This window comes from Cobetia sp. 29-18-1, from assembly GCF_029846405.1.
GTDB classification, from domain to species: domain Bacteria; phylum Pseudomonadota; class Gammaproteobacteria; order Pseudomonadales; family Halomonadaceae; genus Cobetia; species Cobetia amphilecti.
In genome coordinates this window covers 115344-171658 of sequence record NZ_JARWKS010000001.1, presented here as the reverse complement: position 1 = coordinate 171658, position 56315 = coordinate 115344, and the positions used below count along the sequence as shown (strand labels likewise).

Annotated in this window: 53 protein-coding genes and 4 tRNA genes (2 of these 57 cut by a window edge); 23 read left to right on the top strand and 34 right to left on the bottom strand. The window is 63.6% G+C overall.

All coding sequences use genetic code 11. The features are described from left to right. A protein-coding gene (gene ccmA, locus QD208_RS00770; RefSeq protein ID WP_279835277.1) for a cytochrome c biogenesis heme-transporting ATPase CcmA crosses the window boundary here: on the bottom strand, window positions 1–204 show its beginning. Its footprint begins 564 nt before the window's first position; 204 of the gene's 768 nt are visible here — the first part of the coding sequence; its start codon is at window positions 202–204; its stop codon lies beyond the left edge, outside the window. 474 nt (window positions 205–678) lie between these two features. On the opposite strand from ccmA, the gene QD208_RS00765 reads away from it, so the two are divergent. After that, window positions 679–1155 (top strand): LexA family transcriptional regulator, encoded by a 477-nt coding sequence (locus QD208_RS00765; RefSeq protein ID WP_043333703.1) that lies wholly within the window; start codon window positions 679–681, stop codon window positions 1153–1155. Between the two features lie 26 nt (window positions 1156–1181). After that, window positions 1182–1808, top strand: coding sequence for a YigZ family protein (locus tag QD208_RS00760; protein ID WP_043333702.1), 627 nt, complete (start codon window positions 1182–1184; stop codon window positions 1806–1808). Between the two features lie 110 nt (window positions 1809–1918). On the opposite strand, the gene QD208_RS00755 is transcribed toward QD208_RS00760, so the two are convergent. Both QD208_RS00755 and QD208_RS00750 read right to left on the bottom strand, forming a co-directional pair. Continuing rightward, on the bottom strand, window positions 1919–2548 hold the full coding sequence (locus tag QD208_RS00755) for an NAD(P)H-dependent oxidoreductase (RefSeq protein ID WP_279835276.1): 630 nt from the start codon (window positions 2546–2548) through the stop codon (window positions 1919–1921). A 153-nt stretch (window positions 2549–2701) separates the two neighbouring features. Beyond that, a complete protein-coding gene (locus QD208_RS00750; protein WP_279835275.1) occupies window positions 2702–3682 on the bottom strand; it encodes an MliC family protein in 981 nt (326 codons plus the stop codon). A gap of 616 nt (window positions 3683–4298) precedes the next feature. Between QD208_RS00750 and QD208_RS00745 the strand changes: the two genes are divergently transcribed. Further along, entirely contained in the window at window positions 4299–5210 is a 912-nt protein-coding gene (locus QD208_RS00745) for a LysR family transcriptional regulator (RefSeq protein WP_054555293.1), read from the top strand. A gap of 239 nt (window positions 5211–5449) precedes the next feature. Here QD208_RS00745 and QD208_RS00740 read toward each other — a convergent pair whose 3' ends face one another. The 4 genes from QD208_RS00740 to QD208_RS00725 form a co-directional block, all read right to left on the bottom strand. After that, window positions 5450–5656: a cold-shock protein gene (locus QD208_RS00740; RefSeq protein WP_043333698.1), complete on the bottom strand. Its 207-nt coding sequence runs from the start codon at window positions 5654–5656 to the stop codon at window positions 5450–5452. A 214-nt stretch (window positions 5657–5870) separates the two neighbouring features. Further along, entirely contained in the window at window positions 5871–6320 is a 450-nt protein-coding gene (locus QD208_RS00735; RefSeq protein ID WP_279835274.1) for a lipocalin-like domain-containing protein, read from the bottom strand. Between the two features lie 24 nt (window positions 6321–6344). Continuing rightward, window positions 6345–8006 carry an ATP-binding protein gene (locus QD208_RS00730; RefSeq protein WP_279835273.1) on the bottom strand — a complete coding sequence of 554 codons (1662 nt, stop codon included), beginning with the start codon at window positions 8004–8006 and terminating at the stop codon, window positions 6345–6347. Window positions 8007–8009: 3 nt separating this feature from the next. Beyond that, the gene (locus QD208_RS00725) at window positions 8010–8720 is read right to left on the bottom strand and encodes a response regulator (protein ID WP_043334706.1); all 711 of its coding nucleotides are present in this window, start codon (window positions 8718–8720) and stop codon (window positions 8010–8012) included. A 599-nt stretch (window positions 8721–9319) separates the two neighbouring features. Here QD208_RS00725 and QD208_RS00720 point away from each other — a divergent pair. The 3 genes from QD208_RS00720 to gnd all read left to right on the top strand — a co-directional run bounded on the left by QD208_RS00720 (window position 9320) and on the right by gnd (window position 14903). Further along, entirely contained in the window at window positions 9320–12220 is a 2901-nt protein-coding gene (locus QD208_RS00720; protein WP_279835272.1) for a ribonucleoside-diphosphate reductase subunit alpha, read from the top strand. A 277-nt stretch (window positions 12221–12497) separates the two neighbouring features. Beyond that, on the top strand, window positions 12498–13751 hold the full coding sequence (locus QD208_RS00715) for a ribonucleotide-diphosphate reductase subunit beta (RefSeq protein ID WP_043334709.1): 1254 nt from the start codon (window positions 12498–12500) through the stop codon (window positions 13749–13751). Between the two features lie 168 nt (window positions 13752–13919). After that, window positions 13920–14903 (top strand): phosphogluconate dehydrogenase (NAD(+)-dependent, decarboxylating), encoded by a 984-nt coding sequence (gene gnd, locus QD208_RS00710; RefSeq protein ID WP_043334711.1) that lies wholly within the window; start codon window positions 13920–13922, stop codon window positions 14901–14903. A gap of 185 nt (window positions 14904–15088) precedes the next feature. On the opposite strand, the gene QD208_RS00705 is transcribed toward gnd, so the two are convergent. The 6 genes from QD208_RS00705 to QD208_RS00680 form a co-directional block, all read right to left on the bottom strand. Next, entirely contained in the window at window positions 15089–15631 is a 543-nt protein-coding gene (locus tag QD208_RS00705; RefSeq protein WP_213113718.1) for a retropepsin-like aspartic protease, read from the bottom strand. Next, entirely contained in the window at window positions 15628–16125 is a 498-nt protein-coding gene (locus QD208_RS00700; protein WP_279835268.1) for a hypothetical protein, read from the bottom strand. Before QD208_RS00700 ends, QD208_RS00705 begins: the two co-directional genes overlap by 4 nt. A gap of 26 nt (window positions 16126–16151) precedes the next feature. Next, a complete protein-coding gene (locus QD208_RS00695) occupies window positions 16152–16817 on the bottom strand; it encodes an ankyrin repeat domain-containing protein (RefSeq protein WP_107335604.1) in 666 nt (221 codons plus the stop codon). A 341-nt stretch (window positions 16818–17158) separates the two neighbouring features. Then, window positions 17159–18523: a HAMP domain-containing sensor histidine kinase gene (locus QD208_RS00690; protein ID WP_131431216.1), complete on the bottom strand. Its 1365-nt coding sequence runs from the start codon at window positions 18521–18523 to the stop codon at window positions 17159–17161. Next, window positions 18520–19218, bottom strand: coding sequence for a response regulator transcription factor (locus QD208_RS00685; protein ID WP_043334723.1), 699 nt, complete (start codon window positions 19216–19218; stop codon window positions 18520–18522). Before QD208_RS00685 ends, QD208_RS00690 begins: the two co-directional genes overlap by 4 nt. A gap of 152 nt (window positions 19219–19370) precedes the next feature. Further along, window positions 19371–19868: a hypothetical protein gene (locus QD208_RS00680; protein ID WP_199852269.1), complete on the bottom strand. Its 498-nt coding sequence runs from the start codon at window positions 19866–19868 to the stop codon at window positions 19371–19373. Between the two features lie 258 nt (window positions 19869–20126). Between QD208_RS00680 and QD208_RS00675 the strand changes: the two genes are divergently transcribed. Both QD208_RS00675 and QD208_RS00670 read left to right on the top strand, forming a co-directional pair. Beyond that, window positions 20127–20963: a hypothetical protein gene (locus tag QD208_RS00675; RefSeq protein ID WP_279835265.1), complete on the top strand. Its 837-nt coding sequence runs from the start codon at window positions 20127–20129 to the stop codon at window positions 20961–20963. A 336-nt stretch (window positions 20964–21299) separates the two neighbouring features. Then, the gene (locus QD208_RS00670) at window positions 21300–21653 is read left to right on the top strand and encodes a hypothetical protein (protein WP_166019712.1); all 354 of its coding nucleotides are present in this window, start codon (window positions 21300–21302) and stop codon (window positions 21651–21653) included. A gap of 165 nt (window positions 21654–21818) precedes the next feature. Here QD208_RS00670 and coq7 read toward each other — a convergent pair whose 3' ends face one another. Continuing rightward, window positions 21819–22466, bottom strand: coding sequence for a 2-polyprenyl-3-methyl-6-methoxy-1,4-benzoquinone monooxygenase (gene coq7 / locus QD208_RS00665; protein WP_347881984.1), 648 nt, complete (start codon window positions 22464–22466; stop codon window positions 21819–21821). A 260-nt stretch (window positions 22467–22726) separates the two neighbouring features. Beyond that, entirely contained in the window at window positions 22727–23068 is a 342-nt protein-coding gene (locus QD208_RS00660) for a histidine triad nucleotide-binding protein (RefSeq protein WP_043334727.1), read from the bottom strand. Window positions 23069–23289: 221 nt separating this feature from the next. On the opposite strand from QD208_RS00660, the gene QD208_RS00655 reads away from it, so the two are divergent. Further along, window positions 23290–24129 carry an RIO1 family regulatory kinase/ATPase gene (locus tag QD208_RS00655; RefSeq protein ID WP_279835263.1) on the top strand — a complete coding sequence of 280 codons (840 nt, stop codon included), beginning with the start codon at window positions 23290–23292 and terminating at the stop codon, window positions 24127–24129. A 34-nt stretch (window positions 24130–24163) separates the two neighbouring features. Here the strand turns inward: QD208_RS00655 and QD208_RS00650 are convergent, their stop codons facing one another. The 4 genes from QD208_RS00650 to phaR form a co-directional block, all read right to left on the bottom strand. Next, window positions 24164–25036: a phosphoribulokinase gene (locus QD208_RS00650; protein ID WP_043334728.1), complete on the bottom strand. Its 873-nt coding sequence runs from the start codon at window positions 25034–25036 to the stop codon at window positions 24164–24166. Beyond that, window positions 25036–25491 carry an acyl-CoA thioesterase gene (locus QD208_RS00645; protein ID WP_279835262.1) on the bottom strand — a complete coding sequence of 152 codons (456 nt, stop codon included), beginning with the start codon at window positions 25489–25491 and terminating at the stop codon, window positions 25036–25038. The genes QD208_RS00650 and QD208_RS00645 overlap by 1 nt, the downstream gene beginning before the upstream one ends. Window positions 25492–25750: 259 nt before the next feature. Next, the gene (purD, locus tag QD208_RS00640) at window positions 25751–27043 is read right to left on the bottom strand and encodes a phosphoribosylamine--glycine ligase (RefSeq protein WP_279835261.1); all 1293 of its coding nucleotides are present in this window, start codon (window positions 27041–27043) and stop codon (window positions 25751–25753) included. Between the two features lie 165 nt (window positions 27044–27208). Next, window positions 27209–27727: a polyhydroxyalkanoate synthesis repressor PhaR gene (gene phaR, locus QD208_RS00635; protein WP_279835260.1), complete on the bottom strand. Its 519-nt coding sequence runs from the start codon at window positions 27725–27727 to the stop codon at window positions 27209–27211. A 197-nt stretch (window positions 27728–27924) separates the two neighbouring features. Between phaR and QD208_RS00630 the strand changes: the two genes are divergently transcribed. Then, window positions 27925–28650 carry a 16S rRNA (uracil(1498)-N(3))-methyltransferase gene (locus QD208_RS00630; RefSeq protein ID WP_279835259.1) on the top strand — a complete coding sequence of 242 codons (726 nt, stop codon included), beginning with the start codon at window positions 27925–27927 and terminating at the stop codon, window positions 28648–28650. A gap of 91 nt (window positions 28651–28741) precedes the next feature. Here QD208_RS00630 and QD208_RS00625 read toward each other — a convergent pair whose 3' ends face one another. Further along, complete coding sequence (locus QD208_RS00625; protein ID WP_279835257.1) at window positions 28742–30418, bottom strand: deoxyribodipyrimidine photo-lyase; 1677 nt, start codon at window positions 30416–30418, stop codon at window positions 28742–28744. A gap of 715 nt (window positions 30419–31133) precedes the next feature. Between QD208_RS00625 and QD208_RS00620 the strand changes: the two genes are divergently transcribed. The 6 genes from QD208_RS00620 to QD208_RS00595 are packed head-to-tail and all read left to right on the top strand — an operon-like array spanning window position 31134 to window position 37003. Further along, entirely contained in the window at window positions 31134–33926 is a 2793-nt protein-coding gene (locus QD208_RS00620; RefSeq protein WP_054555277.1) for a monovalent cation/H+ antiporter subunit A, read from the top strand. Beyond that, window positions 33926–34282, top strand: a complete 357-nt coding sequence (locus tag QD208_RS00615) for a Na+/H+ antiporter subunit C (protein ID WP_043334740.1) — start codon at window positions 33926–33928, stop codon at window positions 34280–34282. Before QD208_RS00620 ends, QD208_RS00615 begins: the two co-directional genes overlap by 1 nt. Then, window positions 34282–35823, top strand: a complete 1542-nt coding sequence (locus QD208_RS00610) for a monovalent cation/H+ antiporter subunit D (RefSeq protein ID WP_279835253.1) — start codon at window positions 34282–34284, stop codon at window positions 35821–35823. The genes QD208_RS00615 and QD208_RS00610 overlap by 1 nt, the downstream gene beginning before the upstream one ends. Continuing rightward, window positions 35820–36320, top strand: coding sequence for a Na+/H+ antiporter subunit E (locus QD208_RS00605; protein ID WP_043334742.1), 501 nt, complete (start codon window positions 35820–35822; stop codon window positions 36318–36320). The genes QD208_RS00610 and QD208_RS00605 overlap by 4 nt, the downstream gene beginning before the upstream one ends. Further along, window positions 36314–36583 (top strand): K+/H+ antiporter subunit F, encoded by a 270-nt coding sequence (locus tag QD208_RS00600; protein WP_043334744.1) that lies wholly within the window; start codon window positions 36314–36316, stop codon window positions 36581–36583. The genes QD208_RS00605 and QD208_RS00600 overlap by 7 nt, the downstream gene beginning before the upstream one ends. A gap of 18 nt (window positions 36584–36601) precedes the next feature. Continuing rightward, on the top strand, window positions 36602–37003 hold the full coding sequence (locus tag QD208_RS00595; protein WP_054555276.1) for a Na+/H+ antiporter subunit G: 402 nt from the start codon (window positions 36602–36604) through the stop codon (window positions 37001–37003). Window positions 37004–37190: 187 nt separating this feature from the next. On the opposite strand, the gene hemH is transcribed toward QD208_RS00595, so the two are convergent. Continuing rightward, a complete protein-coding gene (gene hemH / locus QD208_RS00590) occupies window positions 37191–38180 on the bottom strand; it encodes a ferrochelatase (RefSeq protein ID WP_279835252.1) in 990 nt (329 codons plus the stop codon). A 194-nt stretch (window positions 38181–38374) separates the two neighbouring features. Between hemH and QD208_RS00585 the strand changes: the two genes are divergently transcribed. Then, window positions 38375–40057, top strand: a complete 1683-nt coding sequence (locus tag QD208_RS00585) for a cryptochrome/photolyase family protein (RefSeq protein ID WP_279835251.1) — start codon at window positions 38375–38377, stop codon at window positions 40055–40057. After that, complete coding sequence (locus QD208_RS00580) at window positions 40054–40440, top strand: DUF393 domain-containing protein (protein ID WP_248379868.1); 387 nt, start codon at window positions 40054–40056, stop codon at window positions 40438–40440. Before QD208_RS00585 ends, QD208_RS00580 begins: the two co-directional genes overlap by 4 nt. 15 nt (window positions 40441–40455) lie before the next feature. Here the strand turns inward: QD208_RS00580 and QD208_RS00575 are convergent, their stop codons facing one another. The 10 genes from QD208_RS00575 to rnr form a co-directional block, all read right to left on the bottom strand. Continuing rightward, a complete protein-coding gene (locus QD208_RS00575) occupies window positions 40456–40812 on the bottom strand; it encodes a DUF6482 family protein (RefSeq protein ID WP_279835248.1) in 357 nt (118 codons plus the stop codon). Window positions 40813–41026: 214 nt separating this feature from the next. Then, on the bottom strand, window positions 41027–42895 hold the full coding sequence (locus QD208_RS00570) for an EAL and GGDEF domain-containing protein (RefSeq protein WP_279835245.1): 1869 nt from the start codon (window positions 42893–42895) through the stop codon (window positions 41027–41029). Between the two features lie 213 nt (window positions 42896–43108). Beyond that, window positions 43109–43396 carry a hypothetical protein gene (locus tag QD208_RS00565; protein ID WP_043334752.1) on the bottom strand — a complete coding sequence of 96 codons (288 nt, stop codon included), beginning with the start codon at window positions 43394–43396 and terminating at the stop codon, window positions 43109–43111. A gap of 86 nt (window positions 43397–43482) precedes the next feature. Continuing rightward, window positions 43483–44871, bottom strand: a complete 1389-nt coding sequence (gene dnaB / locus QD208_RS00560) for a replicative DNA helicase (RefSeq protein ID WP_165873876.1) — start codon at window positions 44869–44871, stop codon at window positions 43483–43485. A gap of 286 nt (window positions 44872–45157) precedes the next feature. Beyond that, window positions 45158–45604: a 50S ribosomal protein L9 gene (gene rplI / locus QD208_RS00555; protein ID WP_043334754.1), complete on the bottom strand. Its 447-nt coding sequence runs from the start codon at window positions 45602–45604 to the stop codon at window positions 45158–45160. Window positions 45605–45616: 12 nt separating this feature from the next. Beyond that, window positions 45617–46471 (bottom strand): hypothetical protein, encoded by an 855-nt coding sequence (locus QD208_RS00550; RefSeq protein ID WP_043334783.1) that lies wholly within the window; start codon window positions 46469–46471, stop codon window positions 45617–45619. A gap of 12 nt (window positions 46472–46483) precedes the next feature. Continuing rightward, the gene (gene rpsR / locus QD208_RS00545; protein ID WP_024952281.1) at window positions 46484–46711 is read right to left on the bottom strand and encodes a 30S ribosomal protein S18; all 228 of its coding nucleotides are present in this window, start codon (window positions 46709–46711) and stop codon (window positions 46484–46486) included. A 26-nt stretch (window positions 46712–46737) separates the two neighbouring features. Further along, window positions 46738–47118, bottom strand: coding sequence for a 30S ribosomal protein S6 (gene rpsF, locus QD208_RS00540; protein ID WP_043334756.1), 381 nt, complete (start codon window positions 47116–47118; stop codon window positions 46738–46740). A gap of 318 nt (window positions 47119–47436) precedes the next feature. After that, window positions 47437–48189, bottom strand: coding sequence for a 23S rRNA (guanosine(2251)-2'-O)-methyltransferase RlmB (rlmB, locus tag QD208_RS00535; protein ID WP_279835444.1), 753 nt, complete (start codon window positions 48187–48189; stop codon window positions 47437–47439). A gap of 323 nt (window positions 48190–48512) precedes the next feature. Beyond that, window positions 48513–51218 carry a ribonuclease R gene (gene rnr, locus QD208_RS00530; protein ID WP_279835243.1) on the bottom strand — a complete coding sequence of 902 codons (2706 nt, stop codon included), beginning with the start codon at window positions 51216–51218 and terminating at the stop codon, window positions 48513–48515. Between the two features lie 362 nt (window positions 51219–51580). Here rnr and QD208_RS00525 point away from each other — a divergent pair. The 4 genes from QD208_RS00525 to QD208_RS00510 all read left to right on the top strand — a co-directional run bounded on the left by QD208_RS00525 (window position 51581) and on the right by QD208_RS00510 (window position 52193). Beyond that, window positions 51581–51667 (top strand) — tRNA-Leu (locus QD208_RS00525). A 123-nt stretch (window positions 51668–51790) separates the two neighbouring features. After that, window positions 51791–51877, top strand: a tRNA-Leu gene (locus tag QD208_RS00520). A 42-nt stretch (window positions 51878–51919) separates the two neighbouring features. Continuing rightward, window positions 51920–52006 (top strand) — tRNA-Leu (locus QD208_RS00515). A 100-nt stretch (window positions 52007–52106) separates the two neighbouring features. Continuing rightward, window positions 52107–52193, top strand: a tRNA-Leu gene (locus QD208_RS00510). A 287-nt stretch (window positions 52194–52480) separates the two neighbouring features. Here QD208_RS00510 and QD208_RS00505 read toward each other — a convergent pair. After that, a complete protein-coding gene (locus QD208_RS00505; protein ID WP_279835241.1) occupies window positions 52481–53347 on the bottom strand; it encodes a DNA/RNA non-specific endonuclease in 867 nt (288 codons plus the stop codon). 448 nt (window positions 53348–53795) lie between these two features. On the opposite strand from QD208_RS00505, the gene QD208_RS00500 reads away from it, so the two are divergent. Further along, complete coding sequence (locus QD208_RS00500) at window positions 53796–54113, top strand: high-potential iron-sulfur protein (protein ID WP_043334757.1); 318 nt, start codon at window positions 53796–53798, stop codon at window positions 54111–54113. A gap of 183 nt (window positions 54114–54296) precedes the next feature. Here QD208_RS00500 and QD208_RS00495 read toward each other — a convergent pair whose 3' ends face one another. Together QD208_RS00495 and QD208_RS00490 are read right to left on the bottom strand one after the other, a co-directional pair. Continuing rightward, window positions 54297–55862 carry a SpoVR family protein gene (locus tag QD208_RS00495; RefSeq protein WP_279835443.1) on the bottom strand — a complete coding sequence of 522 codons (1566 nt, stop codon included), beginning with the start codon at window positions 55860–55862 and terminating at the stop codon, window positions 54297–54299. A gap of 83 nt (window positions 55863–55945) precedes the next feature. Continuing rightward, window positions 55946–56315: the end of a YeaH/YhbH family protein gene (locus tag QD208_RS00490; protein WP_043334759.1), read on the bottom strand. It continues 914 nt past the right edge of the window; 370 of the gene's 1284 nt are visible here — the last part of the coding sequence; the start codon falls outside the window, past its right edge; it ends in the stop codon at window positions 55946–55948.

Sequence of the window (56315 nt, the reverse complement as noted above, 5' to 3'; positions counted from 1 at the left end):
GTCATGGAACTGACCGGACAGAATCTTGAGCAGGGTGGTCTTGCCACTGCCATTGGGGCCCTCGACCTGCAGGATCTCTCCCGCATGCAGCGAAAGATCCAGCCCCTCGAACAGCCAGCGCTCATCACGCTCACAGCCGAGCGCCACGACCGCCAACAGAGGCGGCGCGCTACAGACTTCATCGCTGGCAGGCAGGCTGGGCATCCCGGATTCTCGCGGCTGAGCCGTCGCGGAGTGCGACATCAAAAGCAGACCCAAAGGGTCACTGCGAGCCATTCTACGAGCTGAGGTCGACACTGACCACCGAACAGCCGATCGCCTGGCCTCGCAGCCCCGCCATGACGGGCAGTCAAGCACTCGAGAAATATATCAGCGACATGTGGTGCACATTCATACGACACACTTTCGCTGGATTGGCGCTGGTCGATCCGCTCACCTCTTGCCACTTCGCGAGAGCTTGCTATGATGCAGACACTGTATACAAAAACAGTATCCATACAGTACCTTCATCACACGCCTGCCGAGTGCAGGCACAGACTGATCGGGTCGGCTCAACGCGCTGTCAGCATGTTCGCGGAGCCTAGCAGGCGACAGATGAACTCAGCCTGACGACCCTCCACGCTGCACCGCAGGCCGACGCACCATCCGCGCCGACCGCACGGCATCAGGGGATAGCTCATGTCACGTCTTCACGCTCCGCACTACCTTCAGCGTCTTCACAACCTGCCGCTCAATGACCAGGCCTGGCAGGAAATCACCGCCAGCGACATGATGGATATCCCGCTGCTCGGCAACATCACTGCCGGCATGCCCATCGAAGCCATCGCCGACTGCGGTACGGTTGCCGTGCCGACGCGCATGGTGCGCCGCAATACCTACGCCCTGCGCGTGCGCGGCCATTCGATGATCAACTGCAATATCCATGATGGCGACATCATCATCATCGAACGCAGCGAAAGCGCCGAGAACGGCGAGACCGCCGTGGTGATGATCAATCAGCAGGAAGTGACGCTGAAGAAGCTGTATATCGAGAAGACCGGCGTGCGCCTGCAACCGGCCAACGACAGCATGGCCCCCATCTATCTCAAGAATGCCGATATCGAAGTGCTGGGCATGGTGATGGGCGTGGTGCGCGGCAATGCCGTCACTCACTGAGGGCGACGCTTTGGTAAGATGGTGCCATGACCTATCTGATACCGGCACTGGCGCCCGAGGCGCATCATGAACACAGCATCGAGATCGAGAAGAGCCGCTTCATCGCCTGGCTGGCCCATGCCCCGACGCCAGAAGGCATGACGCGGCTGCTGGCTCAGGCGCATCTCGCCCACCCCAACGCACGCCATCACTGCACGGCGTTCATCGCCGGGGCACCCAATGAGCAGAACGCCATCGGCTTCTCCGATGATGGCGAGCCGGGCGGCACTGCTGGCAGGCCGATGTATCAGGTGCTCGAAGGCAGTGGCGTCGGCCAGGTGGCCTGTGTGGTGATCCGCTACTTCGGCGGTATCAAGCTGGGCACCGGCGGCCTGGCGCGCGCATACAGCCGCGCGGTGCTCGAGGCGCTCGAGCACCTGCCCACCACGACCTTCACGCCGCGCACGCCCAGGCGCCTGAAAGTCGGCTTCGCCCATGAAGCCGATGTTCGCCACTGGTTGAGCGGCTACGATGTGCCGGTGGATGCCAGCGACTATGGTGCCGATGGCGTGGTGCTGACGGCGGGCTGGCCGCAAGGCGGCGCCCAGCCGCCGCTGGAAGAACTGCATGCGCGCCTCAAGGGAGCGCTGGAAGTGCTCGATTCCCGCGATTGATCGACGTCAGCGACTGACCGGCGCCAGCGATTCCCTTTGGCTCTCCACAAACACGAACGCCATCGCCACCCCTTGTCCGGGCGGCGATGGCGTTCGTGTTTTCACTTCTCTCAGCGGAACTGCAGGGCTTCCACCTGATTGGCGATGGCAGCCTTGGCCTCGGCCAGCGAGGCGGCCCTCGGCTCATCGCCCATGCTGAGGCCTTCGGCATACACGAAGTGCTGATCCGTGATCCCCATCAGCCCAAGCATGGATTTGAGATGCGGTGTCTGGGAGTCCATTTCAGTGCCCGCGTACATGCCGCCACGCGCCGCCAGTACCAGCGCCTGCTTGCCTTCCAGCAGGCCCACCGGCCCTTTCTCGGTATAGCGGAAGGTCTCGCCGGCACGTAGCACCCGGTCGAACCACGCCTTCATCTGCGTCGGCAGGCCCAGATTGTAGAGCGGTGCCGCGACGACCAGCAGGTCTGCCGCTCTCAGCTCGGCCAGAAAACCATCGGACAGTGCGGCGAGCTTGCGTTGCTCGGCGCTGCGCTCATCCACCGGCGCCATCCAGGCCTGCATTTCCGCGCCATCGAGATGCGGCAGGTCACGCTCGACCAGATCATGATGCGTCAGCTGAAATGGCTGCCCGGAGGCCTCGAGCGCACTGACGAAGGATGAGGCCAGCGCACGTGAATTGCCCTTGTCGGCGAACAGGGAAGCAGACACCAGCAGGACATTGAGCGAAGCTTTTGACATGTGGAGGGTCTCCATGAAAGTGAGGCGCGATCCTGTCGACGGTGTTCGACCCGATCCGCATGCACAGCATGATAAATGAACCATTCCACACGAAAAGCGACTTAAATCGCCCATATCATTCGAAAAAAGCGAACAGTTAGTCAGTCATCACCCTTATTCGACTGCCGACTGATAACGGAACGCCTCGCCACAGCCCTTCAATTCCTGCCCTGCAATCGTCAAGGTCGCCGTCAGTGGATAGGGCGCGCCCTGCATGGAATCGAAGCAGGCGCCCGGCGCCACCACCAGCTGCAAAGGCTCGCCCTGCTTGCCGTCAGCCGGGAGCTGCGCCTTGAGCACACGACTATCGTTTGCCTCGCGGGCGACCCGATAAGGCAGCTTGACCACCTGGACACCTGACGAGCGAGCGCCAGCCTCCGCTTCTGCAGAGTGCTCGGATGCCTGCGCCTCGTGCGGCGACTCGAGCAAGCCCTGCATGGCCGTCAGCGTCAGCAGGTTGTGCTCGCTGTCGAGACTGACCTGCCAGCCGGGCTCATTACCCTGCGCCACCAACAGCGGCTTCTGCGTCGTCGGATGAATCACGCGCCGATCATCCTGTACACATTCCAGATTGCCACGGGCATTCTGCAGCATCGCCTCGGAACCCTTGAACCACACCTCCAGTCCCTCTTCACCGGGCAACGCCTGCGCATCACCAGACGCCTTCTCGGCCGGCGATGCACCGGCATTGGCCTGATAGCGCTCGCCCGAGGCACTGACGACCCGCTCCAGGGTATAGGCATGCCGCCGCGACCACAGCCGCAACCAGTCATGCGACGCCTCGGCGTCGCCTTCGCTGAAGGCCATCAGCAGATCCTGCGCCGGAGTACAGCGCCACACCTGATACTCACTCGCCCGGGGCGGTGGCAGAAAGCTGGAGGGCAAGGTCACCGCAGCGGCCTTGCCCAGCGATTCCGCACTGGGCGGCGCAGGCTTCTTCGCCACCTCATGCACCACGGGGCCCGGGCCCTGCGCGGGGGCCGGCACCTTGAGCGGCGGTTGGCCAGCATCCGTCCCTGTCGTGGCATCCTGACTCCACGGCAGGGAGGTACATCCCGCCAGCAGCATGGGCACCGCCAGGGGCGACAGGCGCAAGCCCGCTCGACCGGCAGCGATCATCCCTGGCGTGAGACTCGCGGCCCACCTATGGGGCAACGCACGGGAAATGGCAAAAAGACGACAGCAATGACGTGACATGATGAACCCTCCCTGGGCATGTCGGACGACAAGATGCAGCGCAGGACTCTGATGATGAGACACTGCGGCATGGCTGGACTTCAAGGCGGAGACGGCGGCCTTCCTGGCGCACCCTGCCAAAGTCTATCAAGCGCAGTGAGGCTTGTGGGGATGGGAATGCACTGAGGGTACAAGGCGCGTGCCCTGCCGGCCTTGCATGACACCCTCCTGGCGCCTGACTCCGGCGCCCTTCGTGTTCCGCACGCCCCGAGTGATACGCGAATCGCCATGAATATGAGACAGTGTCATGAGCGCCCTCGGGCAGCCGCGCGTCACGATGGTGGCTTGGCGGGGAGAAAATCCCGCTGCCACTCTCCCACTGATCCAGTCACGCGGGAGTGATTGACCCGCGCGCGGCTTGCGCCAGAACTTTCAACTTATCGTTCTCGGCTTGCCTGTCTCAGCTGGCCTGTCTCAACTTGCCGTTCACAACGTACCTTTCTCACTCAACCTCTCAACATGAGCACCATTCATCATGCTTGAATTGCGCCATCTGCGTACCCTGCTGGCCCTGCGTGATGCTGGCTCGCTGGTCGAAGCCGCGGAGCGTGTCCACCTCACCCAGTCCGCCCTGTCCCATCAGCTGAAGGACCTCGAGGAGCGCCTGGGCGCGCCGCTGTTCATCCGCAAGACGCGCCCCGTGGAGTTCACCCGCGCCGGACAGCGCCTGTTGTCGCTGGCAGAGCAGGTACTGCCGCAGTTCCGCATGGCTGAGCGCGACATTGCTCGCATGGCGGGTAGCGAGCAGGGCCGGCTGCACATGGCCATCGAGTGCCATAGCTGCTTTCAGTGGCTGATGCCGACAGTGGATCGCTTCCGCGATCACTGGCCGGAGATTGAAGTCGATATCCCCTCGGGCCACAGCTTCGCTCCCCTGCAGGCATTGGGCCGCGAGCAGCTGGACCTGGTCATCACCGCCAACCCGGTGGAGATGACCGGCATCCAGTACATTCCGCTGTTCCGCTATGAGGTCATGCTGGCCGTGGCACGCCAGCATGCACTGGCCATCAAGGGCCATGTGGAGCCGCAGGACCTGTGCGACGAGACCTTGATCATCTATCCGGTCGAGCATGATCGCCTGGACGTCTTCACCCAGTTCCTCGAACCGGCCAACGTGAGCCCGCGCGAGATCCGCAGCGCCGAGATGACGGTGATGATGATGCAGCTGGTCGCCAGCGGCCGCGGCGTCACGGCGCTCCCCAACTGGGCGCTGGCCGAGTATCTGACGCGCGATTACGTGCGTGGCCTGTCGCTGGGCGACGGTGTCTGGGCGACGCTTTACGCCGCCGTCAGAGAAGATCTGCTCGGCACGCCGTGGATGGACGACTTCCTGCGTACCGCCCGTGAGACATCATTCGAGGTGCTGAGTGGCGTGAAGCCTGCCTGATACCCGGGCCTCAGCGCTTACGAGGAATGGATACACGAAAGCCCCACCACTCGACAGGCCGCAAGGCATCGATTGGTGGGGCTTTCGTGTATCTGCTGATCACTGCTTGTTCGCGCCATATCACTACGGCTTGCGCGCAAGACTTTTTCTTCAGCACAAACAGAACCGCCCCAGCATGAGCTGGGGCGGTTCTTGACGTCTATCATCTCAAGCGGAAAGCATTCCGCAATGAGTGATGATCAGTCGATAGCCTTGACGTTGGCTGCCTGCAGGCCTTTCTGGCCCTGGGTCACGTCGAAGGAGACCTGCTGGCCGTCCTGCAGGGTCTTGAAGCCATCAGCCTGGACTTCGGAGAAGTGAACGAACAGATCGTCACCACCGTCAGCCGGAGCGATGAAACCAAAACCTTTAGCGTCGTTGAACCACTTAACTGTACCTGTAGCCATGAGAAATTCCTCTCTGATTAGCATGTTTGAAATAACGGGCATTACCCGAAGAGCGTGGGCAAAGCAAAACCATGCATCAAATCAGCGAGGCTTCTCGGGGCGCTCAAGGCGATTTACCGAGCAGCACAGGCGACTGAGTGGTGCGTCTTGCTATCCAACAGGGGCTACATTGCACGCTAACCCATGATCACGTCAAGCCTTTTCGACAATCACTTCACACAGTCGCCAAGCGATGCCACTCCAGCCAGGTCAGAAATCCCCCTTCGGGCAGCTGCAGATTCGGCGCATCGGTCCCCAGCAGCAGGCGGTCTCCCTCGAGCGTGACGCGCCGCACAAGCGTCACCTCATCCCAATCGGCGATCGTGGCCAGCGACAGATGATGGCAGACCTCCTCCCGCTCACTGTCCCACTGCCAGCGCCCACAGTAGGCAAAGCCCTCACGAAAGGCGGCGACCAGCTGATCATCCGTCGGCGCCATCCCCAGAGGCTGACGCTCACAGGACACCAGCTGCACACTCATATAGCCATTGGCCATGTAATGCAGCTGTCCCTTGCACTCGCCCAGCGGCTCCAGCTCGCGTCCATCCGGCCAGGCATACCAGAAACGCTCGAGCCGCCACGCGCCGATCAAGTCAGGATGCAGTGACAAGGAAGGTTGCCGCATGGCCGATTCCTCGAACGGTCGTGATCAGGTGGCGTGCTCGTCCTGGAGTGACGGCGGCTTTACCGGCGGCAAGGGCACAGGCGCCTTGCGTTCCAGCTGGCTGGAGGTCAGTGGCAGCAACAGACTGAAGCGCGCGCCCTTGAGCGACCTGCCCTTGTCCACCACCACACTGCCGCCGTGGGAATGCAGGATCTTCTGCACGATGGAAAGCCCCAGCCCGTAGCCGCCGGAGGCACGCGTACGCGAATCATCCAGGCGCGCGAAGGGCTTGAAGACCTTCTTGCGATCTTCCTCGTTGATGCCGGGGCCATCGTCCTCGACGTCGAGCCTGACCACCTGCGGGTCACTGGTAATGCGCACCAGCACACGGGAATCCGCGTGCCGGCAGGCATTGGAGACCAGATTCTGCAGCGCCCGCTGCAGATAGCGTGCCTCGGCCTCGACCTCCAGCGCCTCGCCCTCGATGCTCAGCAGCAACTCAGGGTGCAGCGGCGCCAGCGTCTCGCAGACCTGCTCCGCGATCTCGCGGCAATCCACCATGCCGAGGTCCAGCTGGATACCGGCGGCATTGTTGAGGCGTGCGTAGGTCAGGATCTCGTCGATCAGCTTGTCGAGTTCCTCGATGTCGCCGTCTGCGCCCTTTATCTGACGCTGGACGAAATCATCATCGACCATGTCCTCGATCATCTGCAGCGCGAAGCGGATACGCGCCACCGGCGTGCGCAATTCATGTGAGACCGCCCGAATCATGTCCTGCTGCGCGCCCAGCAACCCCTGCACCCGCTCGGCCATGCCATTGAAGGCCATGCCGAGACGCCCGAGAAAGTCATTGGACTCGATGCGCACCCGCGTATCGAGATAGCCGCCCGCGATGCGGGTCGCGGCCTTTTCCAGACGCGTCAGGCGCGCCTCCAGTGAACGCACCACCAGATAGATGACGCCGCCCAGCAGACTGATGACCGCCAGTATCATGGCGATGATCAAGGCCGGCGGTGTCGTCTCGAAGCCACGGATGGGCCCGACCTTGAGCATGGCGCGGTCCCCCAGACGAGTATAGAGCGCCATCGCCTGACCGTGACTGGCCACGTTGAGCACCACTCGACCGGCCTCCAGGCGACTGGCCTGCTGCGCATCGAGATTCTGCGGAATGTCCGGCAGCAGCGCGAAGGACAGACCCGAGGCCTGCTGCAGCTGGGCCAGCAAGTCGCTGCGCTGCTCGGCATTCATGGGCTGCAGGGTGTCATGCAGCGACACCATCAACCCGCGCAACTGCCGCTCCGCGAGATGCAGCAACCGGAATTCCAGCACTCTCTCTTCGCCCGGCACCGCCATCAGCAGCTGCCAGCCGGCGTCATCATGCGGCCGCACCAGCGGCCGCCCGGCCTCAAGGCGGCGCTGCTCCCACCAGCTGAGGTCAAAGATCGCCGCCGGTGCCAGCAACAACCGCCCATCCAGCAGGCGGGCGGTCCGATTGAGGAAGGCCCCGCGCTCAGCCTCCGGCGTGGCCGCGATCTGGCTCACCAGCAGGCGCATCGGCGCCGCGCCCAGACGCGTCTGGTAGGCCTCCAGCCGGACCATGTTGGTCAGTTGAAAGCCACCCAGCGCGATGCCCAGCGTGAGCACCAATGCCACCAGCAAGGCGACATAGACACGCAGGAAGATGCTGTCAGAGAGAGCCCGGCGCATCGTCTAGAGGTCCTTGACGAACAGGTATCCCTTGCTGCGCACCGTCTTGATCCGCTCAGGATGATTGGGGTCATCGCCAATCTTGGGGCGGATGCGCGAGACACGCACGTCGATGGAGCGGTCCTGGCCGTCGTACTTTATGCCGCGCAGCGCAGAGAAGATTTCCTCGCGCGTCAGCACGCGTCCCGCATTCGAGGACAGCAGCCACAGCAGGTCGAACTCGGCACTGGTCAGTTCGATGCGCTCACGCGCCAACCATGCCTCACGGGTGGCGTTGTCGATCTCGAGATCATTGAACACCAGGCGCGTCTCTCCGGCGGCCACTTCGGGGCCATCGGCGCGGCGCAGCAAGGCCCGCATGCGTGCCAGCAGGACACGCGGCTGCACCGGCTTGGGCACGTAATCGTCGGCACCCATCTCCAGACCCAGCACCTGATCCATGTCATCGGTACGCGCCGTCAGCATCAGGATCGGCCCGGCGAACTGAGGCCGCACGCGACGACAGATGGACAGGCCATCCTCGCCCGGCAGCATCAGGTCCAGAATCACGATGTCGGGGCGCAGACTGATGATCAGGTCCACCGCCCGCGCGCCGTCATTCTCGACGCTCACGCGGAAGTTGTTGGCTTCGAGGTATTCGCGCGTCAATGTCGCCAGACGCTCGTCATCCTCAACAATCAATACATGTTCTTGCGCATTGGTATCCAAGGGCATTCCATCCGCATCGTTGGGTCAACGTGGCCAGCAGCTCACAAGCAGTTACTTTCCTGTGCCACGTCGTAACCTTTTCAGGGTGATTTGTCACGAATGATACGCCAATTTGGGCGTTTACGCGCCAGCAGCGCAGGCACCATCTGCATTGACGGAGCGCAGAAAATTTAACACCTGAACTCTTGACATCCCCCAGCGGCAAGGCCGGATTTTCAACCACACCTTACCCACAAGTTATCCACTTGCACGCCCCACCAAACAACACTATCTTGTGTCCAAAATCAGCTCACGCCCCATATGTAGGGTTTTGGCGACGTCGACACCCATAGATCATGGCGACGATTGTCAAGCCCCGAAAGCATGAATCAGCGTATGGGAAGGCAGTCACGCAAGGCTGCTGGAACCGTGTCTCATGAACGCTATCAGGCTCAGCCCGGGCGCCGCTTGCCCCGCCTGAGCCTGATCGAGTTTCTCGACGACAAGGCTGACGACGACAGAATATCCCCGGGCGCAGGCAGGAATTTCCAGCCTGCGCCCCGATACGAATTGCCCTCGAGCCCTAACGGGCAACGATTCACCTTCAGACGATTCAGGAAGGCGTCATGGATTCCACTTTCAGCACCGATCAGGCGACAGTCGACGTGACTGCCCCCCAGCGCCTGCGCGTCATCAAGCGCAATGGCGATGTTGCGGCCTTCGACGCCAGCAAGATCTCCGTCGCTCTCTCCAAGGCGTTCATCGCCGTGGAAGGCGATCAGGTCGAGTCCAGCTCGCGCATCCGCGACCTGGTTCAGCAGCTGACCAGCCAGATCACCGACGCCTTCCAGCGTCGCATGCCTGACGGTGGCACCCTGCACATCGAAGACATCCAGGATCAGGTCGAGCTGGCGCTGATGCGTTCCGGCGAGCACAAGGTCGCCCGTGCCTATGTGCTGTACCGCGATGAGCACGCTCGTGCCCGCAGCGCCCAGAGCGACGGCATCGCCAAGCCGCACCCGACCATCAACGTCACGCACCTCGACGGCAGCGTGCGTCCGCTGGATCTGGGCCGTATCGAGACCCTCGTCTTCGATGCCTGCGCCGAGCTTTCCAACGTCGATGCCCAGAAGATCGTCGATGACTCCCTGAAGAATCTGTACGACGGCGTGCCGGTCGATGGCGTGTCCACCGCGCTGATGATGACCGCGCGTACGCTGGTCGAGAAGGACCCGAACTACACCTACGTCACCGCCCGCCTGCTGCAGGACAACCTGCGCCGCGAAGCCCTGAGCTTCCTCAAGGTCGCTGACGAGGCCACCTTCGGCGAGATGAAGGACCACTACCCGGTCGCCTTCAAGGCCTACATCGAGAGCGGTATCGCCTTCGAGCAGCTGGACGAGCAACTGGCCACCTTCGATCTGGAGCGTCTCGGCGCGGCCATCGATCACACGCGTGACAACCAGTTCACCTATCTCGGCCTGCAGACCCTGTACGACCGCTACTTCCTGCACCAGAACGACGTGCGCTATGAGCTGCCGCAGGTCATGTTCATGCGTGTCGCCATGGGCCTGTCCCTGAACGAGGAAGACCGCGAAGGCCGTGCCATCGAGTTCTACGAGCTGCTGTCCAGCTTCGACTACATGGCTTCCACGCCGACGCTGTTCAACGCCGGTACCCGTCGCAGCCAGCTGTCCAGCTGCTACCTGACCACCGTGCCGGACGCCCTCGATGGCATCTACGGCGCCATCCGCGACAACGCCATGCTCTCCAAGTGGGCAGGTGGTCTCGGCAATGACTGGACGCCGGTGCGTGCGCTGGGGTCCTACATCAAGGGCACCAACGGCAAGTCCCAGGGCGTCGTGCCCTTCCTGAAGGTCGTCAACGACACCGCCGTTGCCGTCAATCAGGGTGGCAAGCGCAAGGGCGCCGTCTGTGCCTATCTGGAAACCTGGCACATGGACGTCGAGGAATTCCTCGACCTGCGCAAGAACACCGGTGATGACCGTCGTCGTACCCACGACATGAACACCGCCAACTGGGTGCCGGACCTGTTCATGAAGCGTGTCTTCGATGACACCGAGTGGACCCTGTTCTCGCCGTCCGACTGCCCGGACCTTCACGACCTCTACGGCGCGGCCTTCCAGGCGCGTTACGAGCAGTACGAGGAGATGACCCGTCAGGGCCAGCTGAAGCTGTTCAAGCGCGTCAAGGCGCGTGATCTATGGCGCAAGATGCTCTCCATGCTGTTCGAGACCGGCCACCCGTGGATCACCTTCAAGGACCCGTGCAACCTGCGCAGCCCGCAGCAGCACGCCGGTGTCGTGCACTCGTCCAACCTGTGTACCGAGATCACCCTCAACACCTCCGAGGACGAGATCGCGGTCTGCAATCTGGGCTCGATCAACCTGGCGCAGCACGTCATCGACGGCAAGCTGGATGGCGACAAGCTCAAGAAGTCGGTGCGTACCGCCGTGCGCATGCTCGACAACGTCATCGACATCAACTACTACGCCGTACCGCAAGCGCGTCGCTCCAACATGCGTCACCGCCCGGTCGGCCTCGGTATCATGGGCTTCCAGGACGCGCTCTACGCGCAGTCCATCGCCTATGCCTCCGAAGAAGCCGTGACCTTCGCCGACGAATCCATGGAACTCGTCAGCTATCACGCCATCGAAGCTTCCAGTGATCTGGCCGCCGAGCGTGGTCGTTACGAAAGCTTCGACGGTTCGCTGTGGAGCCAGGGCATCCTGCCGATCGATTCCATCGAGAAGCTCAAGACCGAGCGTGGCGCCGACTACATCGAGATGGACGAAAGCCAGACTCAGGACTGGGACTACATCCGCGAGAAGGTCCGCACCCAGGGCATGCGCAACTCCAACGTGATGGCGATCGCGCCGACCGCGACGATCTCCAACATCTGTGGCGTCTCGCAGTCCATCGAACCGACCTACCAGAACCTGTTCGTCAAATCGAACCTGTCTGGCGAGTTCACCGTGGTCAACGCCTACATGGTCAACGACCTCAAGGCGCGCGGCCTGTGGGACGAGGTCATGATCAACGACCTCAAGTACTACGACGGCAGCGTGCAGCCGATCGAGCGCATCCCGGAAGACCTCAAGGCGCTGTACGCCAACGCCTTCGAAGTCGAGCCGAAGTGGATCGTCGAAGCCGCCTCGCGTCGTCAGAAGTGGATCGATCAGGCCCAGTCCCTGAACCTGTACATCCAGGGCGTGTCCGGCAAGAAGCTGGACGTGACCTACCGCATGGCATGGTTCCGTGGCCTCAAGACCACCTATTACCTCCGTGCTCTGGGTGCGACCGCCGTGGAGAAATCCACCGTCGATCGCAGCAAGCACAACGCCGTCGGCAATGCACCGACTCCGGCACCGGCTCCCGCGCCGACCCCGGCACCGGAAGCCAAGCTGGAACCGCGCGGCATCGAAGACTTCCTGCAGGGCAAGAGCGGCCAGCGTGCCCCCTCCGCCAGCAACATCGATGAGTTGGGCTGTGAGGCCTGTCAGTAAGCGATTGCGCCAGACCCGAGTCCGCTGACGCTGACTCACCGCCTGCCAGGACACACCTTGCAGGCGGACTGCGGCAAATCCACAAGACCGAGCCCCGCTCGGTCTTGTGCCGCCACCAACAATCACTGCCTCCTGACATTCCCTCGAAACAAGCCCGGGCCTGACTCCCTCCAGGAGCCACGCCACTCGATGGCGCTCGCGTCGTAGAACGCACCGCCCCTGCCTTTTCGTCACGCTGACTGCCCGCGTGACCATCACCGAACACGAGGAACGCAACATGTTGAACTGGGACGATTTCCACGAAGACGAAGCCCCCGCTGCCGAGAAGCCGGCGACGGCCAAACCGGCGCCGCAGGCCGAAGCTCCCGCCGCTGCCCCGGCGGCTGACGCTGTCGTCGCGAGCGAGAACAGCGAAGGCTACGCGATCAGCGATGCCGAGCGCATCGCCCGCGCCCAGCAGGCGCTGGACGATCTCGACGTGGCCAAGGGTCTGGAAGAACTGGAAATGGGTGCCCAGCGCATTCAGGTCGACGAGAAGCGCATGATCAATGCGCGCGCCGACGTCAACCAGCTGGTGCCCTTCAAGTACGACTGGGCATGGCAGAAGTACCTCGACGGCTCCGCGAACCACTGGATGCCGCAGGAAGTGAATATGAACGCGGACATCGCGTTGTGGAAGAGCCAGGACGGCCTGACCGAAGACGAGCGCCTGATCGTGATGCGCTCGCTGGGTTACTTCTCCACTGCCGACTCGCTGGTCGCCAACAACCTGGTGCTGGCCGTCTACAAGAACATCACCAACCCGGAGTGCCGCCAGTACCTGCTGCGTCAGGCCTTCGAAGAGGCGATCCACACCCACGCCTACCAGTACTGCATCGAGTCACTGGGCATGGACGAAGGCGAAGTCTTCAACATGTACCGTGAAGTGGACTCCGTGGCGCGCAAGTCCGCCTGGAGCCTCAAGCACACCCAGGCGCTGGCACGTGCCGACTTCCACACCGGCACACCGGAAGCGGACCAGGAATTCCTGCGCAACCTGATCGGCTTCTACGCCGTCACCGAAGGCATCTTCTTCTACTGCGGCTTCTCCCAGATCCTGTCCATGGGTCGTCGCAACAAGATGACCGGCGTCGCCGAGCAGTTCCAGTACATCCTGCGTGACGAGTCCATGCACCTGAACTTCGGCATCGACGTGATCAACCAGATCAAGGTCGAGAACCCGCACCTGTGGACCGCCGAATTCCAGGACGAAGTCACCCAGATGATTCTGGAAGGCACCCAGCTCGAGATCGAATACGCGCGTGACACCATGCCGCGCGGCGTACTGGGCATGAACGCGGCCATCATGGAGGAATACCTCCACTTCATCTGCAACCGTCGCCTCGCGCAGCTGGGCCTCAAGGAGCAGTTCCCGGGCGCCAAGAACCCGTTCCCGTGGATGTCCGAGATCATCGACCTGCGCAAGGAGAAGAACTTCTTCGAGACGCGCGTCACCGAATATCAGGTCGGCGGTGCCCTGAGCTGGGATTGATCACTGATCACTCCCCCTCCCAGAGACAGGCACGCGACTGACGCCTGCCTCTGCTGAGCACCCCAACGGGCCATGTCATTGATATGGCCCGTTTTTGCGTCCAGCGCCCGCACAGGGTAGGCTTCGCGCCGTCCCGACTCTCCCCGGCTTCACGTGAAAGGAACGAACATGCAACTCGGTATCATCGGACTCGGCCGCATGGGCGGCAATATCGCTCGTCGCTTGATGCGCAATGGCCACGAAGTGGTCGCCCATGATCGTGACGCGGCAATCGCCCAGTCACTGGTCGCCGACGGTGCGACGCACGTCGATAGCCTCGTGGAACTGGTTCAGCAGCTCGAGGCGCCGCGCGCCGTCTGGGTCATGCTGCCGGCTGGCGAGATCACCGAGCAGACCATCGCCACGCTTGCCGAGCTGATGGAAGCCGGCGACACCATCATCGATGGCGGCAACACCTTCTACAAGGACGACATCCGCCGTGCCACGGCCCTCAAGCTGAAGGGCCTGAACTACGTCGATGTGGGCACTTCCGGCGGCGTGTGGGGCCTGGAGCGCGGCTACTGCATGATGATCGGCGCCGAGAAGGCCGTGTTCGAGCATCTCGAGCCGCTGTTCGATACCCTCGCCCCGGGCTATGGCGATCTCGAGCGCACCAAGGGCCGCAACGCCCCGGACGAGCGCGCCGAGCGCGGCTACATCCACGCCGGTCCGGTCGGTGCCGGTCACTACGTGAAGATGGTCCACAACGGCATCGAGTACGGCCTGATGCAGGCTTATGCCGAGGGCTTCGAGCTGATGCAGAGCAAGGGCTCCGACGCCCTGCCGGAAGATCAGCGCTTCGACCTCAATCTGGCCGATATCGCCGAGGTGTGGCGTCGTGGCAGCGTGGTGTCTTCCTGGCTGCTCGACCTGACCGCCCAGGCACTGGCCGGTGATGAGCGTCTGGACCACTACAGCGGTGCCGTCTCCGACAGTGGCGAAGGCCGCTGGACCGTCGATGCCGCCGTCGAACAGGGTGTCGCGGTGCCGGTGCTGGCCAATGCGCTGTTCTCGCGCTTCAGCTCGCGCAAGGAAAACACCTACGCCAACCGCCTGCTGTCGGCGATGCGCTTCGGCTTCGGTGGCCATGTCGAGCCGCCCAGGAAAGACTGAGCACCTGCTCTGACACGCCAGACGTGAAACGCCCCGCTCATGGAGATCATGAGCGGGGCGTTGTCGTTTGCGGGGCCTGCTGGCAGAGCGGTGGAGTGTCAGCTGCGCTTCTTGCCAGCCCTGTCAGCCCTGTCAGCCCTGTCAGCCCTGTCAGCCCTGTCAGCCCTTAGTGTCAGCCACTGGCGTTATCGGCCGCCGCCAGCGCCATCCACCGGCGTCAGCGTCATCTGCTGACCGCGCATGTTGATATCGAACTCCCCCAGGAAACTCATTCCCAGCAGCACCACCTCATCGTGCATGCCCGGCACGATGGCCCCGCGCACCTCGCGCTGGCTGAGTCCCGCCAGACTGACGGTATCCAGTGTGGTCAGGGCGCCGTGACTGACGCCATTGGCGGTGGTGAAGCGCGCATCCCGCCCGCGTGGCAGCTGCAGGCGCTCGGCCAGCGCTTCGGACACCGAGACATAGGTGGCGCCGGTATCGAGCAGGAAGGTGACCGGCTGATCATTGATCGTGCCGGGGGCCACGAAGTGCCCGGAGCGATTGCGCGACAGCGTCAGTGGCTCTCCGGACGACAGCGACTGGCCAGCCAGCGAGGCATTGGGCCGGGTGCGCTCATCAAGCTGACCCTGGAACCACCACACCAGCATGGCGAGAATCAGCGCCCAGCACAGCACCAGCATGCCGACACCATAACGGCGGGTCGCGCCGCCCCCTGAATCACTCATCCACCACCACCCCGCAACAGCAGACGCAGGCCGACGGCGCACAGTGCGAAGCCGAGAATCAACGGCACCCCGATCAGCCAGCCGCGCGTCCCCGGCAGGCTGGCCTCATGCGGGGCGTCGAGGCGATAGACCAGCGCCACGCTCTCCCCCACGGCGGGTGTCGGCGAGGGCACCGCCAGCGGCGAGATGATCTCGTGCCAGCCATCACGCTGATCCTGATAGCGCACCACGGGCGCATACTGGATCGACTCGATATTGAAGCGCCCGCCCGGCGGCAGGCCCGCCATCGCCAGGGCCTCATCCTCGCTGAGTTTGCCGCCCTTGGGCAGATGGATCGGGCCACGCCCTTCGACGTGCAGCGTGCGGTCGTGGTTGATGACCTCGCCCATTACCTGCGCGCTGTTGCGGGCGAAGGACTGCGCCTGCTGCCAGCGATAGCCGCCGAGCAGCAGCAAGGCGATGCCGATGATGATCAGTCCCAAGGTCAACGCCATGCGATGCCTCCTTGTGGTCGGCGCCATCATGCACGACGCGGTGTCGAGGTACGGGCCTGGACGTCGTCGCTCACGTCATGGGCCACGCCCTGCTCATGTCCGCCGGCCGCTTCCAGCCTCTCGCTCAGCGCCTCGAACTGGCGCCAGCGCGCATGCGCCAGCGGCGTGACACCTTCGGCGTCCGCCAGATTGACGTCGGCACCGTGGGCCAGCAGCTGCTCGACGACCCTTTGATAGTCAACGCCGCCATCCCCCAGCAACACAGCCTCGATCAGTGCCGTCCAGCCGAGCGTATTCTGGTGATTGACGTCGACATCGGTCTCCTCGAGCAGCTGACGGCAGATATCGGCATGGCCACGCTCACTGGCCGACATCAGCGCAGTGGAAGAGAAGCGATTGAGCACCGTCGCCGAGGCGCCATGCGCCAGCAGCCGGCTCAGACAGTGGCCATAGCCGAGTGCGGCCGCGGCCAGCAGGGGCGTGTCGTGCAGGGCATCGGTCTGCTCGCAATCGGCGCCGGCGGCCAGCAGAGCCTCCACCGCTTCCGGCTGATTGGCCTGCACCGCGACCAGCAATGGCGAGCGCCCACGATAATCCACGTCATTGACTCGCTCGTGCGCATCAGGAGCGGCCAATGCCTGTGCCAGGCCCTCCAGATCGCCATGCTGAGCACACATTGTCATGTCCTTCATCACCACCTCCTGACGCCCGGCAACGGATGCTTACTCTCTGACAGCCTATGCGATCCTGAGCGTGACCGTTAGCCCCGCCAGCGTTCAATCGGCGCCTTGAGCATCGCCGATCAGGCATGGCGTGGTGAATGACAGCCAAAAAAAAGCGCTCCCGAAGGAGCGCCAGTTCGTCATCACCGCAGGGCGCGGCAGACGAGACTCAGAAACGAAGCCCGTCCGGCTGCCAGCCGGACACCGTCAGAATACGGTGTCGCCCTGGCCGCGCCCAATCATCTCTCGGGATGGCTACGATAGTGCCTGGCTATCAAGACAAGAGCGCCGATAAGCGAGGCGGCACCCTGTCATTCCGTCGGCTGCGCACCGACCAGCGGGGAGCTCGGCAGCCAGACGCGTGCCGCCAGGCCGCCCAGACTGGAGCGCTCCAGTGCCAGCTCGCCCCCATAGAGCGCCATCAGATCATCGACGATCGCCAGCCCCAGACCGGAACCGGAGCGCCCCTCATCAAGGCGCGCCCCACGCCCCAGCGCGGCGGCGCCCTCTTCTTCATTCATGCCGGGGCCATCGTCCTCGATGATCAACAGCACGCCGCCATCGCGGGTCTCGCTGCTGACGCGCACCTGCTGGCGAGCCCACTGCAAGGCGTTCTCGAGCAGGTTGCCGACCATTTCCTGCAGATCCTGCGGGTCGACCCGCACGCTGGCGTCGTCCTCCAGCGCCAGACTGAGCGTGATGCCACGCCGGCTCGCCAAGCGCCCGAGTCCCTCGAAGACCGGCCCCGCCGCCTCACGCAGGCTGATGCGCCCGCTGAGATGCGCGCCACCGGCGGCACTGGCACGCGCCAGGTGGTGGCGCACGGCTTCATCGATGCGTTTGAGCTCGGCGTCGATCCGCGCGCGGTCCTCGCCGTCGAAGCGCTCGGACTGGGCCTTGAGCACGCTGACCGGCGTCTTGAGCGCATGCGCCAGATTGCCGGCCGCCGCGCGCCCGCGCTCGATCAAGCGCTGATCTCGCTCGAGCACGGCATTGATGGCGCGAGTCAGCTCTGTCAGCTCCGGCGGCAGACGGGTCTCTTCCAGCCGCTCCGCCTCGCCATCGGCGACCTTCTTGAGGCGAGCCCGCAGGCGCCGCAGAGGCGCCAGCCCCCAGCTGATCTGCGCGGCAGAGCCGCACACCAAAAGCGATGCCAGCGCGACCAGTGCACCCGCCAGCAGCCACTCGAAGCGCGCGACCTCGGCGTCGACCTCGCTACGGCTGGCCGCCACCATCACGTGCAGTGGCTGGTTGCGACCGGGCAGGCGGATATCGCGCTCGAGGGAGCGCAGCACCTGATGGCGCGGGCCCTTGAGGTCACGGCTGATGATGACGCCCTTGTCCATGTCTTCCAGCGGCGGCAGGCGTTGGTCCCACAGCGAGCGCGACGTCAGCACATTGCCGTTGCGATCGGAAATCTGCCAGTACCAGCCCGAATAGGCCTGATCGAAGCGCGGGTCGCCCAGCGAGCGGGTCAGGCCGGGGCGGCCCTTCTCGCGGTCGAACTGGATGGCGGCGATCAGCACCTTCGACAGCGACAGCAGGCGCTGGTCGAAGGCGGTAGTCACGGCGTCACGGAAGCTCCAGGCCAGACCGAGCCCGGTCAGCGGCATGACGATCAAGGCAATGACCAGCGAGCCGCCCAGCAAGCGGCGGCCGACGGACAGTGGCTTCATGCGTCGCTGCCATCCGCCGGCGTCTGTGTCTCGGCGTCCGGATCACGCAGACGATAGCCACGCCCGCGCAGCGTCTCGATGCGCTCGGCACCCAGCTTGCGGCGCAGACGGCTGATCTGCACGTCGATGACGTTGGAATCGGGTTCGTGGTCGCGGTCATAGACATGCTCGACCAGTTCAGAACGGCTGACCACACCGGGCACGGCGTGCATCAGGTGCATCAGCAGGCGCGTTTCCTGGGCGGTCAGCGACACGGGGCGCCCCGCCAGGCTGACGGTACCGCCGTGGGTGTCGCAGGCCAGATCACCCAGCTTGAGCACGGGGTGGGCATGGCCGCGAGAGCGACGCACCAGGGCGCGCAGACGGAAGATGACCTCGGCGGTCTCGAAGGGCTTGGTGACGTAATCATCGGCGCCGGCGGAGAAGCCGGCGGCCTTGTCAGACCAGCGCTCGCGCGCGGTCAGCACCAGCACCGGCACCTCGATACCGGCTTCCCGCCACTGGGCCAGCCAGCGCGTGCCATCACCGTCCGGCAGGCCGAGATCCAGCACTACGGCATCGTAGCTCTCGGTCTGGATCAAAAAGTCGGCGTCTCCCCCGGTGGTGGCATGCTCGACCAGTACATCGGCTTCCCCCAGGCGCGCCATCAGCGCTTCGGCCAACGGCATGTCATCTTCAACCAGCAATATCTTCATCGATTCTCGGGCTCCTGACGCAAGCGGCGTTCTACCGGTGGCGCAATGGACAATGGCACTAGCATACCGTTCCTCAGGGCCGCCAGGCACCCTCGGCGCCCTTGTCACGGCCTGCGCTGGCACTGCCTGGCCTGGCCACTGCCTGCCTCGTCCTACTGACTCTCGACCTCGGCATTGGCGCCGTCAGTCACGAGGGGCGTGTCGTCCGTCTCGGGCAAGGGCCTGGTCAGGGGCTCGGACAAGGAACCGCTGCCAGCGCGACGCATGGCATCCAGATTGACGCCGCGCACCTCACGCAGACTGCCATCCGAGGCACGCACGGTGAATCTGGCCATCTGGCCCTGTGGCCCGAGCATCTCGACCTCGTAGATCAGCTCGCCATGCGTCTCTTCGAGTTCCACCTCGACCACCTGACCCAGCCAGTCGCGCTCGAGGCTATCGAGCAGCTCGGACAACGAGATGACGCGTCCGGCGGCGACTTCGTCGTGCAGGCTGCGCCAGCGCTCGCTGTCACACAGCGCATGCGGCGGCAGTGCCAGCGCACCGACCAGCAGGCTCCCGAGCCCGAGGCACAGCCAGACATAGCGTTGCCGCCATTGACTGCCACGCGCTGCACGGGCGTCTGGCTGAGCCTTGTGGGGAGTCTGCATGAAGAGGAACCTCGTGGATGACGGCGGGGCTGGTGTGCGCCCAAGGCGGGCGCTTGCGCGTGGCGCTCAATTTAGCAACGGAATGTGCAATCAAACCTGCGTTGGAACAACGCGGACCAACGCGAGAGCAACCACTGACCCTGTGATGCAGAGACTGACAGGAGGCAATGAACCTCAGATGAATTCACGTCTCAGCGTCGCGCAAGGTCGCCTGGCCCACAGTGAGCGCCATGCCCAGCCATCCTTGAGGAGGGTGTCATGTCCCCATCAGCCGCGTCCCGTATTGCTCCCGTTCGTGAATCAGACTCCGCATCCCGACAGCCGCCATCCTCGGCCGCAGGCGCCGCCCCGTCACGCTTCTGGCTCGCCAGCCGCGCAGTCCAGCACTGGCGACACGGCCTGGGCGTCAGCGCACTCGGCCTGATGCTGGGCTCGGCTCCCGCCTATGCCAACGGCATCGAGGACCTGCCGGTGCGCCATCAGCTGTCGGCGGCAGAACTCTCGACCGCCGGACTCTCTGCAAATGGGCCCTCGACCAGCGAGCACTCAGATGACGGCAAGGCGCACGCCACGCTCGGCGATGATGCCGGGGATAGCACGCTGGACACGGCCGCCACCCGCACAGCCGGAAAGCCTGCGACAGATATCTCTGACGCCGCGTCTACCCAGGGGCTCGCGCCAGAGCTGCTCACGCAGATGATGATCCACGCCAGTCGCAAGGGCATGATGGAATTCAGCACGATGGATATCCGCGACGATCATGTTCAGTTCACGGGCTGGGGACATAATGGGTGGCAGATGGAACTGGCCATCAATCTCGCCGATGGAGAATTCATCAGCGAAGCGCTGCGCCAGAGTGATTCCGCGCCCGGCGACAAGGCCATCGATGGCGACAGCATGCGCCAGACCTTGAATTTTGCCGCTGTCGACGGCATCAAGAGTGTACAGAGCGTCGAAGTCGCTGCGCACGCCATCCAGATTCACGGGCACGATGCGCAAGGCAGGCCGCAACGAATGACATTGAACATGCCGCTGCCGGGCAACGCTTTCAACCTCGCCGCCAGCGTATCCATGAATCCGGATTACCGGCCGTGAACTGATCGACCCGCTTGACCAGCCGCCGTGCCTTGAAGTGGTTCAGGGACTGAACCCGACATCCAGCGCTGGATCAACGCCGAAGCCACTTGACGGCAACGATGCCAACTTCGATGCTGAACGAGTCAACCGGCCGCCCGATGCCATCAAGCGCCTCATGCAAAAGTGCGTCGCATCGAGCCCCACTTACCCATCCCCCGGCCCAGAGCACGAATGCCCGTTGCGCCGGGAGGGCAATACCCCTGTTTCCTGACCCGATATCCCCGACCACCCACTTTCACCTATCGGGTCATCCTCGCCCGGCCTGACGGCCCGGCTCTATCGTGGAGAAGACACATGCAAGGCCAACAGCACAACACTCTGTGGAACCAGGCTCGCCAATGGCAGGCCAATGCAGGCAACCAACGCCCCTCCAATGGCCTGTCCGGCCTCAAGCTGGTCGCCGCCTGGCTGATCGGTGGCGTGGTCATGATCTTCAGCCTGTTCGCAGCGCTGGTGATGATGGTACTCGGCATCATCATGCTGCCCTTCATCCGCCGTCGCATGAAAAAGCGCATGAGCGAGATGCAGCAGCGCATGCAGGAGGCCCAGGACAAGGCCAACGGTCGACAGAACTACTCGCGTGATGCCACGCGTGAAGACGGCAGCAGCACTGAGACACTGGACGGTGAGTACCAGGTCAAGGAATAAGCCCTGACGCCAGAGACCGCTGAGCGTCTCACATTGGCCGACTCGCAATGATCGTCTCGTATTGATCATCACGACGTTCGCCAAAAACGCAAAGGCCGCCCCATGGGGCGGCCTTTTGCGTTGCAGCGTCCTGAAGCTGCCAAGGCAGGCTCCGGCGCCTGACCATCACACTCGATAGACGCTGGCCGTCATCACCTTGGACATCAGGCGCATCGCGCTCTTCAGCGGCCCCGGGAAGCGATGACCACCGGCTTCCAACGCCCACTGCTCATGATGGGCTTCGTCGATTTCCATCTGGCGCAACAAGGCACGTGAACGCTGATCACCCTCGGGCAGCGTCTGCTGGTGCTTCGACAGGTGCTCGCCGACCAGCTCTTCGGTCGCGGCCACGAACCCGAGGCTGACCTTGTCGTTGATGGCACCGGCCGCTGCCCCGAGCGCGAAGCTCGTCATGTAGAACAGCGGATTGAGCAGGCTGGTATTGGCATCCAGCTCGACGAGTCGTGCATCGCACCAGGCCAGATGATCGATCTCTTCCTGGGCGGCCAGCTCCATCTGCGTGCGCGTTTCGGGCAGACGCGCCGTGAAACCCTGGCCCTGATAGAGCGCCTGGGCACACACCTCGCCGGTGTGATTGATGCGCATCAGGCCAGCGGCGTGCTGACGCTCTTCGTCGCTGATCGCTTCGTCATGGATGTCGCCCGCCGGAGAGGGTCGCGACGGCTGGGCGGCATGTGGCACCAGGGTACGCAGTACGGTGTCGAACTGATGGATCAACTGATCGGCGCGGCTATGATGACGTTGCGCCGAAATGGCATCGGAATGCGGCATGGGAAGACTCCTGCACGGCGTGAGCAATGAGGCCATCTTACGCAAGCCTGCCCGCAACGGTAAGGGGCAGAGTGTCGCCGAGCGAGGCCTGACCGGCTACCTTGCGCCGTGGCTTTCCCAATGAAAAACCGGCAATGCCGTTTTCACGACATTGCCGGTATGCGCCTGTGTGCCGCGCGCTTGTTATCGCTAGCCGCTACCTGCCCGCGAACCGCCGGTACAGGCGCCTGCTCTATGCCGGCTCAGCCAGCCGGCCATGTGAAGCGGCGACCACCCATCAGGTGCATATGAATATGATAGACCGTCTGGCCGCCATCTTCATTGCAGTTCATCACCACGCGATAACCGCCCTCGGCAAAACCGTAGTCCTTCGCCAGTCTGGCGGCGGTGTACTGCAGGCGCCCTACCGTGGCCAGCTGATGCTCCTCGATATCGTTGAGCGTGGCAATGTGCTGCTTGGGGATGATCAACACATGGGTCGGCGCCTGCGGATTGATGTCATTGAAGGCCAGCACCTCATCATCCTCATAGACGATATCGGCGGGAATCTCGCGGTTGATGATCTTGCAGAACAGACAGTCCATGACACCTTCTCCCTTGAAGTGGGGCTGCCCACGGCAGCGTGGCCTGCCAGCGTAGCGTCAGCCGGGCAACAGGCCAAGGGCCGACGCAGGAAAACGCGGGCCAGTTGGCGGACAGAGCAATGTCGCCTTTAGGGAAACAGACTGATTCACCGCTGCCAGTGGGCGAATGAGGGAAACAGTAGGATAATCATTGTTATCCCGCTAACGAGAAGCCGCCCGTCATGCCCGTGTTCACTCGCCAAGATTCTTCCCTGCGCAAGGCCAACCACGAACTGGAGGCCGGCCTTGGTTCTCACGGCGAGACACGACCGGCCACTGTCGGCGCCCCCGCCGTTGATCGCGCTGAGCCTACGCGCGCCGAGAAGGCGCGGGCGGCACTGCGTGCCGCGCCCAGGGTCACGCGTGTTGACGGCGAGCAGGCCCCGGGCGAGTTCCTGCAGCGTGCCAAGGGCTTTCTCAAGGCCGAGGTCTATATCACGCACCTCAATGGCCAGCCGGTGGTATGCAAGGATTACCGCTGCTATGCCGGCACGCCGGCGGCATTGGTGGCACGCTGGCTGGTACGCCACGAGCTGAAGATGCTCGAGCGTCTGGGCGACTGGACACACGCCCCCCGCGCCGTGGCGCGCCTGTCACCGCTGTCGCTGGCGATGGAGTACATCCCTGGGCCGTTGCTGAGTGACGCCGCCCTGGATGACGTGACGGATGCCCGCCTCAGTCAGCAGCTGATTCTCGTCGTGCAGCAACTCCATCAGCGTCAGATGGCCCACAACGACATCCGTGGCTCCAACGTCGTGCTGCGCGATGGCGTGCCGGTCCTGATCGACTTCACCTCTGCCGTCCGCCTGCCGCGCCTGCCGCGCCTGCCGGGCACGGCCACCCTCGCGCGCATGATGCGCCGCTTCGACCTGCGTCACTCGCTGAAGCTCAAGCAACGCACTCTCGGCCTGCCGCTGAGCACCCGCGAGGCACGCCTGCTGATCCGCAGCGGCCGCCTGAATCGCGCCCTGCGCGTCTGGAAGAAAGGCATCCTGCCACGCCTCAAGGGCCGCAAGTACTGAGCCACCCCAAGCCCAGCCCCCTTCATGTCTCCCGCTAGCGGAACCGCCGCTGCGCCAGCAGGCTCTTGACCAGCGGCGTGATGATCAGCTCGATGGCCAGTGCCATCAACGCGCCGGGCACCACCAGCGTATGCGGGCGCGACATGAATGACCCCTGGATCATCGCGAGCAGGAACGGGAAGTCGACACTGCCGGGATCGCGGAAGTGGATCACGACCATCGACTCGGCATCCGTCGGGATATCCTGCGGCTCGAAGGGGTTGGAGGTATCCACCGTCGGCACGCGCTGGAAGTTGATGTGCGTGCGTGAGAACTGCGGCTGGATATAGCGCACGTAGTCATCCATGCGGCTCAGGATGGTGTCCACCACCGCTTCCTGGGAGTGCCCGCGCAGCTTGGTGTCACGATCGATCTTCTGGATCCACTCCAGATTCATGGTCGGTGCCACCCCGATCAGCAGATCGACATGACGCGCGATGTCATGCTCCGGCGTCACCAGCCCACCATGCAGCCCCTCGTAGAACAGCAGGTCCGTACAATCCGGCAGCGACTGCCATTCGGTGAAGGTGCCGACCTTGTAGCCGGCCTCGATCATGCGCTTGTCTTCGGCATGGATGTAGTGGCGATGCGTGCCGGAGCCCTGCTCGCCATATTCGACGAACAGCGCTTCCAGACGATCCAGCTGGTTGGCCTCGACCGCGAAGTGAGACAGCTCGCGCTTGCGCTCCGGCGCCTCCTGAAACATGCGCACCAGCTCGTCACGGGTATAACGGTGAAAGGCATCCCCATCCACGTAGGCGGCATGAATCGCCTCACGCGAGAACATGCGCTCGAAGGTGCGCATGACCGTGGTGGTGCCCGCGCCGGAAGACCCCGTCACGGCGATGATCGGATATTCCCGCGACATCAGTTGGCTACCCGGGACGACATGGCAGAGACAGCCTGCTCGATGGCGACACTGGCGCGCGCGCTCGGCTCCGCCAGCCCCTGCTCGCCAGCGAACACCAGCCCGACGCGCAGCGTCGCCAGTACCGTGTCATCGCTGATACGCAGCAGGCGGTGATGGACACCAAGCCCCTTGCCGGACACGCTGTCGATGGCCGTTTCCACCACGAGGGCGTCGCCCAGCCGGCCCTCACCCTGATACTGCACGGCGAGATCCGCGACGATGCTCATCAGCCCATCGATGTTCCATTCGGGGAAGCCCAGCGCCTGCCAGGCCTGGCCCCGCGCCTCGTGCGCCAGGCTGACCACGCTGTCGTGACCCAGGTGCTGGCCATAGTTGATGTCGCTGACCCGAATCGTCATCGGGTGGCGATGTACCAGGCGGGAAACCGGAAATTCAAGCCGGATACGGTCCATGCAGACTCCTTGTCGGCGAGACAGGAAAAGGGTTCAGGGCGGACGGCGACGCCATCTTTCGACGCCGGTCAGCCTCAAGAAGGAATATAGGATGACTAGGGTTATCGCATGCCCGACACCGACATGACCAGACCCCGACACGATGGTCGTAGGCGCTCAGGGCGTCGAGAGACGCCCCAACGACAAGACCCGGCCTGGGGCCGGGTCTTGTCGTGAAGCAGGCATGTCGCGGGGTGGTGGCCCGTGCGACTCAGCGCTTTCAGTTATCGCCGCGCTCGCGAGCGATGGCACGCCAGGCGATGTCGCGACGCACCAGCATGTCCTGCCAGCTGATGGCATCGACGCCTTCATAGGCACGCTCGGTGGCCGCCGCGACGCTGTCGCCCAGTGCGGTGACGCACAGCACGCGACCACCGCTGGTGACGACCTGGCCGTCCTGCTCGGCGGTGCCGGCATGGAAGACCTTGCAGCCGGTCGCTTCGGCAGCGTCGAAGCCGCTGATGACATCGCCCTTGCGGTAGCTGGCCGGGTAGCCGCCAGCTGCCAGCACCACGCCGACCGCCGCGCGGGAATCCCACTCGCAGGTCTGGGTGTCGAGACGCCCGTCTTCGGCGGCCAGACACAGCGCGACCAGATCGGACTTCAGACGCACCATGATCGGCTGGGTTTCCGGGTCACCGAAGCGGCAGTTGTATTCGATGATCTTCGGCGCGCCCTGGGCATCGATCATCAGGCCGGCATACAGGAAGCCGGTATAGGGATGGCCTTCAGCCGCCATGCCACGCACGGTGGGCAGGATGATCTCGTCCATCACGCGCTGGTGAACGTCAGCCGTCACCACCGGCGCCGGAGAGTAGGCCCCCATGCCGCCGGTGTTGGGGCCGGTATCGCCTTCGCCGACGCGCTTGTGATCCTGACTGGTGGCCATCGGCAGCACGTTCTCGCCGTCGACCATCACGATGAAGCTGGCTTCCTCGCCGTCGAGGAATTCCTCGATCACCACGCGTGCGCCGGCATCGCCGAAGGCGTTGTCCTCGAGCATGTCACGCACCGCGGCGCGGGCTTCCTCGTCGCTCATCGCGACCACGACGCCCTTGCCGGCCGCCAGGCCATCGGCCTTGATGACGATCGGCGCCGGATGGGCCGCCAGGTATTCAAGCGCCGCATCGACCTCCGCGAAGGTCGCGTAGTCGCCGGTCGGGATGGCATGACGCGCCAGGAAGTCCTTGGTGAAGGCCTTGGAGCCTTCCAGCTGGGCGGCACCGGCCGTCGGGCCGAAGCACTTGAGCCCCGCTTCACGGAAGCGATCGACCACGCCGATCACCAGCGGCGCTTCCGGGCCGACGATGGTCAGCTCGATGGCGTTGTCACGCGCGAAGGCGACCAGCGCATCGAGATCGTCAGCGGCAATCGCCAGATTGGTCAGCTTGGACTCGCGCGCCGTGCCCGCATTGCCGGGCGCCACGAAGACCTCCTCGACACGGGATGACTGGGCGGCCTTCCAGGCCAGCGCATGTTCGCGGCCACCGCCGCCGATGATCAGGACCTTCATCTTTTCAACCTTCATGAGCCAGTGAGGATCAGGGCTACCCGCATGGCGCGAGCTACCGAGGAAATATCAGGCTGCGCATTATGGCAGAAAGGCGCCCTGCTCGGGGCGCCCCTTTTCACATCACGATGAATTTCTGTGAAAGCTGGATCTGACACGGCGTCACACTCAGCGCCGCTCATCGTCCGGCGGCGTGTCCGACTCATCAGGCGCCGCATCCGCATCGCTCGGCTGTGAGCGTGAGGCGCTCTTGCCAGCACCCATGCCAGCGCCCATGGCCTGCTGCCAGAAGCGCAGGTTCTCTTCGGCGACCTCGCGCATCATTTCCATCGGCGAGTGACGCATGGCCTGGGACCACTGCTCCTGCATGCGCTGCTGCTGCTCCATCATCAGGCGCGTGCCCTGCTCCAGATAACCGGCCAGCGGCAACGGCTTGGCCATCGCATAGATGCGGATGAACTGCTCCAGCAGCTCGTTGGAGAAGACCTCGGCCTCGCCCTCGCCCTGCTCCTGCTCGATGATGATGGTCAGCAGGATGGTGCGCGTGAGGTCCTCACCGCTCTTGGCGTCCTCAACCTTGAAGACCTCTTCCGCCAGCACCAGGCTGCGCAGGTCTTCCAGGGTCACGTAGCGGCTCTGCTCGGTGTCGTATAGGCGCCGATTGGCATATTTGCGGATCACTCGCACGTGTCAGGCTCCTGTCGATTTTTCTTCATTGTGCACTCAAGGGGGGGGACTGCAAGAAAAGGCGTCTCCACGCGTCAGCCATTGACGCCATGCCAACGCCGTCCCCGTCGGGTCAGCATGCACGACATGCTAGAATAACGCCCGCTTGCCGCTGTCTGTAAGCGATGCATCCCGCCCTCCACTGCCCCGGTATTGCCATGAATCTGATTTTGCTCGGCGCTGACGACCTGACCGCTCAGGACAACGCACGTGTCACGGACCCACGCCGCCTGCGCCATCTGCGTGAGGTGCATCGTGCCAGCGTCGGCGACGAGATGACGCTGGGGGTGGAGGGTGGCCTGATCGGCCGTGGCCGCCTGGAGCGACTGGACGCGGACAGCGCCGAATTCAGCCTGACGCTGGACCGTCAGCCGCCGGCGCCACTCGACGTGCATCTGCTGCTGGCGCTGCCGCGCCCGCGCATGCTGGCACGCTCGCTGGAACACGTCACGGCATTGGGCGTGAAGCACATCACCCTGCTGCATACGCGACGGGTCGAGAAGAGTTATTGGCAGTCGCCGGAGCTCAAGGAAGACAAGATTCGCCAGCATCTGGTGCTGGGACTGGAGCAGGCGCGTGACACCATCATGCCGACAGTGACCCACGAGAAACTGTTCAAACCCTTCGTGGAAGACCGCCTGCCGGCACTGATGACGCCAGCATCAGGCACGCCTCCGCGCGGCATCATCGCCCATCCGGGCATGCCGGATGAGTGCCCACGCGCCGTCCGCGAGCCGGTGATTCTGGCCATCGGCCCGGAAGGCGGCTTCGTGGACTATGAGGTCGAGAAATTCATGGCGGCAGGCTTTGAAGGGGTGCATCTGGGCGAGCGCATCCTGCGCGTCGAGACGGCCGTCACGGCGCTATTGGCCCGTCTGGGCTGAAGAGCGCCAGGTCATAAAAGCAGGTCATAGATGAGGTGCCACCAGGGCCTGGATCTTCCTAGACGACTCGCGTGATATCGACACCGTCCGATCACACATCGAAGCCCGCCAGATGCCGCCATTCGCCCCAGTGGATGGCGGCGTCGTAATCAAGCAGGCAACGCTCGAACCAGCGCGCGCCCAACCGCCAGTCGCCGCCGCCCTCCAGCCAGGCACCGGCCAGATACTTGCGCTCGGACCACGGCAACCAGCCTTCACGTACCAGCACCTGCATGGCCTTGTCGGCCCGGGCATCGCCGGTTCGCCCTTCGCTCCAGCGCGCAAAGGCGGCGTCATTTGCGACGTCTTCCCGCAACGCAGCGCCATACCAGGCCGCGCGAGCCTCCTCATCCTTGTCACGCAGCATGCGCTGCCAGCACTCGCGCTGCAGCACGATGGCCAGCAGCTGCTGATTGATCGCCTCATCACCCGCCTCGCGGCGGCGCGTATCCAGCACCTGCAGGATGCGGCGCGGACTGATGCAACCCAGCGCCAGCCACGCTGCCAGTGGCCATGCATCCGCCGGGCGCGCCATCAATTGCATATCGTCCAGCGTCTTCCCCGCCTCCCGCTGGGGTGCCAGCCCCGCCGGCACACCGGTGCCTTCGGCATCGACAGAGTGCGATCGCTGATAGGACGCCCCTTCGATCGAGTCGTCATCGCTCTTGCCGCCATCTCCCTTCGCCCAGGCCTTGCCCCACAGCAAGGTCGACAGGTGAACGCGGGCTGGCTCCTCGCCGCCCTGCAGCTCCGCAAGCCTGGCAGTCGCCGGCTGCCAGGCTTGCGCCGAGCCACAGATGGCATCCAGCGGCGGAAAGCCACGCGAGGCAGAATCGGGCCACGGCGGCAGGGAATAGGGCAGTCCCTGCAAGGGCGACTGCGCCTCGCATAGCGCGCGCCACTGCTCATCGTTCAGCCCTGTCGGCAAAGCCTCGCGTTGAGACAGAGCCTCACGCTGGGGGCGGGCCTGCAAGGCACCGGGTACCGGCGTGAGCACAGCGGAAGGCGGCAGCATCAAATCCGCCACGCCAGAGTCATCGCCACCACTGGCGCGCAGCACCTGCGAGGCAAGCGCGGCGCAGGTCGCCAGGGTGTCATGATCGCCTGATACGCCTATATCAGCAGAGGCTGTGTCACGCAGTTTGAGATCACTGGAGGGAGCCGCCCGCTCATCTACCACGCGAGACGCTTCATGCGCCACACGCAGGCGCGCCGTCTCTTCGCGGGGGAATCTGCCCGGCAGCAGGCGATCAAGCAGTGGGCCATCCAGCAGCTGGCTGTCGAAGGCGATCTGGTCAGCAGGATGACAGTGGAGCCGGGTCGAGGCCGGCAGACGCCGTGAGAGCTGCTGCAGGGCGCGGCTGTCTTCCGGCGCGGCGGCGAGGCTGACTTCCAGACACTGGACATCATGCTGGGCGACCTGCGTCAGCACTTCCTCGACGGGGTCCCCGACGCGCACCAGCAGGTCGCTGCCGCGGCGCAGCAGCATGCCTCGCAGATTCATCAGGCTCTGCCACAGCAGGCGCAGACGCGCTGGTCCCAAGCGCGGCAAGCCGTCGCTCGGCGTCAGCCAGCGACGGTCGAAGACATACATCACCAGCATCTGATGCGGGCGACGTGACAGGGGCAGCGCGAACAGCGGGTTGTCTTCCAGCCGCAGGTCGTGACGCAACCACACCAGAGAGGTTTCCGGTGCGTTGCCCGAATTCATGCTGGCGACCTCGTGCATGATGACTCCGTGGAACGTATGGCGTGCAATATTTGTACAAGAAAACCGACATCTTGTACAACACTTCACACGGTACATGTCGCGTTCCGGCGGGTCGGGCATGCGCTGGCGAGGGGTGCAAGTGCGTGATACATTCGAGAGGTTAGGTCACGTTCCATCAATGTTTTCAACAAGATCGCGCAAGTGTCTCCACTCGAACACACACTTGTCATCCAGGGGCTTCAGGAGGAATACGGCCATGCTCGCAAGACATGACATGACCGCACCAACCCGGCATATTCGCCGTCTGCCCGTTGCGGGCAGCCGGGGACGCGCTGCGGACCTCATCCCATCCTGGATGCTGGCACCCCGTGCCGTGCGACTCCCCTTCCTGACGGATCCGCCCCTTGCGACGGTAACGTCATGCCCGGAGCGATTGACGCGCTGAACCCGCGCCAGATCCTCCGTGCAGCCTGAGCCAGCCACTGCCAACCCTTGCTGCCGCGTGACGCATGTCGTGTCTCGCATGGCCCCATGAGAACGTCTTCCTGACAGAGTCTCGTGTGTCCGGCACTTCATCGCGGCAACCTGTAGTGCGCTCGCCTATTCTGTCGGCACCCAGTGGCCGAAACTCCGCCTCCCGATCTCGAAGCTGGCAGTCCGGCCCTGAGCCTGTGTCTGCGCTGCCCACGAATGACGGACTACGTACTACAACAACGACTGGAGCGAGTCTTCCATGACCCTGCTGTTGATCGTGCTATTGCCGTTACTCGGTGCCCTGGTGCCCTTGATGGCCAGAAATCTGCCCCGTGCACGCCTTGCCTGGCTGACCGCGGTGGCGCCTGCCATAGCACTCGGTATCGCCGTCTTCCACCTTGGAGACGTCTTCTCGGGCATGGTGCCCCAGTTCCATCTGCCCTGGATCGCGGAGCTGGGACTCAACCTGTCGCTGCGCTTCGATGGTCTGTCGGGGCTGTTCGTGCTGCTGATTCTCGGCATTGGCCTGCTGATCATTCTCTATTCCCGCTATTACCTGTCGGGCGAGGATTCGCTGGCACGCCTCTACAGCTTCCTGATGCTGTTCATGACCGCGATGCTCGGCATCGTGATGGCAGACAACCTGCTGCTGATGTGGGTGTTCTGGGAGCTGACCAGCCTGAGCTCCTTCCTGCTGATCGGTTACTGGTACCAGCTGAGCGAGGCGCGCAAGGGCGCCCGCATGGCCCTGACCGTCACCGGCGCCGGGGGTCTGGCACTGCTGGCCGGTATCCTGGTCATCGGGCATATCGTCGGCAGCTACCAGTTCGATGACGTGCTGGCCGCGGCGGACCAGATCCGCTCCCACGAGCTCTATCCGGTCGCGCTGGTGCTGGTGCTGCTGGGCGCCTTCACCAAGTCGGCCCAGTTCCCGTTCCAGTTCTGGCTGCCCCATGCGATGTCGGCGCCGACGCCGGTGTCCGCCTTCCTGCACTCCGCCACCATGGTCAAGGCCGGTGTCTTCCTGCTGGCGCGCATGCACCCGGTGCTCGCGGGGACAGACCTGTGGTTCTACATCGTCAGCCTGACCGGCCTGGCCACCCTGCTGTATGGCGCCTGGTTCGCGCTGATGAAGCAGGACCTCAAGGGCGTACTGGCCTTCTCGACCATCAGTCACCTGGGCCTGATCACGCTACTGTTCGGCTTCAACAGCCAGATGGCCGCCGTCGCGGGTCTGCTGCACATCATCAACCACGCCACCTTCAAGGCCTCGCTGTTCATGGCCGCCGGCATCGTCGATCACGAGTGCGGCACGCGTGACATCCGCAAGCTCAACGGCCTGTATCGCTACATGCCGCATACCACGGTGCTGGCGATGGTCGCCTCGGCCTCGATGGCCGGTGTGCCGCTGCTCAACGGCTTCCTGTCCAAGGAGATGTTCTTCGCCGAGAGCCTCGATGCCCAGCTGCTGGGCGGCCTGTCGTGGCTGATTCCGGCGCTGGCGACCCTCGGTGGCATCCTGTCGGTGGCCTACTCACTGCGCTTCATCCACGACGTCTTCTTCAATGGCGAGCCGAAGGATCTGCCCAAGACCCCGCATGAGCCGCCGCGCTACATGAAGCTGCCCATCGAGGTGCTGGTGCTGATCTGTCTGCTGGTCGGCATCCTGCCGTCGCTGGTGATCAAGGACCTGCTGGTCAGTGCCTCCGCCAGCGTGCTGGCCGGACCGGTACCGGACTTCAGCCTCGCCATCTGGCACGGCTTCAATCTGCCGCTGCTGATGAGCGGTATCGCGCTGGCGGGCGGCGTCGCCGTCTATGCCCTGCGCCATCATCTCTATTCCTTCCAGCGTCAGTTCCGCGCGCGCAATGCCCTGCTGGTGTTCGAGGCCAACGTGCAGCGTCTCGTCAAGCTTTCCGAGCGCAGCATGGACAGCTTCGAGAATGGCTCGCTGCAGCGCTACATGCTGTGGCTGCTGCTGACCGCGCTGCTGTTCGTCGGCATCGGGCTGCTGGCCGTGCCGCAACTGGGTGGGGAGCTTGAGCAACAGCCCTTCGATGGCATGCTGCTGACCGGCGCCGTGATCACCGGCCTGGCCGGCCTCGGTACCGCGATCACCCACCGCAAGCGTCTGATCTCGCTGCTGATGCTGTCCGTGGTCGGCCTGATGACCTCGCTGGCCTTCGCGCGCTTCGCCGCACCGGACCTGGCACTGACCCAGCTGGCGGTCGAGGTGGTGACGATGATCCTGCTGATGCTGGCGCTGTTCTTCCTGCCCCAGCGCACGCCCAAGGAATCCAGCGCACGCCGCATCATGCGCGACGTGCTGCTGGCCAGTGCCTTCGGCGTGGTGGTGGCGAGCCTCAACTTCGCCATCCTGACCCGCCCGGTGGAGTCGATCTCCGACTTCTTCATGGCCAATGCGGTCTCCGGCGGCGGTGGCCATAACGTGGTCAACGTGATTCTGGTCGACTTCCGTGGCTTCGATACGCTGGGTGAGATCACCGTACTGGGCATCGCGGGTCTGGCAATCTTCAAGCTGCTCAACCGTCTGCGCCTGTTCATGCCGTCCAGTGACCTGGATGGCCGTGGCTGGTCGCCGGATCGCCATCCGATGATCCTGGCCACCGTCTCCCAGACGCTGCTGCCGCTGGCACTGCTGGTCTCGGTCTACATCTTCCTGCGTGGCCACAATGCGCCGGGCGGCGGCTTCATCGCCGGTCTGGTGACGGCGGTCGCCATCATCCTGCTCTACATCGCGCGAGGCGTGGACTGGACGCAGCGCTGGCTGCGCTTCCCCTATCAGCCCGTCGCGGCGGCCGGGGTGTTGATCGCAGGCCTGACCGGCGCCGGCAGCTGGGTGTTCGGCTATCCGTTCCTGACATCCTCCTTCGGCCACTTCACCCTGCCCGTCATCGGGGAAATCGAGCTGGCCACCGCGCTGCTGTTCGACCTCGGCGTCTACCTGACCGTGGTCGGCGCGACCCTGATGATTCTCGCCAATCTGGGCAAGCTGACGACTCCGCATCGCCCGACCAAGGAGAAGATGTGATGGAAGCCCTCTACGCCACTACCACCGGCCTGCTGGCCGCCTGCGGTGTCTACCTCACCCTGCGTGGCCGCACCTTCCCCGTCGTGGTCGGCCTGACGCTGCTGTCCTACGCCGTCAACCTGTTCCTGTTCTCCATGGGTGGCCTTGCGATGCACGGCAACCCAGCCGTGGTCGGTGCCGGCTCACCAGCAGCTGACCCGCTGCCTCAGGCGCTGGTGCTGACCGCCATCGTGATCGGCTTCGCCATGACGGCCTTCGTGGTCATTCTGGCGATGCGCGCGCGCGGCGACCTGGGCAGTGACCACGTCAACGGCAATCGCCTGGATGATTCGAAAGAGAAAGAGGACACCAAGTGATGCTGCAACACCTGATTGTCCTTCCGATTGTCCTGCCGCTGCTGGTGGGGGCGGGCCTGCTGCTGAGTCGCGCCACCTCACCGACCCTGCGTCGCACGGTCAGCCTGGTGGCCCAGGCATTGATGGTGGCCATCGCCATCGCGCTGGTGGTGCAGGCCGGTGATGGCACCATCCGCTACTACGCGCTGGGCGACTGGCAGCCGCCGTTCGGGATCGTGCTGGTGCTGGATCGCCTGTCGGCGACCATGGTGCTGCTCAGCTCGCTGCTGGGCCTGCTGGCCTGTCTGTACGCCACGGCGGGCATCGATGAGACCGGCTCCAACTTCCATGGCCTGTTCCTGCTGCAGCTGATGGGCATCAACGGCGCCTTCCTGACCGGCGATCTGTTCAACCTGTTCGTGTTCTTCGAGGTGCTGTTGATCGCCTCCTATGCCCTGCTGCTGCATGGCGGCAGCAAGGCACGCACGCTGTCGGCGCTGCACTATGTGGTGCTGAACCTGATGGGCTCGGCATTCTTCCTGATCGCGCTGGGTATCCTGTACGGCGTGACCGGCACCCTGAACATGGCCGACATGGCGGTCATCGTCACTACGCTGGACCCGGGCCGTGCCGGTCTGATGGAAGCCGGTGGCCTGCTGTTGCTGGTGGTGTTCGGCCTCAAGGCGGCGATGCTGCCGCTGTACTTCTGGCTGCCACGCGCCTATGCCGCGGCCTCGGCACCGGTGGCGGCGCTGTTCGCGATCATGACCAAGGTCGGCATCTACTCCATCCTGCGCGTCTACTCGCTGATCTTCACCGACAACGCTGGCGCACTGGCGGACCTCGGTCGTGACTGGCTGTGGTGGGCAGGACTCGCCACCCTGGTGGTGGCAATGCTGGGCGTGCTCTCCGCGCGTGATCTGCGCACCCTGGTGGCCTATCTGGTGATGGTGTCGGTAGGCACGCTGCTGACGGCGCTGGGCATGAACACGATCGAGGCAGACAGCGCGCTGCTGTTCTACCTGATCCACTCGACGCTGGTCACCGGCGGGCTCTTCCTGCTGGTCGACGTGGTCGCCGGTCAGCGCGGCAAGGCCGGGGCACGCATCGTGCGCTCGCGCCCGCTGCTGCAGGCAGGCCTGCTGGGCGGCCTCTTCCTGATCGGCACCGCCGCCGCCGCCGGGCTGCCGCCGTTCTCGGGCGCCATCGGCAAGGCGCTGATTCTCGCCTCGGCGACGCCGGAGCAGCAGATCTGGCTGTGGCCGCTGCTGCTGCTGGCCGGTCTGTGCTCGCTGGTCGCCTGCTCACGCGCCGGTTCCAGCGTGTTCTGGCGCACCAGCAAGGCCGAACCCAGCGGCGAGCGCATCGGCGTAGCCCGTGCCATCGCCACTGGCGGGCTGATCTCGGCCGCGCTGATGCTGGTCATCTTCGCGGGGCCGCTGGCGAACTGGACCAAGGCCACCGCCGAGCAGCTGTCCAACCCGGCCCCCTATCTTGAATCCTTGCTCGGCAAGGACGCGGCACCGGAAACCGCATCGCCGCTGAAGGGAGATGTCTCATGATCAAGCCGCGTTCCCGTCTCTTGCCCACGCCGATGCTGTCGGTACTGCTGCTGATCGTCTGGCTGATGCTGCAGAACAGCGTCGCGCCCGGTCAGATCCTGCTCGGAGCAGTGCTGGCCATCGCGATTCCCATCCTGACCTACCGCTTCTGGGAGCCGCAGCCCGACCTCCAGAAGCCCTGGCGGCTGATCAGCTATTTCCTGCGCGTGATCATGGACATCATCATCGCCAACCTGCAGGTGTCCTACCTGATCCTCAATCCGCGCGCCAAGTTCCGTCCAGCCTTCGTGCGCTACCCGCTGGAGCTTGAGGAGAAGTTCCCGATCACCCTGCTGTCGAGCACCATCACGCTGACGCCGGGCACGGTCTCGGCCTATCTGACGCTGGATGGTCGCCATCTGATCATCCATGCGCTGGATGTCGAGGATGAGCAGGAGTTGATCGACGAGATCCGCCAGCGCTACGAGCGTCCGCTCAAGGAGATCTTCGAATGCTAGACATCGCCCTGTGGATCAGCATCGCGCTGTTCGCCGCCTCGCTGGTGCTCAACGTCTTCCGGCTCGCCATCGGGCCGGACCTGCCGGACCGCATTCTGGCGGTGGACACCATGTACGTGAACTCCATCGCCCTGATCGTGCTGTTCGGCATCCAGCTCAACAGCAAGTCCTACTTCGAGGCGGCGCTGTTGATCGCCATGCTCGGTTTCGTCAGCACCGTGGCAGTCTGCAAGTACCTGCTGCGCGGCGACATCATCGAATGACCTGAGCGGAGACTCCCCATGCCCACCTGGTTCTATCCTGTCCTCGAAGGCGTGATCGCCTTCTTCCTGGTTGCCGGCGGCCTGTTTGCCTTCATCGGCTCTCTGGGACTGACGCACCTCAAGGACTTCTACATGCGCCTGCACGGCCCCAGCAAGACCACCACGCTGGGGGTCGGCTGCGTGCTGATGGCGTCGATGATCTATTTCCGCGCCACCACCGGCCACTTCAGCTTTCAGGAAATGCTGGTGTCCATCTTCCTGTTCATCACCGCTCCCGTGACCGCTCACCTGCTGTCCAAGGCGGCGCTGCACCAGAAGCTGGTGGCGGACAGCCGCACACGCAACGTGCCGGAGCGACTCGAAGTCGCCGAGGAGCCGGACGAGGTCAACGCCGAGGCCAGCGAATCCCGCCTGCCGTGATCGTCACTCGGCTCTCGCCAGGCAGGCCCTCATCAAGCGGGGCCAAGCCACGAGAGCGGATTCACGAGCGCTGATTCGCAGGAGCGGATTCACGAACAGCAGGCCAGCAACATGAAAACGCCCCACCAGTGATGACTGGTGGGGCGTTTTCATTTCTCGGGCAAAGGCAGTATGACGGGCCTGCTCGTTACCAGCCCCGAGTATGCTGGCGACACAGCGCCTCGAGCAGGTCGATATGGTCACTGCGGTCATTGAGCGCCGGGATGTAGCGGAAGTCGCCACCACCGGATTCGGTGAAGTAGCCGCGGTTCTCTTCCTCCAGCTCTTCCAGCGTCTCGAGACAGTCAGCCGCGAAGGCCGGCGAGATGACATCGACGCTTTCCAGCCCTTCACCGCCCCACGCCTTCAGCGTTTCATCGGTGTACGGCTTGAGCCACTCGGCCTTGCCGAAGCGTGACTGATAGGTCATCGCCCACTCATCGTCACCAAGCCCCAGCGCCTCGGCCAGCAACTGGCTGGTGCGCTCGCATTGCGTCGGGTAGGGGTCGCCTGCGGTGGCATAGCGCTTGGGAATGCCGTGATAGCTCATCAGCAGGCGCTTGCCGCGCCGACCTTCCTTCTCCCAGTGCTCACGCACGCTGGCGGCCAGCGCCGCGATGTAATCCGGGTGGTCGTGATAGTCGCGCACGAAACGCAGCTCCGGCAGATGCGGACACGGCTTGAGGGCGCGCGCCAGGCGATCGAAGACCGCGGCGGTAGTCGTGCGCGAGAACTGCGGATAGAGCGGCAGGATCAGCATGCGGTCGGCACCGCGGCTGGCGAGCTTGCGCCCCACCTCTTCCATGGTCGGCTTGCCGTAGGTCATCGCCAGTTCGACGGGAATGTCCTCGCCCAGTGACTCGGCCAGGCGTGCTTCCAGCGCGGCGCGCTGCCGCTTGCCGATGGCCATCAGCGGCGAGCCGTCTTCCGTCCACACCGAGGCGTAGGCCTCGGCCACCTTCTTGGGACGCGTCGTCAACACCAGGCCATGCAGAATCGGCAGCCAGAGCAGACGCGGCAGGTCGATCACGCGCACATCACCGAGAAACTCCGCGAGGTAACGGCGCACCGCCTTGGGGGTCGGGGCATCGGGGGTGCCGAGATTGACCAGCATGACGCCAAAACGCGGGGTACTCATGGATGATGGACTCCTGACTAGGGGCAAGAAGAGAGGTAAAGCGGCAGCGTATCCACTTTCACCGCAGCGCAGCCAACTTCACGACAGCGCAGTCATATTACCAGCTCGCCCTGTGCGTGAGGGATGAAGTTATACTATCATCACTATTTGTATAGCTTTAAGACAATTATTGTCACAACCCCTCCGGAGTCCTCGTGCCCGATCCCACCCCCGCTACTCTGCGCCTGGCGACGCGTCATGACTTCGCGCGGCCATTGGTGCTGATCCTCGGCGACCAGCTCAGCCATGAGCTGGCAAGCCTCAAGCAGGCACCCGCCGACAGCGTGATCGCCTTCTGCGAGGTCGAGGAGGAAGGCCGCTACGTGCCGCATCACCCGCACAAGATCGCGATGATGCTGACCGCGATGCGCCATCACGCCCAGGAACTCAGGGAGTGTGGCTGGCAGGTACATGAAAGCCGACTGGAGGACCCGGACAACCTCCAGCGTCTGGCCAGCGAGGCAGAGCGTCTGGCCGCCCTGTATCAATGTGATGGCGTGCTGGTGACCCGCCCCGGCGAGTGGCGTCTGCTGGACGACTTTCTGGCGCGACGCAATGCCGGCAGCGTGCGTTGGGAAGTCCTCGAGGACACACGCTTCTTCACCACACCGGCAGCCTTCGCCGGCTGGGCCGAGGGCCGCAAGCAACTGCGCATGGAGTACTTCTATCGCGAGCAACGCCGTGACACGGACCTGCTGATGGAAGGCAGCGAACCCGCCGGCGGCAAGTTCAACCACGACCACGACAACCGCGAACCGATTCCAGACGACTTCCACGCCCCACCGCCGCCGGTGCATGCCCATCACGAAGATGCGACGACCCGCGAGGTACTGGCGCTGGTCGCGGCGCGCTTCGGGGAGCAGGCCAGTGACAAGGAGCGCCACTTCGGCAGCCTCGAGAACTTCAACTGGGCCGTCACCCGCGCCCAGGCCCGCTCTGACCTCGCGCATTTTCTCGATCACTGCCTGGCGGACTTCGGCCGCTATCAGGATGCCATCGAGGACAGCGCCCCCTTCCTGTTCCATTCACGCCTGTCTGCCGCGCTCAATATCGGCCTCTTGAGCCCGCAGGAGGTCTGCAGCGCCGTGGACACCGCCTGGCGGCGTGGCGAGGTGCCGATCAATTCGGCGGAGGGGTTCATTCGTCAGATACTCGGCTGGCGCGAATATGTGCGCGGCATCTACTGGACGCGCATGCCCGGCTACAAGCGCGAGAACCGGCTGGAAGCCAGCCGCAACCTGCCGGAATTCTTCTGGACGGGAGACAGCGGCATGCGCTGTCTGGATCAGGCCATCGCCAGCACCCGCGAGCATGCCTACGCCCACCATATTCGCCGCCTGATGGTCACGGGCAACTTCGCGCTGCTGTGCGGCGTGAAGCCCGAGGCGCTATGCGACTGGTATCTGGCGGTCTATGTGGACGCCTGTGAGTGGGTCGAGCTGCCCAATACGCTGGGCATGGTGCTGCATGCCGATGGCGGCCTGATGGGCTCCAAGCCCTACTGTGCCTCGGGCAAGTACATCGACCGCATGTCCAATCACTGCGCCAGGTGCCAGTACTCGCCGAAGAAGGTCACCGGCCCGCAAGCCTGCCCGTTCAACAGTCTCTACTGGCACTTCATCGAGCGCCATCGCGAGGCGTTGTCACGCAATCCGCGCATGTCACTGGTCTACGGAAGCTGGCGACGCATGAAGGACGACAAGCGCGAAGCCCTGCTGCAACAGGCTGACGCCTTCCTGGCTCGCCTCGACAGCGCCGCGGACTATGGCAGTGATGCCCATCGCGTCGGTTACTACGCCGCGCCCTCCAGTCTCATCACCGACAAGGAATCCTCATGAGTCGCATCTGGCAAGCCAGCGCACCGGTCACGCTCTACCACGATGGCAAGTGCCCCCTGTGCCAGCGCGAGGTCGCCTGGCTGGCCAGGCATCCCGGGCGGGAGCGGGTCAGAACGGTGGACATCCGTGCACCAGATTTCTCACCTCAGGCGCTGGGCTTGAGCTTCGAGACCATGATGGGACGTCTGCATGTGCAGGACGCACGCGGGGAGTGGTATGTCGGCATGGATGCCAGCCGAGCACTCTATGCGGTACTCGGCTATCGGCGCTTGGTGCGCCTGTCGCTGCTGCCGGGCCTGCGCCCGCTGCTGGACTTGAGTTACCGCTTTTTCGCCCGCCATCGCGAACGCATTGGCCGCTGGGTGCCTCAAAAACACACCTGAGCCAGTAGCGCGGACTCAGAAGCTCAACGGGATACGCGAGCTCAAGGATTGGTGATACTGCGGCGGGCGGCCGATCATCTCGTCATTGGCGACCTGCGAGACCAGCCACGCCCGTGACATCCCGCCCCGCTTGAGCTCGCTGTAGACATCCTCCAGCGAGCGGAACAGCATCGGCTTGCCGCGCTTCATCAGCAGCTCACAGCGCTCCTCCTCTTCCTCGCCGGCGGCTTCCAGCACCAGCTGGACCTGATAGAAACGACTGGCGGCATGACTGATCACGCGTGCCTCCAGTGCAGGGTATTCGGCCATCAAGGATTGCAGATTGCTGGTAAAGATGGCGGACGGCGTGAAGATGCTGGCGGTTCTGGACATGTAAAGACTCCTGCGCATCCAGGGGACTGCGCATGGTAAGGCCGTAAGACGACGACGTGGTACAAGGATAGCCCGTGAAAACAGGGGCTGGGCGACTCAGACTCCCAGCAGCCCGACACTTCAGGATGGACTTCAAGGCTTCACGCCAGACTGATGGCCAGCGATGACAGTCATGGGGCAGGCGGATGACGATTGAGTGACTCGCAGGCGGAGATCACTGCACTGGTGAGGCACACGCCTCGATGACACGCCCGGAGTCCCGCGCCTTGGCCTCGCTCTTGAGCTCGCTCCAGCGCGCGGCGATCCGGGTCGTCTCGCACCCGGCAAGACCATGCAGCGCCACCAGTGACAGTCGCGTCAGCGGAAAGAAGCGCGTGGTGCCGAAGCGGTCGTGGCCCTGGAAGCCTCCCGCTGCCAGCACATCGGCCGGATACAGGCTGGCGACCGCATGCTGGAATGCCGATTGCAGGCCGGCCAGGCGTTGCTCGAGCGCTGTCAGGCGCAGTGCCCGGTGAGATTCGGTCATGCACAACGTCATCACGAAATCATCGCCGCCGACATGACCGAGAAAGTCACCCTCCTGCAGCGCATCGCGCAATACCGTCGCCAGCGCCAGCAACATGCGGTCGCCCTGCGCGTGGCCGAAGCGGTCATTGAAGGGCTTGAAGTTGTCGAGATCCAGATAGATCGCCACCCATTCGGCACAGCGCGCGTTGCGGTCCTCTCGCAAGTCCTCTCGCAAGTCCTCGCCCAAGCCCTCGCCAGCCACGCACTCGAGCAACTGACGCTCGATTGGCCCGTTGCCTGGCAGGCGCGTCAATGGGTTGGCCTCCTCGGCGCTCGCCACCTGCAGCTCCGTGATGATGCGCAGCAGATCCAGGGTGCGCCCCAGCCCCTGATAGCGCCCGCCCCGCGTGATGATGAAGTCCTCATCGCGATCGCTGCCTTCGCGGCCGGTCACCTTGGCCGAGACGCGCTCCAGCGTCTCATCTGCCTCGACGCGCAGCGGGCTGGACTGCATGACCTCGTGGATCAGGCGACGCGCATGCAGCTCCGGCCCGAAGCGCTGGCTCAGCAGCCCCAGCAGGCGATGGCGGATGATCAGGCCCACCGGTCGTTGTTGCTCGTCCACCACGGCCAGCGACATCACCTCCTGCTCGGCATGCAGACGCTGGGCGACCTCATTGACGGTGACATCCTGCTGCACTGGCGTCACGGCGCGCGCCAGGCTGCCGATGCTGCGGCCAGGCGGCGGGCGCTGCTGCAGCCTGCGACTCAGATGGCGCAGATGCCGGTCGAGCGCAGCGCGCTGGCCAAGCGGGTCGGCCTCGGCCGGCGCGAACAACCAGCCCTGCAGATAGTCGGCCCCCAGCTGGCGCACGCACTCCATTTCCGCCTCATGCTCGATTCCCTCGGCGATCACCTGACTGCCACTGCCGTGGGCGATATCGATGATCGAGCGCACGAAGCGCCGCTTGAGCGGGTCGGCATGGATGCCACTGATGAAGTGACGGTCGATCTTGACGAAGTCCGGCTGCACCGACGACCACAGCTTGAGGCTGGCATAACCCTCCCCGAGGTCATCCAGCGCGATGGCGAAGCCCATCGATTGATAATGGCTGACGGCTTCCCGCATCAGCGCCGAATCCAGCCCCGGCGTCTGCTCGGTCAGCTCGATCACCACCTGATGCGGACGCAGGCCGAAGCGCCGCAGCAGGCGACGCGTCAGGCCGGGCGAGTGGGCGCCATCCAGCAGCACATCGGGAGACACGTTGATGAACAGCCGCTCCGTCAGCCCCAGCGTCGACCACTGCTCGAGCGCACGCTCGCGACACAGGCTGTCGAGCTCCACCAGTCGGCCGTGCTCCCGCGCCGCCGAGAACATCGTCAGCGGTGAGGCCAGTGGCCCTGCGGCACTCCCGCGCGCCAGCGCCTCATAGGCGAAGACCTCACGGCCATTGGATGACACGATGGGCTGGAAATGCATGCTCACCTGGCGCAGACGCAGCAACGCCTCCAGTGCATGACAGGATTCGACGACAGGCTGGCCATGAGCGGCTTGCAGGGACGGGGATGGGAGCATGTCAGAATCTGAACATGCTGATATGACAGAGGGATGACAAAGGTGCCACGCGGCGCATGAGGCGCCTCATCCGACAGAGGGGATGCCAGACGTCAGATCGACTATCTCGATGTGTCGACTATCTCGACGTACCGCCTATCTCGATCAAAACAGGATCACGCCATGCCGGCCTGGCAGCCGGCATGGCGTGGTCCTCAAGCGCCAAGGTGACGCTTACAGCGAGTTGGGGTCGATGGCCTTGCCGAGGGAGTTGCGGTCGATCCACTTGCCCGCCTTGGTCTCCTTGTAGCGGAAGACGACCATATCACCGGCCACCACCGGCACTTCGCTGTCTTCGGTCTGGTAGCTGTAGCTCTCACCTTCCACGACCAGCGTGAAGCGGTAGAGGTCCGGCATGCCCAGCCATTCCTTGAAGGGCCCTTCACGCTCCAGGCTCTCCAGCGTGCCGCGGCCCTGCAGCTTGGGGGTACGTGCGCGTCCGCGCCCAAATCCACCTGCCATGCTATCTCCTCCCCGTCAGTGCGGGTCTTGCGAGGCAACGGCGATGCCGCCGCCCGGGTACATGATTGACGCGCGTACGCATCACGTTATTCAGCGAAGGCCTGGCCATAACTGTCGGGCGCCAGGTCCTCGAAACGGGTGTACTTGCCGATGAAGGCCATGTGAACGGTACCGATGGGGCCGTTACGCTGCTTGCCGATGATCAGCTCGGCCAGTCCCTTGTTGTCGGGATTGTCCTTGTTGTAGACCTCATCACGGTAGACGAAGGCGATGACATCGGCATCCTGCTCGATGGCGCCGGATTCACGCAGATCCGACATCACCGGGCGCTTGTTGGGGCGCTGCTCAAGCGAGCGGTTCAGCTGCGAGAGCGCCACGACCGGGCAGGCGAATTCCTTGGCCAGGCCCTTCAGCGAGCGTGAGATCTCGGAGATCTCGGCAGTACGGTTCTCGGAAAGCCCCGGCACCTGCATCAGCTGAAGGTAATCGATCATGATCAGGCCGATGCCGCCGTGCTCACGCGCCATGCGTCGACAGCGCGAGCGCATCTCGTTGGGCGACAGCGCCGCGGTGTCATCGACGAACAGCTGCTTGTCCTTGAGCAGGTTGACCGCCGAGGTCAGACGCGGCCAGTCCTCGTCTTCCAGCTGGCCGGTACGCACCTTGGTCTGATCGATGCGGCCCAGCGAGGAGATCATGCGCAACATCAGCGATTCGGCGGGCATCTCCATCGAGAACACGGCGACCGGCTTGTCGCCGGAGACCACGGCATGCTCGACCAGGTTCATGGCGAAGGTGGTCTTGCCCATCGAGGGACGGCCGGCAATGATCACCAGATCCGACGGCTGCAGGCCGGAGGTCATGTCATCGAGATCACGGAAGCCGGTCGACAGGCCCGTCATCTGGCCCTTGAGGTTGAACAGCTCATCGATGCGGTCCACCGCGCCGGTCAGCAGCTGACTCATGCCCTTGGGGCCGCCGCTCTTGGGCCGCGACTCGCTGATCTGGAACACCAGGCGCTCGGCCTCGTTGACCAGCTCATCGGCATCACGGCCCTGCGGGCTGAAGGAGCTCTCGGCGATCTGGTTGGCCGCCTGGATGAGCTTGCGCAGCGTGGCGCGCTCGCGAACGATGTCGGCATAGGCCTTGATGTTGCTGGCCGAGGGCGTGTTGCGCGCAAGCTCGGCGAGGGTCGCCAGCCCGCCGACCGACTCGAGCTGGTCACGACTTTCCAGCAGCTCGGACAGCGTCACCACATCCAGCGGGCGGCTGCCGCCGACCAGCTGAGACATGGCGTTGTAGATGAGTCGGTGCTCATAGCGATAGAAGTCGTCGGCCACCAGCCGCTCGGAGACGGTATCCCAGGCGCTGTTGTCCAGCATCAAGCCGCCAAGCACCGACTGCTCGGCCTCCAGCGAATTGGGCGGCACCTTGAGCGCTGCCGTCTCGCGATCCTGATCCTGAATCTCGCTCATGCCTGGCTGACTCCTGCTGATGACTGACATGCCCGCGGGGGCTTCTAGTTTCACGCATTGACGCAAGCCTGCCAACCGCCGCGCCCACGCCGAAGCCTCTTCCTGACGGGGGCAGGCATTCTACCGGATTTTGTGCGTCATCGCCTCGCCGGCGACGAGGCAAATGCCACGCCGATGACAAATCGCGCCCATGAAAAAACCGCCTTCGCATCGAGGATGCAAAGGCGGCTTGGGTACCGCAGCAGTCGCTACACCGGATCACCGGCCAGCCACTGCAAATCAGCGATTACTCGCCGACCACGACCACACGGACAGTGGCAGTCACTTCAGCGTGCAGCTGCAGCACGATGTCGTATTCGCCAGTGTTGCGCAGCGGGCCTTCCGGCATGCGGACTTCGCTCTTGGCGATGTCGATGCCAGACTGGGCGATAGCTTCGGCCAGATCACGCGGACCGATGGAACCGAACAGCTTGCCTTCTTCGCCAGCTTTGGCGACCAGGGACAGTTCGATTTCGTTCAGCTGAGCGGCACGCGCTTCAGCTTCGGTCTTGCGCTCTGCAACCTGTGCTTCCAGCTCAGCGCGCTGAGCTTCGAAAGCTGCCTGGTTTTCAGCAGTGGCCGGAACTGCCAGGCCGTACGGCAGCAGGTAGTTGCGACCGAAGCCAGCCTTGACGGAAACCTGGTCACCCAGGTTGCCCAGCTTGCCAATCTTGTCGAGCAGAATGACTTGCATCTCGTAAACCTCTTATCGATGACTGCCGGCGAGACGTGCGCGAAAATCCGCAAAGACGTCCACAAGCGCCAACAGCAGCAAAATCAGAATCGTGGGCCAGGTGGTCAGCATCATGAAATAGACGCCGACGAGCCATAACCCGCTCATCCCCTTTAACCCGATGTAACCATGTACCAGGGCAATGCCCGCCACCAGCAGCGGTATCCAGATCAGCAGGAGCACTGCAGGCACATTGAGCAGTACGCCAATGATCCCGCAGGCTGCCAGTATCAGGATTTCGGGCAAACTCAGCCGAAAGGCATGGAATTCGCTGCGAAACCCACCCGGATTGTAGAGCCCGGACTGCCAACTGCGCGCCAGGGCCAGACATCCCGTGGCGGCCAGCAGGACCACCAACCCGGTAATACCACCGATGACCAGCCCTGCGAGCTGTTCAGTCGGCACACCTTGAGCGGCAAAGTCGTTCAAGCGTGCGTCAAGCTCAGGGGCATTCTTGCGAATGCTCTCAAGCAGTGGACCGGCTCCGCCTGGTGGCAGGAATATCCCGGACTGCACCATCAGTGCCGCCGTCAGGCTGGCGCCTATCAGCGCCTCACCCCATCGCACGCGAGCGCGCAACAGGGTTGCCATCAGGGTGACCAGCAATACGGTTGCCAGAGGCACCGGATCGCCTTGTACCCACCACCAACCGGCCGGAACGGCGGCGGCGATGACTACGGGTGCGGCAGGCGCAAGGCCACGCCGAAGCGTGACCAGCGCACTGATGGCGGCACTGAACCAGAAGAACCAGGGCACGATTCCCGTCAGCAATGCAATCGCGATGCATTGCAGGGGGCCGCGCATGGCCCAGCGTGCCAGTGCCAGCATCATGGTGTCGCCTTACTGGTGGCTGTCGCTGTACGGCAGCAGAGCCAGGTAGCGAGCACGCTTGATGGCAGTCGCCAGCTGACGCTGGTAGCGTGCCTTGGTGCCAGTGATACGGCTCGGGACGATCTTGCCGGTCTCGGTGATGTAAGACTTCAGGACTTCGATGTCCTTGTAGTCGATCTGCTTCACGCCTTCAGCGGTGAAGCGGCAGAACTTGCGACGACGGAAAAAACGTGCCATTGCAATGACCTCCTGGGGGTGCGGTATCAGTTAGCGTCTTGAGCTTCGGATTCGTCACGCTTGTCTTCGCGACGCGGACGCTTCTCTTCAGCCGGCTTCATCATCGGAGACGGCTCGATGGCCGCTTCCTTTGAACGCACAACCAGGTTACGGATGACGGCGTCGTTGAAACGGAAGATGGTTTCGAGTTCTTCAACCACCTCACCGGTAGTTTCGACGTTCATCAGCACGTAGTGGGCCTTGTGGATCTTGTTGATCGGGTAGGCCAGGTGACGGCGACCCCAATCTTCCAGACGATGCACAGTACCGCCGGCTTCGGTCACGATGGAGGTGTAACGCTCGATCATGGCCGGAACCTGTTCGCTCTGGTCCGGGTGGACCATGAACACGATCTCGTAGTGACGCATGGCTTGGCTCCTTTCGGTTTGACAGCCCCCACGGCGCGTCTCGGGCCGGGAAGCAAGGAGTGGAGTGATTACTACGGTTGTGCCATTCAGACCCGAAGGCCACGAAAGACGCGCGCGGGCGAGGACAGATGCCCCCATGCCGCGCATTCACTGCAGACTGCACTTCACAGAACCGCAGTATTGTAGAGAGGAGTCAAGGGCTTGGCAAGCGGCCCGTGAAAGACAGCCAGCCCGTTCCGCCGGCCGTCTCTCTCTTGCCACTCTCTTGCCTCTACCCTGCCTGCCTGCCTTCCTGACTATCCCCTGCCGACAATTGCCTCAGCCGCGGCGCTGACGCACGGCCTCGAACAAGCAGATGCCCGCGGCAACCGAGACATTGAGGCTGGAGACGCTGCCCGCCATCGGCAGCTTGATCAGGCTGTCGCAGTGCTCGCGGGTCAGACGACGCATGCCCTTGCCCTCGGCACCCATCACGATGGCGACCGGGCCGGTGAAATCGGCTTCGAAGGCCATGGATTCGGCTTCGCCCGCCGTGCCCAGCACCCAGACACCGGCTTCCTTCATGGCGTCCAGCGTGCGGGCCAGGTTAGTGACCTGATAGACCGGCACCACTTCCGCGGCCCCACAGGCCACCTTGCGCACGGTCGCGTTCAGTGAGGCCGACTTGTCCTTGGGCACGATGACACCATGGGCGCCCGCGGCATCGGCACTGCGCAGGCAGGCACCGAGGTTGTGCGGATCCGTGACGGAGTCCAGCACCAGAAACAGCGGAGCTTCTGCGTGGGACCAGCCATCGAGACGCAGCTTGAGGCCGGTCTCGTTCTCGGTGGCCAGCGGCGCACACAGCGCGACCAGCCCCTGATGGGCGCCACCGCCGACGGCCAGTGCATCCAGTTCCTCGCGCCCCTTGAGGGTGACGCGCGAGCCGGCGGCACGCGCCTGCTCGATGATCTCGCTCAGGCGCAGCTCGGCCTCGCCCGCCTGCACCCACAGCTCGCTGGGTGCGCGGTCACGTGCCAGCAAGGCTTCCACGGCGTGCACGCCATAGACGGCTTCCAGGCCACCGGGAATCTTCGCCGCGGCGGCGCGAGCGCCACCCTTGCGTGCCCCGCCACGCTCGTGACGCTGAGCGCCGCTGCGCTCACCTCGGGAATGCTCACTTCTGGCGTGACTAGCACGCTCGCCGGCGGGCTTGCCGCGGCCGGGCTTGCGCCCCTTGTCCTGACTCATTGTGCCTTCCTGACTGATGACCCGACGGGCCCTGTCACATTGACGGAAACTGAGCTGCCGCCGACGCGACAGCCTTGAAATCGTGCAGCCTGACGACTGCCCAACGCATCAGCCCCGACCGGAGCCGGGGCTGATGCAGTGACGCGCGAGGAGCCGAGCCGAAATCAGCTGCGGCCGTTACCGCGACGTCCGCGCGAGCGCGAACCCCGCTTGCGCGACGGGTCGTCCTTGCCTGCGGCACCCATCGGCGCGACCGGCGCGAACGGGCTGTCGGCGGCTTCCGGACCACTCGGCACGGCCGGACGCGCCGCAGCGGGCGCCTCGGCGGCGGGCTGCTGCTCATTGCCAGCGGCGGCCTTGCGCTCTCCACGGCCCGAGCGATCATTGCGCTCACCGCGCGGTTTGCGCGACGGACGCTCACCTGCCGGCTTTTCGGCCGCAGCCGCGCTGCCATTGCCTTCCTGACTGACTTCCTCGGTCAGGGACTTGAGGCGTTCGCGCTCACGCTTGCCGGGACGTCCCTTGGCGGCGGCTTCCTTGCTGGCAGCGGAACCGCTCTTGCCGGCTGCCGGCTTGTCGCCCTCGCTGCTGCGAGCCTTGCGCGGCTTGCGCTTGGGACGCGGCGTCGGGTCGCTGAGCATGAAGTCGATCTTGCGCTCATCCATATCGACACGGGCCACCTGGACGGTGACGCCATCGCCGAGACCATAGCTGACGCCGGCACGCTCACCCTTGAGGCGATGCTTCTCGGCCTCGTAGTGATAGTAGTCGGACGGCAGCGAGGAGATGTGCAGCAGGCCTTCGACGTAGTAGGCATCCAGACGCACGAACAGGCCGAACTGGGTGACTGCCGCGACGGTGCCTTCCAGCACTTCCCCGACCTTGTCCTTCATGAACTCGCACTTGAGCCAGTCGTTGACGTCACGCGTCGCCTCATCGGCGCGGCGCTCGGTCATCGAGCAGTGCTCACCCAGCTCGAGCATCTGCTCGAAGGTGTACGGGCACCACTTGGTCGGGCGCTCGGTCACGGCATCTTCGGCGCGCAGCACGGTGTCGGTCTTGCGCGGGCCACGGATGACGGAGCGAATCGCACGGTGCACCAGCAGATCCGGATAGCGACGGATCGGCGAGGTGAAGTGCGCGTAGGCATCGTAGGCCAGACCGAAGTGACCTTCGTTCTGCGGCGAGTAGACCGCTTGGGTCATGCTGCGCAACATCACGGTCTGGATGATGTCGAGGTCCGGACGCTCGGCGATCGAGGCACGCAGTGCCTGGAAGTCCTTGGGTGCCGGCTCGTCGCCACCTTCCAGCGTCAGACCCAGCTCACCCAGGAAGGCGCGCAGGTTGTTCAGACGCTCCGGTGCCGGCTGCTTGTGGACACGATAGAGGGCCGGGAGATCGTGCTCATCCAGGAAGCGTGCCGTCGCGACGTTGGCCGCCAGCATGCATTCCTCGATCAGCTTGTGCGCGTCGTTGCGGGTACGCGGCACGATCTGCTCGATCTTGCGCTCATCGTTGAACAGGATCTGCGTTTCGGTGGTCTCGAAGTCGATGGCACCGCGCTTGTCACGCGCCTTGCGCAGCACGCCGTACAGCGCGTGCAGGTTGTGCAGCGACGGCAGCAGTTCATTGTACTGCTGGCACAGTGCCTGACCTTCCTCACTTTCCGGGTCGGTCAGCATGGTGCCGACCTTCTCGTAGGTCAGGCGAGCATGCGAGCGAATCACGGCTTCGAAGAAGCGATAGTCGAGCATCTCGCCACTGCTGGCAGAGATGGTCAGCTCACAGACCAGCGTCAGACGATCGACATGCGGGTTGAGCGAGCACAGACCGTTGGAGAGCAGTTCCGGCAGCATCGGCACGACCTGACCCGGGAAATACACCGAGTTGCCGCGCACATAGCCTTCCTGATCCAGCGGGCTGCCGCCACGCACGTAGTGGGAGACATCGGCGATGGCGACCAGCAGCTTCCAGTTGCCATTGTCGTCCTGCCAGGCACAGACGGCGTCATCGAAGTCCTTAGCGTCTTCGCCATCGATGGTGACCAGCGGCGTCTCGCGCAGATCGATGCGGCCCTTCTTGTCTTCTTCCAGCACCTCGGCGGAGATGGTCGAGATCTGGTCTTCGACTTCCGGCGGGAATTCACTGGGGATATCGTGGGAACGGATCGCGATATCGATTTCCATGCCCGGGTCCATGCGCTCACCGAGCACCTCGACCACTTCACCCACCGGCTGCACGCGTGTGGCGGGCTGCTGAGTGATGCGCACGGACACCACCTGACCGTCCTTGGCACCATTGGACACGCGGTTGGGGATGATGACTTCCTGCGCGATGCGCGAGTTCTCGGGAATCAGCACACCGAAGTCCGGCTCGGACTGACGATAGATGCCAACCAGGGTCTGGGTATTGCGCGCCAGCACCTCGACGATGGTGATCTCGTCGCGGCCACGACGATCACGGCCGCTGACGCGAGCCAGCACCTGATCGCCATGGAAGACGCGACGCATCTGGCGCGGCGGCACGGCGAGGTCCGGCTTGACGCCATCTTCGCGCGCCAGGAAGCCGAAGCCATCGCGGTGACCGACGACGCGGCCACGGATCAGGTCCAGCTTGTCGATCAGGGCATAGGCACCGCGACGATTGCGCAGCACCTGACCATCACGCTCCATGGCATTGAGGCGACGGCGCACAGCTTCCTGCTGCTCCTCGTCCTCGAAACCGAGCATGCGGCTCATGTTCTCGTGGGTAATGGGCTTGCCATACTCTTCCAGCTTGTCGAGCAAGAACTCTCGGCTGGGGATGGGCTTGTCGTACTTATGGGCTTCGCGTTCCGCGTGCGGGTCGTCGCTGAGCGTCCATTGGGTCATTAATCAGGATTCCTTGACGATGAATTCGAGACGGGCAGCGATCGCGGCACGGAATGACAGGTTGTCTCTCATCCGCGCATTATAGCCTCTACCCTTGGGCCGACCCAACCATTCCCCGCCACTCATCACGGCGGAGGGGCCATTCAGTGCTCTCAATGGCGGCCCGAGGCCAGACTCTCAAGTCTGAAAGCTCGCCAATTGATGAGCTTCACCTGTCTGTTCTCTCTCTGTCCTCTCTCTGCCCTCTGTCTGTCCCCTGTCTGTCCTCATGAAGCGAGAGAGGCTTTCTGCGGCTCGCTCAGCAGGACATGAAAGAAAAAGCTTGCATTCCCGCAGTACATCCGTATTATTCGGCACCACTTGCCCAGATGGCGGAATTGGTAGACGCGCTAGCTTCAGGTGCTAGTGTCCGTATGGACGTGGAGGTTCAAGTCCTCTTCTGGGCACCAATTTCAGGTTTCATGTTGGCGTGACACACGTTAAGATGGATACCAGAAAACGGGTAAAGCATTTAAGTTTCAACAACTTGACTGCTGATCCGGGTCTTCGGACCGAAACGAGTTCTGATGTCTGCCCAGGTGGCGGAATTGGTAGACGCGCTAGCTTCAGGTGCTAGTATCCGTAAGGATGTGGAGGTTCAAGTCCTCTCCTGGGCACCACGGACGTCAGACTCATAACGAACGACCCCTGTATCGCGCTTCGCCCAGATGGCGGAATTGGTAGACGCGCTAGCTTCAGGTGCTAGTATCCGTAAGGATGTGGAGGTTCAAGTCCTCTTCTGGGCACCACGATGCGCACTCGAACAGGGAACATGGCATCCACTACCAAGGATTTCATGCTCGTTCAGCTGCAAGACTCAGCTCTTGAGACTTCAGCACACAACTTGATGCCCAGATGGCGGAATTGGTAGACGCGCTAGCTTCAGGTGCTAGTGTCCGTATGGACGTGGAGGTTCAAGTCCTCTTCTGGGCACCATCAAGTTGATATCCGATGCATCCTCGCAGCGCCTGCTGCCCACATCGCGATACTCCCCCTCGCTATATCCTGACTGACTCACCCTCTTGTTTTGCTCAGACCCACAGCGCCCTGCGTTGTCTTTCGCATGTCGCGAAGAAAATACCGACCGCCTCATGCGCAACTTGTCCACACCCATTACTACGCCTGACATTGTGGATAACTCTTTTCAGCTGCCCCCCTTCAGTCGGCACCTGTCCGCCGAACTCCTTCAGTACGTTCCTGTCAGTCGGACCTTGGCTATACGCTCAATAACGTGATGGCGTACGACTGAAACTGTCGACCTGCCAGCCATCGCGCACGACCTGCGCCTCGAGGCGCTGCTCGACGTCATCGGGGAGCTCATGGAAGAAGTCCAGCCCTGTCAGAGACTCGATGCGATCGATGCTGACCAGAAAACGGTCCAGCGGTTCATCTCCCCTCACCTGCTGCGGGAAGAGAAATGCCAGCGCGCGCGGTGCCTGCCGACCCGAGCCGGGCGAGATGATGATCTTGTAGAAGGCATCGGGAATCTCGATCAGATTGGGCAGCCGCTCGATACTGCCGCTGAAGACCGGCCCTGCCGTGATCCACAGCGCGCCTTCGCGCGGCAGGATGCTGTCCATGATGGCGGCTTCCAGACGTTGCCAGAGCTTGCGATTGAGCGCCGGTGTCTGTGGCGAGATATTCGTCATGCGAAAGGTCTGATGCTGCGCCTTGACGCCGTAGATCTTGCCGATGGCGTAGTTGGGCGCCAGGTGTCCACGGTCGTAGCCACTGTTGCGATAGCTATCCGGCGTGACGGGCCATAGCGAGCGCCAGTCGCGCTCGAACTCGTCAGGACGCTCCCCCAGCCGCGACCCTTGAGTATTCTCGAGCCGCCATGTCACCCACAACGGGTTGGCGCGCAGATCAGACCAGCCCACCAGATAGGCATCGCTGCGCAAGCCGCGCGCCAGCGTCTTCCAATCCAGTGCACGCGCCTGCGGTACGCCCTGCCAGACGTAGAACTGCTGGTAGTCGCGCTCCTGCCACCACCAGAGCCCACCCCCTACCAGTGCAAACACCACGCTGATCCCGAAGCCCCGCCACAGCTTGCGGCCGGCCGAGCGAATATTGTCCATCACATCCAGCATCCCGCCATTTCCTTCTTGTCGTTGCAGTTACCTCGGCAAGGCATGCACCCATCATTTCGCCATGGCTCGCGGGCCACAGCGACGTCATTCACGTTCCTGCGTCGATTCCATCATGCCAGAGTTCTGCCAGCGAGGCTGACGGTTGCCCCAACTCAAGCCACAATAAGCAGGCAGCACCCGCTTGACGCACCATCGGCGAGCAGAGACCTCCTGACAAATCTGCCCGAACACCGATGGCGCAGAACCTGACCACATGTTCAGCATCTGGCATGCCACCTGCATCCATGAATGCCAGCAAGCGGTCAGCAATGCCACACAGAGCGCCCATCAAGGCACCGGTGGCACCTGCGACACTGCAACGACTAACATGCAAGCGCCTCCTGACAGGCGAGCCGTGACCGCAGCACATCCCGACGGTTGTGCTCCATTGATGAGAAGGAATCCGACCATGGCCAATCAGAGCCGCCGTAACTTCATGCGCAACAGCCTGCTGGGGCTCGCTGCCCTGCCGCTGGGCGCCGCCATACTCTCACCCCGCGCCCTTGCCGCCGACCTGCCGCGGCTGGATACCTCCAATCCGCAAGCCAAGGCGCTCAACTACGTGGAAGTCGCCAGTGAAGCCAAGGACCACCCCGCCTTCAAGCCGGGTTCAGACTGCGCCAACTGCATGTTCTACAAGCCCGAGAACGAAGGCTGCCAGCTTTTCCCAAGCCATAGCGTCGAGCCGAAGGGCTGGTGTCAGTCCTGGACCAAGCGCCCGGCCTGAGGTGCGCAACCGGAACCCTCTGGCTGAAAGCACGAGCACGAGAGCCGTTTGAGACAAGAAAACCGCCGCGAGGGTGTCCTCACGGCGGTTTTTTCATGCCTGCCTTATGCCGATTGCGCGCCGGTCAGGTCAGGCATCCCTCGACACCCCCTCGATCCGCCATGAGCGTCACCTGAAGCCCTGTCAGCCGGGATTGGCGTCCTCCGGCAGTGGCCACTGGTAGCGCCTTGCCACCTCATCGATCTCCATCGACTCCAGATGGACAGGGAAGCCCCACAGCTGATGCAGATAGCGCATCACGGGGTAGACGCTGCGCGCCAGCGGGCGGCGATCATCCTGCACATGGCGCAGGGTCAGTGAGCGATCACCGCGAATGTTGGCGGCCCACACCTGGATATTCGGCTCACGGTGGCTCAGTGCGTACTGCACGCACAGCGCCTCGCGAATGCGCTTGTAACCACGACTGTCGTGAATGGCGTCAATGACGAGATGCTCATCGCTGTCATCATCGACCAGCGAGAACAGCTTGAGATCCCGGATCACCTTGGGCGACAGGAATTGCTGGATGAAGGACTCATCCTTGAAGTTGCGCATCGCGAAGTGCACCGTTTCCAGCCAGTCGCTGCCGGCGATATCCGGGAACCACTCACGATCCTCATCGTCGGGGTGCTCACAGATACGCTTGATATCGGTGAACATCGCGAAGCCCAGCGCATAGGGATTGATGCCGTTGTAATGCGGGTGATCGAAGCCGGGCTGCTGCACCACCGAGGTATGCGACTGCAGGAACTCGAGAATCACGCCCTCGCCGATCAACCCCTCATCGTAGAGCTGATTCATGATGGTGTAGTGCCAGAAACACGCCCAGCCCTCGTTCATCACCTGCGTCTGGCGCTGCGGGTAGAAGTACTGCGCCAGCTTGCGCACGATACGCACCAGCTCGCGCTGCCAGGGCTCCAGCAACGGGGCATTCTTCTCGATGAAATAGAGCAGGTTCTCCTGCGGTTCCGGCGGATAGCGGCCGCGGCGATGCAGACCGAGGGGGTCATTGACCTCATCGACCACCTCATCCTCTTCGCCCGCCTGGGGAATCGTGGTCCACAGCGCATTCACCTGGGCCTGCAAATAGGCCTCACGCTCCTGCTGACGCTGGACCTCCTCTTCCGGCGAGATGGCCGAAGGACGCTTGTAGCGATCCACGCCATAGTTCTGCAGCGCATGGCAGGCGTCGAGCAGCTGCTCGACGGCGTCCACGCCATGACGCTCCTCGCACTCGGACACGTATTTCCGCGCGAAGACGAGGTAGTCGATGATCGCCGAGGCATCCGTCCAGGTGCGGAACAGATAATTGCCCTTGAAGAAGCTGTTGTGGCCATAGCAGGCATGCGCCATGACCAGAATCTGCATCATCAGGGTGTTCTCTTCCATCAGATAGGCGATGCACGGGTCGGAATTGATCACCAGCTCATAGGCCAGCCCCATCTGCCCTCGTCGATATGCCTGCTCCACCGACAGGAACTGCTTGCCGAACGACCAGTGATGGTAGCCGACCGGCATGCCGATGCTGGCGTAGGCATCCATCATCTGCTCGGACGTGATCACCTCGATCTGGTTGGGGTAGATATCCAGCTTGTACTGCGCGGCGATGCGCGCGATCTCGCTTTCGAAATGCTCGAGCAATTCGAAGGTCCAATCCGACCCGCTGGCCGGCTGGGTGTCTTCCAGCCGGCTATCGATGCGCTTGCTCATTCGGTCATCAAGACCGCCATCAAGACCATGACTCATGAGGCCTCCTGACCCGGCGCGACAGCCGGGCACGTCGCATGATGTGATCAGGCGCTGATGCGGCGCTTGAACAGCTCGCGGAACACCGGGTAGATATCGCCTGCCTCGACGATCTGCTGCATGGCAAAGCGCTCCGGAAATTCCGCCTCGACCCGCTCGTACTCCTCCCATAGCGCCTGATGGGCATGCGGCGTGATCTCCACATAGGCGTAGTACTGCAGGCGCGGCATCAGTTTCTTGATCATCAGTTCGCGACAGTTGGTGGAATCGTCGTCCCAGTTGTCGCCATCCGAGGCCTGCGCCACGTAGAGATTCCACTCACCGGCCGGATAGCGCGATTCGATCACCTCATCGAGCAGCGTGAGGGCACTGGACACGATAGTGCCGCCGGTCTCGCGGGAGTAGAAGAACTCCTCC

Coding starts and splice junctions, on each gene's coding strand:
- hemH (WP_279835252.1), bottom strand. CDS start 38,180: ATGAGTACCCCGCGTTTTGGCGTCATGCTGGTCAATCTCGGCACCCCC.
- QD208_RS00720 (WP_279835272.1), top strand. CDS start 9,320: ATGGATTCCACTTTCAGCACCGATCAGGCGACAGTCGACGTGACTGCC.
- QD208_RS00620 (WP_054555277.1), top strand. CDS start 31,134: ATGACCCTGCTGTTGATCGTGCTATTGCCGTTACTCGGTGCCCTGGTG.
- QD208_RS00675 (WP_279835265.1), top strand. CDS start 20,127: ATGTCCCCATCAGCCGCGTCCCGTATTGCTCCCGTTCGTGAATCAGAC.
- purD (WP_279835261.1), bottom strand. CDS start 27,043: ATGAAGGTCCTGATCATCGGCGGCGGTGGCCGCGAACATGCGCTGGCC.
- rnr (WP_279835243.1), bottom strand. CDS start 51,218: ATGACCCAATGGACGCTCAGCGACGACCCGCACGCGGAACGCGAAGCC.
- QD208_RS00605 (WP_043334742.1), top strand. CDS start 35,820: ATGATCAAGCCGCGTTCCCGTCTCTTGCCCACGCCGATGCTGTCGGTA.
- QD208_RS00700 (WP_279835268.1), bottom strand. CDS start 16,125: ATGGCGTTGACCTTGGGACTGATCATCATCGGCATCGCCTTGCTGCTG.
- QD208_RS00650 (WP_043334728.1), bottom strand. CDS start 25,036: ATGTCGCGGGAATATCCGATCATCGCCGTGACGGGGTCTTCCGGCGCG.
- QD208_RS00690 (WP_131431216.1), bottom strand. CDS start 18,523: ATGAAGCCACTGTCCGTCGGCCGCCGCTTGCTGGGCGGCTCGCTGGTC.
- gnd (WP_043334711.1), top strand. CDS start 13,920: ATGCAACTCGGTATCATCGGACTCGGCCGCATGGGCGGCAATATCGCT.
- QD208_RS00550 (WP_043334783.1), bottom strand. CDS start 46,471: ATGCTGGCACTGGCACGCTGGGCCATGCGCGGCCCCCTGCAATGCATC.
- QD208_RS00730 (WP_279835273.1), bottom strand. CDS start 8,006: ATGCGCCGGGCTCTCTCTGACAGCATCTTCCTGCGTGTCTATGTCGCC.
- QD208_RS00565 (WP_043334752.1), bottom strand. CDS start 43,396: ATGGCAGGTGGATTTGGGCGCGGACGCGCACGTACCCCCAAGCTGCAG.
- QD208_RS00660 (WP_043334727.1), bottom strand. CDS start 23,068: ATGGACTGTCTGTTCTGCAAGATCATCAACCGCGAGATTCCCGCCGAT.
- QD208_RS00765 (WP_043333703.1), top strand. CDS start 679: ATGTCACGTCTTCACGCTCCGCACTACCTTCAGCGTCTTCACAACCTG.
- QD208_RS00625 (WP_279835257.1), bottom strand. CDS start 30,418: ATGCACGAGGTCGCCAGCATGAATTCGGGCAACGCACCGGAAACCTCT.
- rpsF (WP_043334756.1), bottom strand. CDS start 47,118: ATGCGTCACTACGAGATCGTGTTCATGGTCCACCCGGACCAGAGCGAA.
- QD208_RS00755 (WP_279835276.1), bottom strand. CDS start 2,548: ATGTCAAAAGCTTCGCTCAATGTCCTGCTGGTGTCTGCTTCCCTGTTC.
- QD208_RS00595 (WP_054555276.1), top strand. CDS start 36,602: ATGCCCACCTGGTTCTATCCTGTCCTCGAAGGCGTGATCGCCTTCTTC.
- QD208_RS00505 (WP_279835241.1), bottom strand. CDS start 53,347: ATGCTGGATGTGATGGACAATATTCGCTCGGCCGGCCGCAAGCTGTGG.
- QD208_RS00705 (WP_213113718.1), bottom strand. CDS start 15,631: ATGAGTGATTCAGGGGGCGGCGCGACCCGCCGTTATGGTGTCGGCATG.
- rpsR (WP_024952281.1), bottom strand. CDS start 46,711: ATGGCACGTTTTTTCCGTCGTCGCAAGTTCTGCCGCTTCACCGCTGAA.
- rplI (WP_043334754.1), bottom strand. CDS start 45,604: ATGCAAGTCATTCTGCTCGACAAGATTGGCAAGCTGGGCAACCTGGGT.
- QD208_RS00685 (WP_043334723.1), bottom strand. CDS start 19,218: ATGAAGATATTGCTGGTTGAAGATGACATGCCGTTGGCCGAAGCGCTG.
- QD208_RS00680 (WP_199852269.1), bottom strand. CDS start 19,868: ATGCAGACTCCCCACAAGGCTCAGCCAGACGCCCGTGCAGCGCGTGGC.
- QD208_RS00745 (WP_054555293.1), top strand. CDS start 4,299: ATGCTTGAATTGCGCCATCTGCGTACCCTGCTGGCCCTGCGTGATGCT.
- QD208_RS00655 (WP_279835263.1), top strand. CDS start 23,290: ATGCCCGTGTTCACTCGCCAAGATTCTTCCCTGCGCAAGGCCAACCAC.
- QD208_RS00610 (WP_279835253.1), top strand. CDS start 34,282: ATGCTGCAACACCTGATTGTCCTTCCGATTGTCCTGCCGCTGCTGGTG.
- QD208_RS00725 (WP_043334706.1), bottom strand. CDS start 8,720: ATGCCCTTGGATACCAATGCGCAAGAACATGTATTGATTGTTGAGGAT.
- QD208_RS00645 (WP_279835262.1), bottom strand. CDS start 25,491: ATGGACCGTATCCGGCTTGAATTTCCGGTTTCCCGCCTGGTACATCGC.
- QD208_RS00570 (WP_279835245.1), bottom strand. CDS start 42,895: ATGCTCCCATCCCCGTCCCTGCAAGCCGCTCATGGCCAGCCTGTCGTC.
- dnaB (WP_165873876.1), bottom strand. CDS start 44,871: ATGAGCGAGATTCAGGATCAGGATCGCGAGACGGCAGCGCTCAAGGTG.
- QD208_RS00600 (WP_043334744.1), top strand. CDS start 36,314: ATGCTAGACATCGCCCTGTGGATCAGCATCGCGCTGTTCGCCGCCTCG.
- QD208_RS00735 (WP_279835274.1), bottom strand. CDS start 6,320: ATGCGGCAACCTTCCTTGTCACTGCATCCTGACTTGATCGGCGCGTGG.
- QD208_RS00575 (WP_279835248.1), bottom strand. CDS start 40,812: ATGTCCAGAACCGCCAGCATCTTCACGCCGTCCGCCATCTTTACCAGC.
- QD208_RS00695 (WP_107335604.1), bottom strand. CDS start 16,817: ATGAAGGACATGACAATGTGTGCTCAGCATGGCGATCTGGAGGGCCTG.
- QD208_RS00760 (WP_043333702.1), top strand. CDS start 1,182: ATGACCTATCTGATACCGGCACTGGCGCCCGAGGCGCATCATGAACAC.
- QD208_RS00500 (WP_043334757.1), top strand. CDS start 53,796: ATGGCCAATCAGAGCCGCCGTAACTTCATGCGCAACAGCCTGCTGGGG.
- QD208_RS00670 (WP_166019712.1), top strand. CDS start 21,300: ATGCAAGGCCAACAGCACAACACTCTGTGGAACCAGGCTCGCCAATGG.
- QD208_RS00740 (WP_043333698.1), bottom strand. CDS start 5,656: ATGGCTACAGGTACAGTTAAGTGGTTCAACGACGCTAAAGGTTTTGGT.
- QD208_RS00615 (WP_043334740.1), top strand. CDS start 33,926: ATGGAAGCCCTCTACGCCACTACCACCGGCCTGCTGGCCGCCTGCGGT.
- QD208_RS00715 (WP_043334709.1), top strand. CDS start 12,498: ATGTTGAACTGGGACGATTTCCACGAAGACGAAGCCCCCGCTGCCGAG.
- QD208_RS00630 (WP_279835259.1), top strand. CDS start 27,925: ATGAATCTGATTTTGCTCGGCGCTGACGACCTGACCGCTCAGGACAAC.
- QD208_RS00580 (WP_248379868.1), top strand. CDS start 40,054: ATGAGTCGCATCTGGCAAGCCAGCGCACCGGTCACGCTCTACCACGAT.
- QD208_RS00495 (WP_279835443.1), bottom strand. CDS start 55,862: ATGAGCAAGCGCATCGATAGCCGGCTGGAAGACACCCAGCCGGCCAGC.